Below are 57,133 nucleotides of genomic sequence, written 5' to 3'. Positions count from 1 at the left end.
CAGTAACAAGATCGAGATCGCTGAGTTCGACGGGCCGCACCCCGCCGGTCTCGTGGGTACCCATATCCATTATCTCGATCCCGTCAGCGCTACCAAGATAGTCTGGCATCTCGACTATCAAGCCGTCATGGCGATCGGTAGCCTGTTCACCACCGGCCGATTGAACGTGGAGCGAGTCGTTTCTCTCGCCGGGCCGATGGTCGAGCGCCCCCGTTTGATCCGCACTCGGCTGGGCGCCAATCTGAGCGATTTGGTTCGAAATGAAACCGTTGCGGATAAGGAAGCACGCGTGATTTCGGGGTCCATACTGTGCGGCCAGAAGGCGGAAGGATGGTCGGACTATCTCGGGCGCTATCACAATCAGGTCAGCGTCATCGAGGAAGGGCGGCAAAGAGAGTTCATGGGGTGGGTAGTACCGGATCGCGACAAGTACTCTTTCCTGAACGTGCTTTTATCCAGTCTTCCCAAAGAACAGGGGCGCAAGTTCGCTTTCACCAGCGCCAAATATGGCAGCGCGAGAGCTATCGTGCCGGTCGGCGTCTACGAAGAGGTCATGCCCATGGACATTCTGCCGACGCAATTGCTGCGCTCGCTGATCGTGGGCGACACCGATACGGCGCAGGCCTTGGGTTGTCTCGAACTGGACGAAGAAGACCTGGCGCTTTGCACCTTCGTCGATCCGGGCAAGCACGATTTCGGCCCGGTGCTTCGCAAGAATCTTACCCAAATTGAGAAGGAAGGCTAATGTCTCGTACTAGGCAATTCTTAGACAAGATACATCCGTACTTCGCGCATGGCGGTCGGCTGGAGAAGCTCTATCCGATCTATGAGATGGTCGACACCTTTCTCTATAGCCCTCCCGATGTGACGGCTGGCGGGGTTCACGTCCGCGACGCAGTCGATTTGAAGCGGGTCATGACCTACGTCTGGATCGCGGCTCTGCCGTGTTTGCTGATGGCGCTGTTCAACACCGGCTACCAGGCCAACTCGGCCATGGAGAGCATGGGTATCGCCTCGGCACCCGGCTGGCGCGGTGCCATCATGGACGTTTTCGGCTACAACCCGGTCAATCCGATTTCCGTCGTGATGCACGGCGCCTTGTATTTTTTCCCGATCTATATCGTCACGCTCGTGGCGGGCGGTATATGGGAAGTCTTGTTCGCCGTCGTCCGGAAGCATGATGTAAACGAAGGTTTCTTCGTATCGTCCATCCTGTTCGCGTTGACGCTGCCGCCCAATACGCCTTTGTGGCAGGTGGCCATCGGCATTTCGTTCGGCGTCGTGATCGGCAAGGAAATTTTCGGCGGCACCGGCAAGAACTTCCTGAATCCGGCGCTCACCGGCCGCGCATTTCTGTATTTCGCCTATCCGGCTTCCATGTCGGGCGACGCGGTATGGACCGCGGTAGACGGATTCAGCGGCGCGACCGCTCTGGGCTTCGGAGCCTTGGGAGGCGTCGACGCGATCACGGCGGGCGGCATCTCTTGGTGGCAGACCTTCTTCGGTTTCGAGCAAGGCTCGCTGGGCGAGACCTCGACCCTGGCCTGTCTGATCGGCGCCGCATTCCTGATCTACACGCGCATCGCCTCGTGGCGGATCATGGCCGGCGTCCTGGCCGGCATGGTCGCAACGTCCACCTTGTTCAACATCGTCGGCAGCGATTCCAATGCCATGTTCGCGATGCCCTGGTACTGGCATTTGACTCTGGGCGGCTTCGCTTTCGGCACGGTGTATATGGCCACCGATCCGGTCAGCGCGGCGCATACCAATGCCGGGCGTTGGGTTTTCGGCGCCTTGATCGGTTTCATGACCGTGCTGATCCGCGTCGTCAATCCGGCTTTCCCGGAGGGCATCATGCTGGCCATCCTGTTCGCCAACATTTTCGCGCCGCTGATCGACTACGCCGTAATTAAAGCGAATATCACGAGAAGGGTTAGACGTCATGCCTGATTCAGCAAATCCCAACACAGCGGGAACGCAGGTGTCCGATAAGATCGCCGGCTTCATCGAAAAAGCGAACGAGTACGCGCAGAAGATTCTGGTGCTGCCGAACGACAGTTTCCAGAAAACGCTCGCCGTCGCTTTCGCATTGTGCCTGGTCGGAGCGGTATTGGTATCGGGTTCGGCCGTTGCGCTCAAGCCGCTGCAGGAGAGCAATAAGTCCAAGGACGAAAAAGTCAACATTCTCGAGGTGGCGGGCCTGTTGGATGAAGGAACCAAGGTCGACGAGGCCTTCAAGAATATCGAGCCGAAAGTCGTCGACTTGGCAACGGGCGATTACGTCGATTCGATCGATCCGAAAACCTTCGATCAGCGCAAGGCAGCCAAGGATCCGGCGATGAGCGAGGCCATACCGCCGGAAAAGGATATCGCCAATATCAAGCGCAAGCCCAAATACGCCAAGGTCTACTTGGTCAAGGAGGGCGGCCAATTGAAGTCGGTGATCCTGCCGGTCAGCGGTTACGGGTTGTGGTCCACCATGTACGGTTTTATGGCGCTGCAAGCCGATGCGCAGACGGTTATCGGCCTCAATCTTTACGATCAGGCGGAAACTCCCGGCCTGGGCGGCGAGGTGGTGAATCCGAAATGGAAGGCGCTTTGGAAAGGAAAGAAAGTGTACAACTTCACCGGCAAGGAATTGCACGAGAGCAACTTGACCGAGAAGGGACAGCAGATCGAGATCGGCGAAGTCGCATTGGGCCTCGTAAAGGGCTCCGTCGATCCGTCCAAGCCGGGCTCGGAATACCAAGTGGATGCGCTCGCGGGCGCTACGCTCACGAGCCGCGGCGTCAGCAACCTGGTGAGCTACTGGATGAGCAGGGAAGGCTTCGGACTTTATCTGGCAAAGCTTAGATCTCAGAGGGGTTAAGCCGATGAACCTTAATGAAGAACACAAGAAAGTTCTTGTCGAACCGTTAGTCGATAACAACCCCATCACTCTGCAGGTGTTAGGGATCTGTTCCGCTCTGGCGGTGACTTCGCAGCTATCGACCGCGCTGATCATGAGCCTCGCGTTGACTTCGGTCACCGCCTGCTCGAGCGCCGGTATCGCATTCATCCGCAATCACGTTCCGAGCAGCATTCGTATCATCGCTCAAATGGTGATTATTGCCTCGCTGGTGATCGTGGTGGATCAGATTCTCAAAGCGTTCGCTTACGAAATCAGCAAGCAATTGTCGGTGTTCGTAGGTCTGATCATCACCAACTGCATCGTCATGGGGCGCGCGGAAGCCTATGCGATGAAGAATCCGCCGTGGGAAAGTTTTCTCGACGGCATAGGCAATGGCCTCGGCTACAGCCTGATTCTGATCACCGTCGCCATCGTTCGCGAACTGTTCGGTTCCGGCAAACTGCTCGGCATCGACGTGCTGCCTCTTTTGAAGGACGGCGGCTGGTATGTCCCGAACGGCTTGCTGCTGCTCCCGCCGAGCGCTTTCTTCCTGATCGGATTGCTGATCTGGGCGGTGCGTACCTGGAAGCCGCAACAAGTCGAGAAGGCTGACTTCGCCATCATGCCGGCTCACGGGGAGGCACACTGATGGAAGCCTATATCAATCTATTTATTAAGTCGGTCTTTATCGAGAACATGGCTCTGGCCTTCTTCTTGGGAATGTGCACGTTCATTGCCGTCTCGAAGAAGATCGAAACCGCAGTCGGCCTCGGCATCGCCGTTGTCATCGTGCAGACGCTCACGGTTCCTGCCAACAACCTGATCTATACCTATCTGTTGAAAGAAGGCGCACTGTCCTGGGCGGGTTTGGAAAACGTCGACCTGAGCTTCATCGCTTTGATGGCGTGTATCGGCGTGATCGCGGCGATCGTGCAGATCCTGGAAATGGTGCTGGATCGCTTTTTCCCTGCACTTTATAACGCTCTCGGCATCTTCCTGCCGCTCATCACCGTGAACTGCGCCATCCTCGCCGGCAGCCTGTTCATGATCGAGCGCGATTACAACTTCAACGAAAGCGTGGTTTACGGCGTCGGCAGCGGCTTCGGCTGGGCTCTTGCGATCACCGCCATGGCGGGCGTTCGCGAGAAGCTGAAATACAGCGACGTGCCGCCGGGACTTCGCGGCCTGGGCATCACGTTCATCACGGCAGGCCTGATGGCGCTGGGCTTCATGGCGTTTTCGGGCATTCAACTGTAAGGGGCAGGGCATAAGACAATGTTGGAAATCATCCTAGGCGTATTGTTTTTCACCCTGATCGTCATTGCCCTGGTCTTCGTGATTCTCGGCGCGAAATCGAAGCTGGTCGCATCCGGCAACGTCGATATCCTGATCAACGACGAAAAGACCATCCACGTTCCCATCGGCGCCAAGCTGTTGACCGCGCTTGCGGACAACAATCTGTTCGTATCCTCGGCTTGCGGCGGCGGCGGTACCTGCGCCCAGTGCCGGGTAAAAGTGCACGAAGGCGGCGGCGACATTCTGCCCACCGAACTTTCGCACATCACCAAGCGAGAGGCGGCGGATGGGGATCGTCTGGCCTGCCAGGTCACCGTCAAGCAGAACATGAAGATCCATGTTCATGACGAAGTCTTCGGCGTGAAGAAATGGGTGACCACGGTTCGCTCGAACCATAACGTCGCGACCTTTATCAAGGAGTTGGTGCTGGAACTGCCCAAGGGCGAGCATGTCAATTTCCGCGCCGGCGGCTACATCCAGATCGAGTGCCCGCCTTATCATGCGAAGTTCTCGGATTTTGATGTCGAAGAACGCTTCCGTGACGATTGGGACAAGTACAATCTGTGGCAGTACGAATCCGTCGTCAAGGAGCCGGCCATTCGCGCTTACTCCATGGCGAACTATCCGGAAGAGAGCGATATCATCATGCTCAACGTCCGTATCGCCACGCCGCCGCCGGGAGCCAATGGCATTCCGCCGGGGGTCATGTCGTCCTATATCTTCAATCTGAAGCCGGGCGACAAGGTGACGATTTCCGGGCCGTTCGGCGAGTTCTTTGCCCGCGACACCGACAACGAGATGGTCTTCATCGGCGGTGGCGCCGGTATGGCGCCGATGCGCTCGCACATCTTCGACCAGCTTCGCAGGTTGAAGAGCAAGCGGAAGATGACCTTCTGGTACGGCGCTCGTAGCTTGCGGGAAATGTTCTACGTGGACGATTTCAACAAGCTGCAGGAAGAAAATCCGAACTTCAAGTGGTTCATCGGTCTTTCCGAACCGAAACCGGAGGACAATTGGACCGGCTACGTCGGCTTCATTCATAACGTTCTGTACGAGAACTATCTGAAGGACCACCCGGCGCCGGAGGATTGTGAATACTACCTTTGCGGTCCGCCGATGATGAACACCGCCGTGATCAAAATGCTGGAAGACATCGGCGTGGAAAGGGAAAACATCATGCTGGACGATTTCGGCGGCTAGTCCGCCCGGTTCGTCCGGCCGAGAAAGCGGGAGGGGTTTTCGGGCGCCTCCCGCTTTTCTTTTTTGGAAAACGTAGTAAAGTCGAGACCATTTTTCGGGGCATGTCCTTTTCGGCACCGGCGCAACCGGCCATAAGGGTGCCTCAAGATCATCCGTATTGGATTAGTCGAGGCGAACGATGACACTGTTTCTGATTACTTTTGCGGTGATAGCCGCCGTTATCTTCTTTATGGCGATAGGCGTCATGTTCGGGCGAGGCGCCATCAAAGGCACCTGTGGAGGCGTAAACAACGGCGAATGCGTTTGCGTTCAGAAATGCGAGAAGCGGCGAAAGCTCGAAGCTATGGCCGAAAACTCCTGATCAACAGGCGCTTTAATTCCCACAGTCGCCAGCGGATAGGCGCTAATACATTAACGATTTTTTCCCGCAAACAACCCATGTGCCGGATGAAGACAGTACCGTGGCGGTTTACGTTCCTCGCTTGGACACGTAAACCCTAGGTACTTCCGGCACATGTCCGCCTGCTCTTCCTTATATTGGTACGATTACGAAACCTTCGGGACCGATCCCAGGCGCGACCGTCCTGCGCAGTTCGGAGGCATTCGAACCGATCTGGAACTCAATCCGATCGGCGAACCCGTAACGCTGTTCTGCAAGCCCGCGCGTGATGTATTGCCGGTACCCGAAGCTTGTCTGATTACCGGCATAACGCCTCAGTTGGCTGCGGAGCGGGGCGTCACGGAAGCGGAATTTATCGCCAGGATTCATGATCAGTTCTTGGTGCCGGGAACCTGCGTAGCCGGCTATAACAATATTCGGTTCGACGACGAAGTCACCCGAAACTGTCTTTACCGCAACCTGTTCGATCCGTATGAACGGGAATGGCGCAACGGCAATTCCCGATGGGACATCATCGACATGCTGCGACTGACTCGGGCGCTCCGGCCCGAGGGCATCGAATGGCCCACGGACGATTCCGGCAGGCCGAGCCTACGATTGGACGCGCTGACGGTCGCTAACGGAATACAACACGAGAATGCGCACGACGCCTTGGCCGACGTCTGGGCGACCATCGCCATAGCGCGTTTGGTTCGCGAGCGCCAGCCCAAGCTTTTCAATTTCGTTTTTTCTAATCGCGGGAAGAGAGAGGCCTTCGAATTGCTGCGGTTCGGCGCAATGCAGCCGGTCTTGCACGTTTCGGAAAAATTCGCCGCAGAGCGGCACTGTATTGCCGTCGTGGTTGCGCTCGTCAAGCATCCGCGAAATCCGAACGGGATAGTTGTTTACGATCTTTCCGTCGATCCCACGCCACTCGTCACCCTGAGTGCTGAAGAGCTTCGGGAACGCCTGTTCACTCCGGTTGCGAAACTGCCGCCCGGCGTCGAGCGTGTTCCGCTGAAAACGGTCCACGTGAACAAATGCCCCGTTATCGCGCCGTTATCGGCTCTGCGTCCCGGAGATGCGGAACGGCTGCAAATCGACCTTTCTCGCTGTAACCGCCACCTCGATTTACTCAAGCGGGAATGGACCTTGGCGAAGAAGATCCAGGAAGTGATGGAATTCAACGGTGTCGAGATGGTTATGGATGATCCCGATCTCATGCTGTATGACGGATTCATCGGCGATGCCGATCGCGCGACTCTAAAATGGCTACGCGGTTTGTCTCCGGATGAATTAAGCCGCGCGCAACCAACATTTAAGGATGCACGTCTGCCGGAGCTGGTTTTCCGCTATCGTGCTCGAAACTTTTCCGAGACTTTGTCGGCGGAAGAAGCCGCCCGCTGGGAAGCGTATCGCATCCGGCGCTTGACGGTTCAGGGATGTGGCGGAAGTATAGTTCTGAGCGAATATCAAGCAAGAATCGATGCGCTGGAAACATCTCCCGGCTTATCCGCCAAGGATCTGGAAATCCTCGCGAGTCTGCGGCGTTACGCTCAGGAAATTATCTCCTAACCCATAAGCAATTTGCCTTATACTTTCGGCTTTGTTCGTTCACACCAGGAGAAAATAATGAAAAAGCTCTTGTCATTAGTCGCCGTCCTGTCGTTGCTGTGGGCGGGGTTTGCGAATGCCCACGGTCCGAGCCGTCAGAAGGTTACCGAAACAGTCGACATCAACGCCACGCCGGACGCGGTTTGGGCCCTTGTCGGCGACTGGGCGAATCCGCAGAAATGGTTGCCGCCGGTTGAAAGCACCACGGCGCAAGGCGGTACCGAGAAAGGCGCGACGCGGGAACTCAAGCTGAAAAGCGGCGGCGTGATCAAGGAAGAACTCAAGAGCTACGATGCCTCCAAAATGACCATGCAATACAAGATCACCGAAGTCGATCCCAAGGATCTGCCGGTAGCCAATTATTCGTCGAATATCAAAGTCGAACCGAACCCGGCCGGTGGTTCCAAGGTGGAATGGAACGGCGCCTTTTATCGCAGCTTCATGAATAACAATCCTCCGCCGGAGCAGAGCGATGAAGCCGCCCTCAAAGCGGTTACCGAACTATACAAGGAAGGATTGGCGAATCTGAAAGCCGTTGCCGAGAAGAAATAACGACATGTTTGGCGTTTACGATTCGGTAAATCGGGCGAAAGCGGTGGCGTACGCCACCGCTCTCCTGTTTTCCTCGGTCGGTGACGTTTCCGCCGAACCCTATGCTTATGTCACTAACCAAAAGGACAACAGCGTATCCGTGATCGATACGGCGAGCGGAACCGTCGTCAAGGCTGTCAAAGTCGGGTCGGAGCCGGCCGGCGTCGCCGTCAGCCGAAACGGCGCCAGGATTTGCGTCACCAACCCCGGCAGTAAAGACGTTACGGTTCTGGATGGACGCACCCAAAACGTGATCGCCACCTTGCCCATGGGCGAGGGACCGTTGGGCATTGCGGTCGATCCGGCCGGGACGAGGGCCTATGTGGCGGATTGGTACGGACACTATCTTTCCGTGGTCGATCTCGATAGCTCGAAAGTACTGAAGCGAATTCCGGTTGGGCATTCTCCTTCCGGTGTCGCTGTGAGTCCGGACGGAGCGAAAATTTACGTGTCGAACCGGGACGACGACACGGTTTCGCTCATCGATGCCGCCGAGCTGGAAGTCAAGAAAACGGTCACCGTCGGCAAGCACCCCTTCGGCGTCACACTGGACTCAAGAGCCAGCCGTCTGTACGTCGCCAACGTGGAAAGCAACGACGTCTCCGTGGTCGATGCGGAGAGCATGGCGCTACTGAAAACCATTCCGGTCGGCGACAGACCCTATGCGGTGGCTTTGGGCGCCGGCGGTAGTCGTCTGTTCGTGACGAACCAATACGACAACACCGTATCGGTCATCGCGGCCGACCGGGGCGAAGTCATCGCCACGATCAAGGTGGGCGAATACCCCGAAGGCATAGCCGCCCATCCCGACGGCAAGCATATCTATGTCGCCAATTGGTTCAGCAACTCCGTTTCCGTGATCAATGCGGACACCTTGCAACTGGAAAAAACCATTCCCACCGGTGACGGCAGTCGGGCCTTCGGCGAGTTTGTGGCACAGGCGGTTGAGGCGAATCCGCACTAGTTTCAGTGTCGTGTTTGACGCATGGACGCTCTGCCGTTTTCCGATTGGGACTTCGTTCCTTTTCACACCAGAACACCGAGCCGTATCCATATTACGAGCAGAACGGCATTGCTCAGGATGAATAAAAAGAAGCGGACGGGAACTTTGTTGAACGTCAGGTGCACCATGCTGTGCCCGATCCTTAATGCTACGTAGCTCCACGCGAGAGCAATGAAAACAGCGTCTGTACGCGCTGTTACCATAATTGCGAGGGCGGCGACATAGAACAAGGGTGGAAACTCTGAGAGATTTCTCAGATTGTTCCCGGTCTTCAATACCTCTTCCGGAGGTTCGGGGCCGCAGAAGAGTTCGAAGTATTCGTTTGTAAGCTCTCCCTTCAAAACCGCCCGGACTCTGACCTGTACATTCCTGAGCATGATCAGAAACGTCCAGCAGAACAGTGCTAGCATCGGATAAACAAGATCGTACGTCTGAACCGTCATCGATCAACTCCCGTAAATAGAGCCTCTTATGAACTTTTTTCGGGAGGCCGGTCATAGGGAAGTATGATCGAACCCAAACCCCGTCCTTACCACTAGAGCCCCGTCACGATAAACACGGGAACTGCACAGCGAGGCACGGATATGCCAGCACCTTCAAAGCGGACAATCAAGCTTGTCAGTGTCTTGGCCGTTTTAGTGCTGACCGTGCTCGTCGGCACCGTAAGAGCAGTTGACGAACGGGTTTGGTATCCGAGGTCCGTGATCGACACCACCCAGTCAGGGCAAGTTTCTTTTCCTCAGCTGCGCGACGTCGCCAAGCAACTGGATACAGGTGCAACAGATGTCTGGCTCATCGCCAAGGACGGAACCCTCTGGCGGCATGGCGGCGGCCCCTGGCCCCCCCGAATCGCCGGTCAAGTCGCAAGCCCCGGCGGACTTGCACGCGTGGATGTGGCGTACGACGGCACGGTATGGTGCATCACTTCTAGCGGCTTTTTGTGGCATCGGCGCAATGATGAAACGTGGAAGCAGGTACCGCAGAACTTGGCCGGGCCATTGGTGGACGTCACGGTGTTTAATGGAACCGTATGGGTCGCGCGCGCCGATGGGTCTGTCTGGATGACGAGGAACGGTATCGATTTCGAGGACCGAAGTGCCTTGATCGGCTTTAAGCGACTCGCCGGCAACAACCGTAGTCAAATGTGGGGTATAGCGAACTACGGTGCTCTTTGGTGGCGCGGCAACGTGGGGACGCCCGATGAAGCCTGGTTTCCTGCCGAGGGAATCGGCAGCGAAATGCAATGGGAAGATGTCTCGGTCAGCCATGATGGCACAGCCTGGCTCGTCGCTGCCGATGGGACTGTCTGGTTTACAACCGATGGAATCGGTTATCAAAAGATCCCAGGGGAAGGGTTTAGCAGCATCTCCGCTGGAAGGTATCTTGATCATTGGGCCGTAAAGGCCGACGGCACGTTATGGGCTTGGCAACCCTCCGAAGCGCCTCCTCCCGCGGCCCCACCTCCACCGCCACCGCCGCAGTCACCATCTCCGCCGCCGCCGTCCCAACCGGAGCCCAACCTCGGCGTCTCGACCACCGGAGCCGGCCTGGAAACGGCCTTCCACGTAACGGGCTCGGGCTTCCTCCCCAATACACAGACGACTATCCGCGGGGTGCGCATCGGCCAAGACGAAATCTCCGAGTATTATTGGACGACGACGGCCAATGCCGATGGGGAAATTGCCGCTGATCTCCCTATCCCTTGTCTTTCCGGCATCATAATCAATTTTTCGGCAAACGATGGCCGGCCGGATCCGAACGATCTCACTAATCGTTTTTGGAGTAACACAGTCCCTGCTTCCTGCCCCTGATGAGTATGAGTCAGGCTCGAAAAAGTGGGCGCCATCGATCGGGTAAATCCTTTAAATCAATCATTAATTTGCCGCCCTAACGGGCTTAGAATCCCCCAAGGTTTGAACAGCTTAGGGTCTGTGGTTCGTCGATGATCGAAAAGCTGAATTTTCGAGTCGAGGGTTTTTCGACGCGTTTGTATGGGCGTCTACTCCCGGGCAAACCGGAAACGGCAGCCGTATCGAGACGTTAAGCGATGTGTGCGACGATAGCGTAGCGGCCCTTGTCCCGGCCGGAGCTTGGTTCGTTCATGAACTCGGCGACGAGTGGCCTGAAACCCAGCTCGCCGAGCATAGACATTACCTTCTCCGGAGGAAACGAGTCGTAGAAGAACGTCTCGCCGAACATCGTATCCGTGAACGCCGGATGCTCCGATCCTCCCACGGTCAACATCAGTCGGCCTTTCGGGATAAGCATTTTGGCAATGCGGGCCAGGATAGCCGGGTGACGCTCGCGCGGAATGTGGAAGAGGGCGTCCCAACAGACAACGCCGGCGAAACGATCGTCGGTCTCGAATCCCTCGATCGTCGATTCGATCCAGGTCCCTGACGGCATGCGCGTTCTGGCGCGCTCGAGTAGCTCGACTGCCTGATCGATACCGGTGACCTTATGCCCCTGGTTCAAAATGCACTCGGCCATCGGGCGTCCAGTGCCGCAGCCCAGGTCCAAAATAGGGGACCGCGCGGCCATATCGCGGAGAAAAGTGTCCAGGTACGCCTTCTCGCGGCCATAAAAGGCATTGCGCGCTCGGTCCCATGATTCGGCGATGGCGTTGTAAGCGTCGCGATTCATGGTTTGGACTTCAGCCAATCGCATTGTTGCGAGCGCCGCAAGGGGATCATCGTCGATTTGGTAAAGCCGAACCGCTCGTAGAATCTTTGAGCGCCAAGATTGCCGGCGTCCGTTAGGAGCGTGATTCGTGCACATCCTCGTTCGCGGGAAATCTGCAACGCATACTCAAGCAGCTTGCTGCCAACCCCGTCGCCTCTCTTGATGGGATCAACGACCATGTCCTCCAAGATCGCCGCCCGAGCTCCGAGCGCCGTTGAGACGGTATAGAGGAGACTCACCATCCCAATGATCTTGCCGTCCGCTTCTGCAAGCATGATCTCTCCAACCTGAGGGTTTGAGATGATCGTTCTTAAACCGGCCTCCTGCAGCGCGACGTTGGGCGTGAATTCTTCTTCTTGCGCGAACAGGATCTCAAGGAGACGAGACAGCTGAGAGATGTCCTCGTCTGTTGCGATTCTCAGATTCAATGCCGCCTCTCCTGTGAATGCCTGACGAAGCTGTGGAAAAGTCTCATTTTCACGCCAAATTAAGTCCGCTATCGACCGATTTTTCATGCCGTGGCTTTTCGAGTTTAGTGTTTTCTACACCGTCGATATCGAAGTTCAGCCGGCGCGAAGGCGCACGTCATGATCGATGGGCGCCTCTGGTCGTGAGCCGCCGGCAGGTTCCGTTACCAGGTTTGAAGGCCGACTCGACTAATCGAGATCGGCGAACTGGCTGCGCGCCTGACTGATAAGCTTCTCCGCAGGGGATAGTACATCCTTCTTCGGACTATGGACGATGGCATCAAAGTTCTGCGCCAAGGCGGCTGCGATCATCAGCACGCACACGTCCTCACGGGGATCGCCTTCCGAGCGCAAGGTGATTAGGGTGTCGCGCTGGCCGGCCTGCGCCTGCAGGTTGGGGAATCGGGCCAGATAAGGCTCCAAAGCATCGAAACGGATATTGACTCCACTGTCTTCGCCATTGATAGTACAGGGCAAATAGCCAGAGCTTTCGAACGGAGCGTAGGACTCATCGACGGAGAGCTTGAACTTGAGCCCATTGATGGCCTCCTGAAGCGCTTCGCGCGTGGGCACGTCGGAGCGGTTAAGGATTACGGATTGCGATTGCGACACGTTGAATCTCCTGGCTTTTCGATTAATCAAAAGTGAATGCCCGTGCTACGTCGCACCAGTACACAAGCAGTGAGGTGGCCCATGCGCTTACCGGTTCTCGGCTGTCATGGGTTCGGGGCTCCTTGGGCTTACCATCTGCATTGTTAGCAGGCCGAGTCGCATGGAGTCCGAGGCGCGAGATCTTTTGAGCTACCATCCCAAGAGCAGATCGATATATGCGCCTAGTCGGCGCTAGGCTTGACCAAGGCTCGGTGAAGGTAATCGGCAATGATGCTCACCCCGTCATCGTCAAGACCATGATAACTACCGGGTTTAACCAACCTTTGTATAGAGATTCCCCACTTGGCCAATTGGTGCTGGGCCTGATCCAAGCCCACCGCGCCGGTGCCGGCCTCCACATCCGCCTCAACTAATAACACCGGCGGACTGGATCGAATCATATTGCGCTCGATAGGGTCTTCATCGATGCCGCCGGCGACAGCGACGATCGCGCCCGGCGGCTTGGCCCGCATCAGGCCGGCGCGAAGCGCGAGAGCCGCGCCTTGGGCAAAACCGACCAACGCGAGCTGGCTGTCTTCCAGCCGCCGTTTGGCGAGGACAGCATCGAGAAACACCTGAAGACGTTCAGCGGCTTCGTCCAGCCCAGCGCCCGAGTGTTGAGCGTTGTCGGTCGGGCAAGTCCACTGGCGCCGATTGCTTTCCCCATCGCTAAGCCAGGGTGCGTTGGGCGCCAGGAATTCCGCTTTGTTCAAGGTGGGAGCCCAATCAAGCGCCAGTTCGATGATCTCATCGCCATTCGATGCCGCACCATGCAGCAGGATCACGAGGTACTTGGGTTTTCCGCAGGAAAGCGGCGGTTGACTCGGCCCGTCTAGAATGATGTCCATGCTCAGGGACCTCCAAAGAGCAAGTATTGATATTTTCCATTTTCGCCATTGCCCAGATTCTTGGAAACAGGAAGGCGCGCCGGAAACTTTCGCGGGATTCACCGTGCAGAGGCTCGAACACCGCAATTTCAAGGCCTGCAGCCGTATCGAATCATTTTCGGAAACAATGAGTCGCCGGATAGGGAGCACTATCCAGCGCCTGCGACGATTCGTATAGGACGCATTGGCTTTAGCGTAATGTGCTAAACGGAAAACCAGGTGGGAGACTGGGTGGACTCTTTTGCGAAGACGGGGATTCCAAAGACGCCAAGACGTACTCAGCCGGGCAGGCGAATGAATTCCTGACTCGTTTGCTATGGATTCTGGTGTATGCTATGGCCTCTGAATCTAATGCCGATTCATGTCGTCGGACGAGTCACGCAACCGTTTGATTAATGAGAGAAAACTAGAGAATGGTTGAAAGATGCCATTCCGATTGAGCTGTCCGAGCAATAGCTCTATTCATTCACATGCAAGATCCGAGGTTTCCATGGCTGTGCATGAACTGGTTTCAAAGATGAAGAGACTTCCCAAAACCGCGTCAATTGTGCTTGCGGGGGCGGTGTTCCTAGCGGGATGCGGGGAGTCGGACAAACCCGCTGAAATGTTCCAGGGGCTGCCGCAAAAATTCCAGGAAGAGCAGAAATTCGAAAAAGAGCAGACCCTGCGAGGTACGGTAAACGACGAGAAGGAACCCGTCATCCAAGGAAAAGTGGTGGCCACCGACGAAAAAGGCAACACCATTGCGGAAACATCCTTGGAAGGCAGCAACCGCTTTTCCATCGTCATTCCGGCCGGCACCGCATTGCCGATCCTGCTGAAAGCGTATCGTGAAGGATCGGAGCCGCTCATAGTAGCCATCGTGGATTCGTTCGAGAGCCAATACAACATCAATCCCAAGACCACGGCCATCGCCGAAAAAGCCAAGTCGCTGGGCGGCTATACCCGGAAAAACCTGATGGCGGCCGCGATGATGAGCAGTACCGTTCCCGAGGAGGACAAGACCACCTCCGGCTTCCGCGGCGATCCGACAAAACGCTACGGCGGCTGGCATTGAGGCGATGCGGGGCACAAGCGGCCTGTCGCTGGCTGAGCACGGTCATGCGATGGCTATACATCGGCCATAAATGACAAGCGGCCCCTTCCCCTTGAGTTTCTCGAAGGTCTTGGTGCGCATCTCTTCAAGCGATCGGTCGCTTGTCGTGAATCAATCCCGTGCCATGCCCCGCTCGCCATAAGAAGCGTTCGCACATCAATCCGTACACTCCCGATCGGTATTGCATCAATCCGCCAACCTTTCGATCACGACAGGGTGCCTATCCCGGCGGCCCTCGAAACTTCGCGACAGGGCCGGGCGGATGGTCAGGCGTCGCTGCCGTTTGTGCCGGGCGTGTCTAGTTGTGAACAAAATCGACTTATTCCGAGTCTCCTTTTATACAGGCCCGAATCGGGTAATCGGGCTTTTCTGCCTCCCCCGCTCCAAACCCATGGCGGCATCGGGTTCGCTACTTAAGCGTTTCACGAGAGCCAGGGGCGTTTGTCGAAAATCGCTCCTCGTGCCGAAGCGATAACAAACGCCCGCCCCGTTCATGAGCAGGAAACTCATACTGGAATAGTGAGGAAAGACTTATGGATAGAGTCAGCCTTATCACCCGGACAATCACCCCGTTATTTCTGTCACTTGCGGGGTTTTTGCTCAGCTTGGCGGCGTTTGCCAATGATTCCCACAGAACCGGCAAATCAACAGAGGCCAACACGGCTTCCCAATTGGAGCGCGACCGAATTGTCCAAAATGCCGCGCAGATGGTTACCCAAGGACGGGAAATTTTTCGCTTCGATAGTTTTGGCGACGAGCAATTCTGGAGTGATGCGCTTCAATTGCATAAAGCCATCGAAGGGGAACGCTTCGGCGGAATCGGTAATGGACTGACACCGCAACAAGCCCTGGACTTGGGGCTAAAGGTCGACGTAGAGGCGCTGCCGGGATCAGTCGTCCAGCAACTCGAGCAGGGGGCGGTCGATTTGAGCGACGTCGCGGTTACGCTGGCCCTGATCAAGCAGGACGCCGTATTGGGCGTCAAAGGCACGTTCAATTCCGACGGTTCGCTCAAATCCGTGGGTCTCACCTGCGCCCTTTGTCACTCCACCGTGAATGACTCGCTCGCTCCGGGCGTTGGCGAGCGCTTGGACGGCTGGGCGAATCACGATCTCAACGTCGGGGCCATCATCGCCCTCGCTCCGAACCTGCAACCAATCGTCGATTTGCTGAGAATCGTTCACCCCGACATTACCGACTCCCAAGTCCGCGACGTGCTACAGAGTTGGGGACCCGGCAAGTTCGATGCGCAACTCCTCCTCGACGGCAAGGCGTTCACCCCGGAAGGCAAGCCGGCTGCCACGCTCATTCCCGACGCCTTTGGGCTTGCCGGCTACAATCAGCACGCCTGGACCGGCGACTGGGGTACGGTGACCTACTGGAATGCATTCGTGGCGGTATTGGAACTGCGCGGGGTCGGTACCTTCTTCGATCCCCGGCTGGATGACGCCGATAAGTTTCCGATCGCTGCCGCGAAAGAATTCGGCCACATATCCGTCGATCCGAAAGAGGATCAGGTTACTCCCAAGCTGCCGGCGCTCCATTTCTTTCAGCTGGCTCTGCCCGCACCCAAGCCGAAAGCCGGCGTGGACTTCGATGCAGGGGCGGCCGAACGGGGGAGCGAACTGTTCGGCGGCAAAGCCAAGTGCGGGAGTTGCCATGTCGAGCCGCTGTGGACCGAGCCGGGCTGGAACCTGCATACACCCGACGAGATGAGGATCGACGGTTTTCAGGCGAATCGTGCTCCCGGAGACGCTTACAAGACGATGAACCTGGCCGGGATTTTCGTGCGTGAACGCGGCCTTTTCATGCGTCCGGAGAACAAAGGGCGTTTTTACCACGACGGTCGGTTCAATACCTTGCTGGACGTGGTGGACAGTTACGACGCACGCTTCGATTTAGGACTGAGCAATCAGGAAAAACGCGATCTAGTCGAGTATCTGAAGTCGTTATGACGACGCCGGCGGGACGCCGGGCTGTGCGCATGACCTGCGGGCGGCTCCGCCGTATAAATCGGCTTTCCTGCCGATTTGTCATACGGCACGTTCATGTGCCGTCCCCTTCGGGCGCTTTGCGTGCAAATCGGCTTTCCTGCCGATTTGTCGTACCTCAGCGCATCCTACGGGCTCGTAGGATGTGCTGAACGAAGGTGAAGCGCATCATTCGCGATTGGTGCGCTGCCATCCATGTCCTCTGGACCCCGGCATTCCAATCGCATAAACGGTTCCGTGCCGGGGGGCGTTCTTCGGCTTAACGTAACGGCATTGCCTGTTAGCCCGTGTATCTCGGCTATGACGTAAAGAACTGACGCAGTCCTCCGTTTTTGTCAGGTCGAGGCATGATTGCAAGACCCGACCTCATCCATGGAAGCGGAACAAATGCCGAGCCTTGCAATCTAGCAGATTATGACGGCATGAAAATTTTTTGATGCAAGGCGCTTCTGCTCTGATCCATTTCCGCAACATGGGGCGCTTTGCCGCATTCGTTTCACTCAGGACACTAGGTCGGTCAGGAGGACTCATGAGAACCCACATGCTTTGCTTCGCGTTCGCGGCGATGATTGCATTTGCGTCCGCGGCGAACAGTGAGAACAACGGATCGAGTAACGACAATCAGCTCCCCGAGTCGCTGGAGCAGAAGGTCCGGAATCTCCGGACCGACCTGGAGGCGAAAGGCTACGAGGTCGCTCGGGGAGCCTGGAACCTGTTCAGGATCGAAGACTGCAAGTTCGCGCTCGAGACCATCGGAAACTGCCTCGGCAACAACCCGGCGGCGCCCTATCTCATCCCTTCCGTTCCGCTCTGGCCGGACGAGTTCGTGGACCAGAACATGAGGGACTTGCTCGGGCCGACGCCGGGCGACACCTGGTGGACGTACCGGCTTGACCAGCGCGAGGCGCTGGTCGTGCTGGCGCAGCTTCCGCCGCCCGGAAGGTACTTCGGGATACAGACGTACATCTTTACGCGCGAAGGGGAGATCGACACCACGGATGAAATCTACCAGTCCGTGGCCGATGATCCTTTCATGCAGAGCATCCTCTTCATGATGTCGCCGAATCCGTCCCGTGCGCTGGTGTTCTCCAGCATCGGCAACAGCAACAACAACGTCGTCATCGAGCGGCAATCCGACGCGGCGTTCAACCAGCAGCGCTTCTTCATCATCACACCGGACGCGGTGATGGAGCGTGCGCTCACCGAGGCGCTGCTGCGGGCGGGCGTACCGGATCGCAACCAGGTGTTCGTCGAGCCCGTGTCGACGGACCTCGGCCGGCTGGGGTTCGGCTCAAAGGCGGACGACCTGATGACCGTGATGCGTTATTCGCTGCCGGAAGACGAGGCGGCCGGCGATGAGTGGCGCCAGAAGCGCCCGCTCGCCATTCTCCGCGTGAGGGACACGAACACGGCGCGTCCGACCGAGCCCTACCCAAAACCTGTCCGGGACGAGAGGATCGCCAAGTCCGAGCTCGGGTTCGAGGGTAATGTCGAGAATCTGGTCGAGGCGGTCAAGCAGCACTGGGGACAGCCCGACGCCAAGGACGGGCCGTTCGAAAGCCTGCTGCTCAAGGTGGACCTTATCGGCGAGCATTGCGTCCGGCGCCCCATGAACTGCCTCGGCGATACCCAGGACGCAGACTACCAGATCAGCCCGACGGAGAGCATCGACTCGGGCGAAGTCCTCGCCGTCGCGGGCACCCTCGGCACCGCCACCGGCAACGCCACGTACACGAGTCTGGCGCCCAACCGGATCCCGGCTCTGGTGGGCGTCACGAACGTCTCGGATCCCGATCTCAAGGGGAGCGCGTCCGCCTTCTCGGAGACGGTCGGCAACACCGACAAGCTCTACGTCTACTACTTCGCACGCGACTGCGGGAACCTTCCGAATTGCCGCGAAATCACCGAGGAAATGGTCCCCCCAGGCGACGCAATCAAAATCATTCAGCGGAACTACGTCGTGCCGGGGTCGACCCGAGGTCCTGACCCCAAGCAGCTCGTGAACCCGACGCTCATCGTCTTCGACGGGGCGAAACGGCCGTCGAGCCGTTAAAGGGGCCTCTGAGCAAGCGGATTCCGTTCATGACCCTTCGACAGGCTCAGGACAGGCCTGTCGAAGGACTTAATCCGAGCTTCCTTAAGGACAACAGGATGGTCGGTCAGGAGGACTTATGAGAACCCACACGCTTTACTTCACGCTCGCGGCGATGATCGGATTTGCGTCCGCGGCGAACGGCTGGAACAACGGTTCGAGCAACGACAATCAGCTCCCCGAGTCGCTGGAGCGGAAGGTCCAGAATCTTCAAGCCGACCTCGAGGCGAAAGGCTACGAGGTCACACGCGGCTTCTGGGACCTGTTCACGATCGAGGATTGCCAGTTCACGATCGCCGTGATTGGAAACTGCCTCGGGAACAATCCGGCGTCACCGTACGTTATTCCCGCCGTTCCGCTCTGGCCGGACGAGTTCGTGGACGAACACATCAAGGATCTGCTCGGGCCGACGCCGGACGACACCTGGTGGACATACCGCCTCGATGAGCGCGAGGCGCTGGTCGTGCTGGCGCAGCTTCCGCCGCCCGCGAAATACTTCGGGATGCACACCTACGTTTTCACGCGCGAAGGGCGCATCGACCCCGCGAATATAGTCTTCCAGTCGGTCACGGACCCCTTCCTGGGGGAACTGCTCTTCGCCCCGTCGCCGAACCCTTCCCGCTCGGTGATGTCCGCGACCTTCGGCAACAGCATTAATAACGTCGTCATCGAGCGGCAGTCCGGCGCGGCCTTTAACCAGCAGCGCTTCTTCATCGTCACGCCGGACGCGGTGATGGAGCGGGAAGTGACCGAGGCGCTCCTGCGGGCGGGCGTCCCCGATCGCAATCAGGTGTTTACTACCCCCGTGTCAACGGAGATTTTCCGGGCAGGGCTCGGGCCCGAGGCGGACGACCTGTGGATCACGATCCGCTATACGCGTCCGGAGGACGAGGAGGCGGGTGATGAGTGGCGTCGGCAGCTTCCCCTGGCCGTGCTCCGGGTGAGGGACACGAACACGGCGCGTCCGACCGAACCCTATCCCAAACCCGATTACGATGAGCGGACCGCCCGCTCCGAGCTGGGGCTCCAAAGTGAATTCGCGGCTCTGATCGAGGCGGTCAAGAAGCACTGGGGGCAGACTTCCGCTCCCGAACAGCCGTTCCAGGCTCTGGAACTGACCGTGGATCTCATCGGGCAACACTGCCTCGAACGCCCCATGAACTGCCTCGGCGATAACCAGGACGAAGACTGGCGGCTCAGTCCTCGTTCGAGCATCGATTCGGGCCAGGTGCTGGCCGTCGTGGGGACTCTCAAAACGGCTACGGGAAACGCGACGTACTCGGCCATCGCACTCAATCGTTCGTCGGTTCTCCAGGGCATCGGGAACGTTTTCGACGAAGATCTCGCGGGGAGCGCGTCGGCGTTTTCTGGAACGGTCGACAACACCGACCGGTTTTACGTCCAGTACTTCGCGCGCGACTGCTCGGGGCTCTCCCACTGCTTTGAAATCACGGAGGAGATGATTCCGAAAGGCGAGACAGTCGCGTTCATCGAGCGGAACTACGTTGTTCCGGGTACGGCCCGCGGCGCCGATTCCAGGCAGACGCTGACACCATTGGTCATCATCTTCGATGGCAAGGCACGGCCGTCGAGCCGCTGAGGAAGCGTGCCGCTGCGAGCGCCCGCGGAAACGCAGAAAGGCCCCGTGGACGCTTGTGGCTGCAAGATGCCCATACACGGAGGTAAACCATGCGTCCCAACGACCTCAAGGAAGCTCTGATTAAGTCCTTCGACAGGCTCAGGACAGGCTTGTCGAGCCACGAACGGAATCCACTTGATCAGAGCTTCCTCAAGCACCGAGGCATCGTCGCCGCGGCATTCGCCGCCTTGTTGCTCGTATCCTCGCCCGGCGTCCGGGCACTCACGATCGCCCTCAGCGACGACGACGGCTGGGACGCCATCGGGATCCAGGCCGCCAAGCGGGCGCTGGCGGCCGCCGGTCACACCGTGATCCTCGCCGGCCCGCTCAATGAGCAAAGCGGCAGCAGTGCGGCGATCAACCTGACTGACCTCCGGATTACCAAGCGACGCGACGACGAGGGCGCGCTCGAGTATTCCGTTGCGATCGGCGACGGGGCGGAAGGAGCCGAACCGGCGACCAGCGCGCTCGTTGCCATGGACATCGCCCGGCAAAGCACCGGCCGGTTGCCCGACTTGCTGGTGTCCGGCATCAACGTGGGCGCCAATATCGGCGCCGCCACCCAGTTTTCGGGTACGGTCGGTGCCGCCATTGCCGCGCTATCCCCCATGCTCAACGGCGCTGTCCCCGCCATCGCGATCAGCACCGATCCGTTGTGCGGCGAGTCCACACCGGATTGCAAGACAGCGAACGAGGCCCATTTCGCGCAGGTGGCGGACTTTCTCGTTGCCGTCATTGCCCGCCTCGAACGCAAGGCCGGCTCTCTGGAGGGCGAAAAGAGCCTGCTGCCACGGGGGATAGGTCTCAACATCAACTACCCGCCGTTACCCGAGCCCGCCGGCGTCGTCGTTACACGGCAGGGTCGCACGGTCACCTTTGCGGACGATCTGGTGGTGAGCTATGGCGCCGATACGGTCACCATCAACATCGGCTGTCGTGAGCCCTGCGCCGATGTACCGGTCGGAACCACGCTCCGGGGCGGGATCACGAAGATTGTCCCCGACGAAACGCCCGAGGTGCCCGGCGCCGACACCACGTGGTATACGCGAGGGTACATCACCATCGTGCCGATCACGCCCGACTATACGGCTGACGCGCCGAGTGCCTTCTCTCTCGGGATAGATATCAAGGCTGGCCTTGGCAGGCGATAGACGGTGATTTCAACGGGCTCAGCATTTGTAGGTCGGCAATCCTTTGCCGACGAAAACGTTGGCCCAACTGTGCACCGTCGGGAAGGGCGGCTTCGGCGCTCCAATCGCAAACGGTCATCCCAGGACGGCCGTTTGCGATTGGAAGGGGCGTCCTGGCGCTCCCAGGACGGCCGTTTGCGATTGGAAGGGTCGCGACTAAAGCGACCGTTTGCGATTGGAAGGGTCGCGACTAAAGCGACCGTTTGCGATTGGAAAGGATTCCCGACCTACTCGCGAGTGCCCGTACAGCAGGTATGAAAATGGTCTAGACGGTGATCCCGACGAGAACGGTTCTTTAAATGTTGGAATGTGAAGACTGACCGCGATAGATGCCTATCCCACATCTTTGGCTTGCCTGCCGAATTGGGCAGCTTTGGGATGTGTAAAATGACCATATTTGACACACATCGGAATCAGGCATGCGAACCAATATCGTCATCGATGACGAGCTAATGAACGAAGCTCTGAAATCCACCGGCCTTTAAAACCAAACGGGAGGTGGTAGAGCTTGGATTCAAGACACTCGTCCGCTTGAAAAACAGGAACAGATCAAAGCGTTCAAAGGAAAGCTCAAATGGGAAGGCGACCTTGACGCTATGAGAACCGACGGGTGATCGTGGTCGATTCCAGCGTCTGGATCGATTACTTCAACGGCAGCGACACGCCCCAAACCGCCATACTCGACGAACTGCTCGGCGTGGAACCGCTGGCCATCGGCGGCTTGATTCTAACCGAGGTCTTGCAGGGCTTCCGCAAAGATGGCGATTTCCGAACGGCTAAGTGGTTGCTGATGTCGCTAACCGTCTATGAGTTGCTCGGCACCGAACAGGTACTCAAAAAACGGGGCATCACCATTCGCAAAACCGCCGACGTCATCATCGCTACATTTTGCATAGATAAACGGACACGCCCTGCTGTTTTCCGATCGAGATTTCGTTTCGTTTGTCGAGCACTTGGGATTGCGAACGGTCGGGAGATACGGGGTCGAATAGCTGGGGCGTATTGAAGTCGGAAGCAAATAACAAAAGCCTAACCCTTTCACTGCCCGAACGATGGGTTGGATACCTTTTCAACTATGGTTGGCTTCGGCATGGAGCTTAAGCCCGAGGGCGCTAATGACCTTGAGGATGGTATCGAAACCTGGGCTACGTTCGCCGGAGAGAGCCTTGTAGAGGCTTTCCCGAGAAAGTCCCGCATCCCGAGCAACTTGCGCCATACCTTTGGCACGGGCGATGTCGCCAAGGGCCTTTGCGATGAAGGCGGCGTCTCCGTTCGCTTCTTGCAGACAAGCTTCAAGGTAGGCGGCCATTTCCTCTGGGGTTCTGAGGTGTTCAGCAACGTCATAGCGAGTGGTAGTAGTCTTGGCCATAGCAATTACTCCGAAAGATTACGAGCGAGACGCAATGCGGCCTTGATGTCCTTGGCTTGGGTGCTCTTATCACCACCGGCCAAGAGAATGATGAGCTCTCGCCCCCGCTTTTTGAAATAGACCCGGTAACCGGGACCGTAGTTAATCCGCAACTCCGACACACCTTCGCCGACGGGCTCAACGTCGCCAGAGTTACCGGCGGCGAGCCGTTCAATTCTGGCTTGAACACGCGCTCTCGCTTGGATGTCTCGCAGGCCATCGAGCCACTGAGCGAAGACGTCTGTCTTGCGGATTTCGATCATGGGCTAACCGTAGCCGCTCGGCTACATAATGTCAATGGCGCGAGGACACCGCTGCAAGATGCCCAACGTCTAGCTAAGCGGCGCACCGGACAACAGAACCTGAGCAAAGCGCCGGAGCCGAATGTAAAGCAATACCTGTAAACGGCCAGCGTCCCGGCGGGTCGCGCTTTAATGCAAATTAAGCGCTTTGCGGTAAGACGTTCAATAAGAAGATGGCGGCCGCTAGGCGACCGAAGACGTGAACGAGGAGCCCCCGAGAGGAGTGGACCTCGCTGGCCGCATCGATACCGGTTTTCTCCTGAATCCAGTTAAGGAAGCTCTGATTAAGTCCGTCGACAGGCCTGTCCTGAGCTAAGTCGAAGGGCATGAACGGAATCCACTTGTTCAGAGCTTCCTACAGTGAACGCCTGGATGAGTGCCGATCTCCGACATAGTGTAAGCGCCGGATAGATAGGCCCGCGCCAATGCCTCATTCCTGTCCGGATAGCGTTGCCGATAGTCGTCAAGGGGCAGGGCGATAAACCGCCGATGCGCTTTGGAGCCCGGAGTTCTTCGGGCTTTTGTTCTGCCGGTATCGCTCGACGAACGCATTATCGCCCAATAGCAATTGATGGTGGGTCTGATCCAGTGGACTGGGCAGCCCTCTGCCGTCCATTACGAATCGACGGCAGGACTTGATCGCGCTCTTGCGTTCCCGCCCAAACTGGCTGAGCAGCCAACCCGTATCAAGTAGGTGTCCTTCTGAACCAATATCGCCTTATAGCGCCCCTGAAGTCGGTGTCCGACCATCCCATAGTGCTGAAATGTTGGAATGTGAGATCTGACCCCGGTGTGCCCTCCTTCAACGGCATCGACACGCCCCAAACTGCCATACTCGACGAACTGCTCGGCGTGGAACTGCTGGCGATCGGCGACTTGATCCAACCGAGGTCTTGCAAGGATTTCGCCAGGATGGCATTTCCGAACGGCTAAACGGTTGCTGATGTCGCTAACCGTTTATGACTTGCTCGGCACCGAACAGGCGCACAAAAACGTGGAGAATTATCGGGCACTCAGAAAACGGGGCATCACCACCCGCAAAACCGCCGACGTCATCATCGCTACATTCCGCATCGAAAAGGGACACGCCCAGCTGTTTTCCGATCGGGACTTCATTCCGTTTGTCGAGCACCTGGGATTGCGAACCGTCGGGGGATACGGGGTGGAATAGTCGGGGCGTGTTGGAATCGAAAGTAAACAACAAAAGCCTGACCCCTTCGTGACCCCTTCGTGACCCCTTCGCGGCAGGGTCGCACGGTCACCTTTGCGGACGATCTGGTGGTGAGCTATGGCGCCGATACGGTCACCATCAACATCGGCTGTCGTGAGCCCTGCGCCGATGTACCGGTCGGAACCACGCTCCGGGGCGGGATCACGAAGATTGTCCCCGACGAAACGCCCGAGGTGCCCGGCGCCGACACCACGTGGTATGCGCGAGGGTACATCACCATCGTGCCGATCACGCCCGACTATACGGCTGACGCGCCGAGTGCCTTCTCTCTCGGGATAGATATCAAGGATGGCCTTGGTAGGCGATAGACGGTGATTTCAACGGGCTCAGCATTTGTAGGTCGGCAATCCTTTGCCGACGAACCCGTTGGCCCAACGGCACCGTCGGGAAAGGATTCCCAACCTACTCGCGAGTGCCCGTACAGTAGGTATGAAAGTACTCTAAGAGTGGTATTGGGAGACGATCGACGGCGATTTCTGTTCCTTGCATGGGGAAAAAGGGCAGTTCTTTGATGTCGGAATGTGAGAGCTGGCCCCTTTCATTTGGCACTTCGATGACAACCATACCAATCCGGTGAAGCACGGGTAGTTTTTCGCGTCGCCGATTGGCTGTAGTCCAGGTTCCATCGTTAGGACCACGCCGTCACCACTGATATCCCGATCATTTGGCGGGCGATACCCGCCCGACCTGACTATTTGACGCCGACAGTCTCCGAGCTCTACGATAGCGATGCATGCATTGCATACACGGAGCCCATCATGGCTAGTCTCACCATTCGCAATCTCGATGAATCCATCAAGGCAGGCTTGCGTTTGCGCGCGGCCATCCATGGCCACTCAATGGAAGAGGAAGTGCGGCAAATCCTCAGACAGGCGGTGCAAGCTTCGCCCGCCGAAACCGGCCTGGGACTCCGCATCCATAGTCGGTTTGCTGCGATTGGCGGGGTTGATCTGCCATTGCCGGAACGGACATATATCCGCCCGCCGCCGGACTTTAAGGACAAAGGCGAACCATGATCCTACTGGACACCAACGTAATCTCGGAGTTGATGAAAGCGCAGCCCGATGCGCACGTTCTCGGCTGGCTGGACAGGCAATCACGGGGCGACATCTTTACCAGCGCCATCACCCAGGCCGAAATCGAATTGGGCATAGCCTTGCTGCCCAAAGGCAGACGCCGGGATGCGCTCGCAAATGCGGCACATGCAATGTTTACCGAAGACTTTGCAGGAGCCGTCCTCCCTTTTGACGAACGCGCCGCCGGACATTACGCGATACTTGTGGCACATCGTACCCGCATCGGTCGCCCAATTACGGTTGAAGACGCGCAAATCGCGGCAATTGCCGTGAATCACAGTTTGGTATTGGCAACCAGAAACCTGAAAGACTTCCAGGAAATAACGGAAATTAAGTTGATCGATCCCTGGCAACCAGAAGCATCGTAGCGGGTTAGCTCGTGTAGGGCGCATTAGGTTTAGCGTAATGCACCGAATGGAGATTCCCATGCGGCGGAATACGCAAGTACGCTATTCCGCCCTACACGGGCTACACGAGTTCAACCCTGAGCTACCGAACTCCGCTGGAACTCGAACAACAGTGGCAAACAGCAGCCTGACTTTTTGTCCGGAAAACTCTTGCCATATCAAACCGTTGGACGACGCGGGTCGGAATAGCTGGGGCGTATTGAAATCGAAAGCAAAGAACGAAAGCCTGACCCCAATGCCTATGTTGATATTGTTGGATATCTAATGCGACCATGAGCGAAGCGTTCGTTGTAGAAGGCTTTTAAATCTAATGGCGCATCGTGAAGATAGTCCGGATACGCAGTCCGCACAACGCTATAGAGGAAAACCACTGTGTCAAAGGCAATAGTTAACTTTGGAATCTGCATTCGTCGCTCAGCATCAAGGTGAGCCACAAATTTATCTCGATACGTCTGCATTTCCTTATAACATGCGTCGAAATCTCCTTCTGTGATCCCAATATCCGCGTAAAGAGAAGACATGAAAGTTTCAGATTTAGGTACGACTTTCGTCCAATAATGTTTTCCTTTTGTGTCAGTAAAAAGTTTGCACCATTCAAGAACGGCGATATCTAGAAAATTGCTGTTCGCATTCACCCAAAAATCGTCGTTGGAAACAAAGTTCTTACCCATCCATCCTGCACGATAATAAGCAATGTTTCTTGTGCAGTGGAAACACAATTGACCGACACCTCGTACACGATCACATTCGTTCATCTTCTAGTACCTTGGCGACACAGTTAATATTTAAGTAAACCTGCAGCAGAAGCGGCAAAACAAAGAGCGCCGCTCGCATTTGTTATCTGAGTAATGACGCCTTTTTGTTATTGGCTAATATTTTTTTCTCAACCCCACAGATTTATGTATTTCCTTGTCGCCTCTAATGATAAAAACGTCCGCTTCTTTTCCTTCATACTTGGATAGCGCCTTTTGGTAGCTGTCCCCATCAAATACTTCAATATCTCCGATTTGTTTCAGCACGTCATCTTTCAGGATATCAGCATCGAACGCTGGTGAGCCTTTTATCACTGCTTGAATCAGAACGCCTTTGTTACTCCCGATTTGCTTTTTTATTTCCGGGGTAAGTTCCTGTATATGAACACCAAATATTGGACGCTTCATTTTGATCCAATAAGTCGCCAAGTAGTCTGATCTATGCACAGTATATGGAATATACGTCGTTTTGGTTCCATAAGTCGTCGTATATGCGGTTCCAGAATACGAGGCGTAACCACCAGGACCATAAGCGCTGCCAAGCATTGATGTTGATGAGGTAGTGGTATCAGGAAGCGCCAATGGCATCGACCCGGGCACAGATCCCGTATATTGGGAATACAGAATTACTACAGCTGCACTAATTTTCTTTGCCTGCGCGATTGCGTCGCTTTCATTCACATCGCCTGCATTGAACGACGAATAGCCAATTAGTCTGTAATTGTCCTCAAGCATTCTCAATGTATCCTGCTCCGGATGATTACCGCGAAAAAACTGAGGCTTGCCGGTGGGGAGTTCTACTGCAGGCGCCTTGGAGAGATCAACACCCCCAGTATTATCGTGGTAGAACTCGGCAAAAGGGGTTGAACATCCTTGAAGTAAAACTAAGAGCACCGAGACTGCGATTGAATTTTTAACCATTAGAGTCCCCCTTCCGAGCATGACTTCAATTTGAATAAGGTAAGCCAAAGCCTCTACCCTATTTTGTTATGGTTCGATTTCCTTACCCTAAAGGTGTGGTGTGAGAATTCAAGTCTTATAACACTATTAGTATTGAATTCTCACACTACGCCCCTCATCCCTGCATGAATGATCGGGGTAAGGCTTGTGTTTCTTGCTTCCGATTAGGCTATTCCTTTTCGGCAAGAAAATCTTACCCGGGCGACTTACCCGTGATGAGACAGATCTTCTTGATAAGCTCGTCAATAGATACCGCTACTCCGGTATCAATCATCAGCATATCGCGCTGCTCTTCCTCGGTCAGAACATCATGCGCCGCGAGCTGATAGTCGAGCACCGCCGGGTTGGCTTCGGAAGGGTCACGCCCGAGCAGGGCGCGGGATTCGATGCGGCTTTTCAATGTGGCGATCGGTGCCTGGCAGTCGAGGATCAGGAATGATGCGCCGAGCCGTTCGGCCAGCATTTTCTGGCTTTCCCGCTGGTCGTGTTTTAGAAACGTGGCGTCGACGATAGCGGAGAGGCCGGATTTCAGGATCTCTTCGGCGGTATCCAGCAGATAGCTATAGGTTCTGCGCGTCATGTCGGCGGTGTAGATGCCGGCGTCGAGGGTCGATGTGGTGTCGGCGTGTTCGGCGAAGCCGGCCAGGCGTTTTCGTTCCAGGTCGGAGCGCAGGCGTATGGCCGGGAGGCGCTCGGCGATTTGGCCCGCGATGTGGGACTTGCCGCTGCCCGAGAAACCGTGGGTGATGAGCAATGCCGGTTTTTGAGGCCGGATGAGGCCGGATGCGTAATCGAGATAGCGCCGGTACAGGTCCAATAACTCCTGCTGCTTCGCGGTGTCGCCGGTAGAGGCGCGGGTCAGTTGGGCGATCTTGGCCCGAACCATGGCGCGGTAGACGCGGTAATAGTTGAACAAAGAGAGGCCCCGGTAGTCTCCGGTAACTTCCAGGTAGCGGTTGAGAACCCGGAAAGCCAAGTTCCGCTTGCCTTTGACTTCGAGGTCCATAACCAAAAAGGCCAGCTCGCTCAACACATCGATCCAGCGCAAGTCTTCGTTGAATTCGATGCAGTCGAACGGCGTGGGCTCGTCGCCGATGAGCACGATGTTGCCGAGGTGGAGATCGCCGTGGCATTCGCGAACGAAGCCGGCGGCTTTTCGGGCGAGCATGGTCTCCCGGCAGCGCGAATACGCCTCGGACGTCCGGGCGCGCACGGCTTCCAGCTTGGCGACGTCGACCGGATCGTCCTGCAAGGGCTCGATGTGGGTGAAATTATGTTCGGCGGCGTCGTAGATGTGTTCCGGGAGTCCGTGGGCATCTTCGGCGGTACTGCGATCGATGCGTGCGTGGAATCGGGCCAGCGTCTCGGCCAGCTTGTCCATGTGTTCGGCCGACAGGCGATCGTCCTGGCACAGACGATCGAACAGCGCCGCTTCGTCGAAGCGGCGCATCTTAATGGCGAATTCGATGGGGGTGCCGCTGCCGCCGATTCGGGGGTTTTGGTGATTTCCGGCGATGGGCACGACGGCCAAATACAAGTCCGGAGCGAGCCGCCGGTTGAGGCGGAGTTCCTCTTCGCAAAACCGGCGGCGCTTGTCCAGGGTGGAGAAGTCGAGGAAGCCGAAATCCACCGGTTTTTTGATTTTGTAGGCGTATGGACCGGTCAATAAAACCCAGGAGATATGGGTCTCCCGGATTTCGATGGCTTCCGTCGAGTGGTCGTAAGCGGCGGGGTTCCGCAGCGCCGAGATCAGTTCGGGATAGCGGGCGTCATCCATGCGATTCCATCTGTAAACGACCGTTGATTACTCTGAGTTGCCGTTCGCCCTGAAGGAGGGCCTCCAGTTCCGCTCCGGCCATCGCCTTGCGCCAGCCCTGAAGCAGTTTCGATTGCTCCGGGTCATCCATCAGTTGTTCCAAATCTTTGCGTCCCGCGAGCACCGCCGGATTCAGGGTATGCTGGGCGGCCCGAAGACGCACCACCGCGGTCAATACGTCGAGCAGCGCTTCCTGTTCAGGCGTCTTTTTGGCCTGCCGCGGCCTGAGAGAAACCGCCGGAGGCGGACGATGTTTCGCCTCGTCGATGATCCGGCACAATTGGCTGCCGTACCGCTTGAACATCCGTTCCTCCAGTCCCCGGATCAGTTTGAACTTATCGGCATTCGTCGGCTGAAGCCGTGCGAGGTCGAACAACACTTCATCCTTGACCAGCCAACTGCGTGGAATGTCCTGCTGGCGCGCATTATCCTCGCGCCAGGCCGCGAGCGCCTGCAGCACGGCGAGCTGGGACGTATTCAGCTGATAATGTCCGCCAATACGCTGCCAGGCTTGATCGGACGCATTCTCGTAAAGCTTCGGATCGAGCAGGGCGGCGAAATCGCCTTCCGGCCAGTCCAGGCGGCCCAAGGCTTCTAGGCGCTGGCACAGTTTCAGGTAAGCGGTTCCGAGATGAACGACGTCGTCGGCCGCATAGCGCAATTGCGCATCGGCCAGGGGCCGGAGCGACCAGTCGGTGCGCGCGTGGCCTTTGCCCAAGGTTATTCCGAGCAGTTCCGAAATCAGTCCGGCATAGCTGATTTGTTCGGGCAAGCCGATCAGGGGAGCCGCGATCTGGGTATCGAAGATCGGTGCCGGCAGTTTTCCCCATAGATGAAAAAAGATTTCCAGGTCCTGTCGCCCGGCATGAAAAACCTTGGTGATGGCCGGATCGAACAGTAAATCCGCTACCGGGTCCAAGGATTCGAGCGCGAGCGGATCGATGCAGGCGATCTTGTCGGCGGTCGCGATCTGGAGCAGGCAGAATTTCGGAAAGTAGGTTTTCTCGCGCAGGAACTCGGTGTCCACGGCGAGCCATGGGGAGTTCTCGACGGCGCGGCAGAAATCTTGGAGTTGGCTGGGCGAATCGATATAGCTGATTTGGGAGAGAGGCGTCATGTCGAAGAGAGTGCTTTTTCGAGTCATAAAGTTATTATATGGCCTAGGGACGAAGAATACGCTCCCGCCGACGATCTGAGGTGGCGCATGAAGGTATTGGTGAGTGTAAAGCGCGTGGTGGATTACAACGTGCGCATCCAGGTGAAGCCGGACGGCTCGGGCGTCATGCTGGACGGGGTGAAGATGAGCATGAATCCCTTCGACGAGATCGCCCTGGAAGAGGCGATTCGCCTTAAGGAGGCCGGCAAGGCGACGCAAATCGTGGCCGTTTCGATCGGGCCGCAGGCGCTCCAGGAGCAGCTGCGTAGCGCCTTGGCACTCGGTGCGGACCGAGCGATTCATATACCTCTGGATGCAGCTCCTCAACCCATCAATGCCGCAGGCGCCCTGGCCGGGCTCGCCCGGCGCGAAAATCCCGATTTGATCCTCATGGGCAAGCAGGCCATCGACGACGACTGCAATCAAACTCCGCAGATGCTGGCGGCTCTGCTCGGCTGGCCTCAGGCGACCTTTGCTTCCAAAATCGAGTTGAATGACAAGTCCGCCACCGTCGCCCGCGAGGTGGATGCCGGGCTCGAATTTCTGTCGGTCGATCTGCCGGCGGTGATTTCCGCCGATCTTCGCCTCAATATTCCCCGTTATCCCAAGTTGCCGGACATCATGAAGGCGCGCCGCTTGCCGATCGAAACGGTTACGCCGGAGGACCTGGGCGTCGAGTTCGTACCGGAAGCCAGGCTGCTCAAAGTCGCGCCTCCGCCGAAGCGCCAGGCCGGACGGAAAGTGGCTTCGGTCGACGAGCTGGTGGCGGCGCTGCATGAGCGAGGGCTGTTGTCATGAGCAAGGTATTGGTTCTCGCCGAGCACGACGGCGAAACCTTGAATCCTTCGACGGCGAGAACCGTCGCCTGCGCGCTCGATCTCGGTCCGGAGACGATCGATGTGGCCGTATTCGCCGAGGCGGAGAACAAGCCCGCGCAAGCCGCGGCTCGGCTGAATGGCGTGACCCGGGTGTTGCTGGTCGAACATGCCGCCAACCGGAACCCCGTGGCGGCGGTTCTGGCGCCACAGATTTCCGCTCTGGCCAAGGGCTACACCCATGTGCTGGCACCGGCGACCACCTTCGGCAAGGATCTTTTGCCGCGCGTGGCGGCGCTGCTCGGCGTACCGCAGGTCAGCGATATCATGCGGGTGATCGATCGGAACGTATTCGAGCGCCCGATCTACGCCGGCAATGCACTGGAAACGATCGAGACGCCGCCGGGCATCGTCGTCGCGACCGTGCGTACGGCTTCGTTCAAGGCGGTTGCCGAGACAGGATCGGCGCCTGTGGAAAAAATCAGCCTCGATTTCGACTGCCCGACCCACACGCGTTTTCTCCGGGTCGAAGGTTCGTCCGGCGGCGGGCGTCCCGATCTCCAGTCGGCCCGCGTGGTGGTGTCCGGCGGGCGCGGCCTGGCAAGCAAGGAAAACTTCGACTTGATCTACGCCCTGGCGGATCGGCTGGGCGCGGCGGTCGGCGCTTCCCGCGCGGCGGTGGATGCCGGATTCGTTCCGAACGACTTGCAGGTGGGGCAGACCGGCAAGATCATCGCGCCGGAGCTTTATCTCGCCTTCGGTATTTCGGGCGCGATACAGCATCTGGCGGGAATCAAGGATGCGGGGACCATCGTCGCCGTCAATAAGGACCCCGATGCGCCAATCTTCGAAGTGGCGGATATCGGCCTGGTGGGCGACTTGTTCGAGGTGCTGCCGGCATTGGTCGATGCTCTGCCCAAGGATAAATCGTGAATCGGGAGAGTCTGGAGTTCGATGTCGTCATCGTGGGGGCCGGCCCCGCGGGACTGTCCGCCGCCTGCCGATTGATGCAGCTGGCCAATGAAGCCGGAAAGTCGCTCCGGGTCTGCGTCGTCGAAAAGGGTGCGGAGGTCGGCGCCCACATCATTTCCGGCGCCGTGTTCGAGCCGACCGCCCTGAACGAACTTTTCCCGGACTGGAAAGGGCAGGGCGCGCCCGTCACCGTGGCCGTCGAACACGATGAATTGCATTACCTCCTTAGCGAAAAGCGCTCGTTCAAAGCGCCCGGCTTTCTGATGCCGAAGCCGATGCGTAACGAGGGCAATTACGTGATCAGCCTGGGCCGCTTGTGCCGATGGCTGGCGGAAAAAGCCGAGGCCCTTGGCGCCGAGATATTCACGGGGTTCGCCGCGGCCGATGTGCTTTATGACGACGCGGGCGCAGTAGCCGGCGTCGTCACGGGCGACATGGGCATTGCCAGGGACGGTTCGAAGAAGCCGAACTATCAGCCGGGCGTGGAGCTGCGAGCGCCCTACACGATTTTTGCCGAAGGCTGCCGCGGGCATTTGGGCAAGCGGCTGATGGAGCGCTTCGAATTGCGGCGGGACGTCGATCCGCAGCATTACGGCATCGGCATCAAGGAAATCTGGCGCATCGATCCGTCGCGTCATCGGCCCGGATGGGTCGTTCACACCTTAGGCTGGCCTTTGGACAACGAAACCGAAGGTGGCGGCTTCGTTTACCACGGCGAGGACGGATTGGTTTCGCTCGGTTTGATTGTGGCCTTGAATTACCGTAATCCTTATTTGAATCCTTTCAGCGAAATGCAGCGCTGGAAGCACCATCCGGTGGTGCGCCGGTTCCTCGAAGGCGGAACCCGGATCGGCTACGGCGCCCGCGCGGTGAACAAGGGCGGCTGGCAGTCGGTGCCGAAGCTGTCTTTTCCGGGCGGCGTGATGGCGGGTTGCGATGCCGGTTTTCTCAACCCGGTGAAGATCAAGGGCAATCATACCGCCATGAAGACCGGCATGCTGGCGGCGGAGGCGGTGTTCGAGGCGCTGGAAACGGGCGGAATTCCGGATATGGGCGGCCGTTATCGCCAATCGTGGGTCGATCAGGAGCTGTTCCGGGGCCGGAACATCGGTCCCGCGTTGGCGAAATTCGGAACGCTTGTTGGAAGCGCGTTCATTTGGATCGATCAGAATGTTTTCCGGGGAAAGCTGCCGTTTACCCTGCACAATCGCGTTCCGGATCACGCCTCGTTGGATCGAGCCGCGGACAGTCGTAAGATCGATTATTCGAAGCCCGACGGCGTGCTGAGCTTCGATAGACTATCCTCGGTCTATCTATCCAACACCAATCACGAGGAAGACCAGCCCTGCCATCTCGTTCTGACCGATCCGGCCATCCCGATCGAGCGGAATCTGCCGCTGTACGACGAGCCGGCGCAGCGTTATTGCCCGGCGGCGGTTTATGAAATCGTGGAGGCGCCGGGACAGCCGGCCCGATTCCAGATCAACGCGCAGAACTGCGTTCACTGCAAAGTGTGCGACATCAAGGATCCGGCACAGAACATCAACTGGGTGCCTCCAGAAGGGGGCGGGGGACCGAACTACGTAAACATGTGAAAGCAAGGTCGTTCTGTGTGTCGAAGTCGGGAGAGTTATAGGGTAGCAGGACGCTGTTGAATAAAATCTTGGTACCGGTTGTTCTCCAAGCCTGGCTAAATCGCGAACACACGCTTCTGATCGAAAGTTGCAAATATGTCCGGGTGGCGGATACTCAGCTGTTAAACTAGATTACCGGGAAGTAAAGTTTGATTGACTTTCGCTCCAAATCTTGGCAAATGTCAGAAAGTTTTACAAGTGTGCCAAAATTGTTGCGCATGCGATCAAAAGTTGCCAAGAAATCAATTTATTAGGGTGATCGGCGCGTAAGTTGCATTAGAGTTTTTAACAATCGGAAATTTGCACTAACAATGGCTAAAGATATGCTTCATGAAGAACAGTCTGAGTTGCGGTCATCAACGCAGCAAAAGGAAATTGATCAAACGCGGCGCAATTTGACGAGAATTGGTCTGACCACGCCTGTCCTGATGAGCTTTTCTGGTTATTCGCCGTTGGCTAATGCTTGTGCCACTCCATCCCGGCATGCATCTGGAAACACCAGTCCCCAAACAGAGGAGCCGGTTTATTCCTGCAATGGAAAACCGCCTTCCTATTTGGTGATGTGTGCTTCGTTCGGTTCATGGCCTCTAGGTGGATTGGATGCACCGCAACTGCAGATACAAGACGGCAGTGGAAATCCGATCGGCTGTACCGGGGGCGGTGTCCCTTCGTTTGACACATTTTTTTCATCGGACTCGAATCCTCCCGCTTCAAAGATATCCAGTTTTGGTACAACCGTGGATGTGTATGTTGGCGCCACTACTACTTTTATACCAGTTTTACCAACAAACGGTGCCGGGACTGTAGATCAAACTCGGCTTGCGTCTGTATGGGAACTTTTGGCGTTTCCGGAAAAGCAGCCCGATCCGCAAGCCGCCCAGTTCGCCCAATTCATTATTGCGGCGATTTATAACGCAAATGCCGATTCGAAGTATCCAGTTTCGGTAGATCAAGCAAAAGAGATGTTTGCGAAAGGTCCTTTAACGGAGTATCAGCCCACGAATGGTGTTAAATGGGGAGTAGCGGAAATCATTTTTTATCTACAAAGCACCATGGGGTTTGTCTAAAAATTAGCTGGCTTTGGTATAAATTGCTTTTGATCTTCATGACCTTACGCGTGGTCACTCTTTGTTCGGCGGCCCGCCTGAAGATATCGCCGCTTTGGCAGGACGAATGCGTGGTATTTGATGCAGCCAGTTGTAATACTTACGCAGTGCCGAAATTGAGTGCTCAGATTCTAGAAATGCTGCAGGCTGAGAAGGAGCTTAAGACTTCAACCATTCTTGCCGGAATAAACGCAAAAGGTGATCTCGACGAACAGGAGTTGATTCGAGTTCTTGACATCACATTAGAAGAATTTCAGCGTCTTGGCCTAATTGAAATAATTGCCAGTTGAGCTCTTTTAACTCCTTCGACGAGACCCTGTCCGCGCAATTTTCGGACAAGGGCGTAACTCTAGAACTTGCTCCGTTTGTTGTCCGAATCTATACCGATATTCCTAGCGTTTTAGCCGGCTTACAGCTTTACTACAGCGAGTACCCGGTACCAGGTTCAAGCGCTTTTGCAGATTTCCACGTATCGTTGCGGCGACCTCGATCGGCGTATCGCTGGTTCCGCCCTCAGGTCAGCTTTGAATTCGACGGCACGGTTCCATTTAAGCCTTTGCCTTACGAGCAAGCTTATCCCATGTTCGAATGGGGGCTTAATTGGTGTATAGCGAACCATTGCCATCGGTTTCTGATGATTCATGCAGCGGTCGTTGAGCGGGAGGGATGTGCGGCAATTTTGGCGGCTCCCCCGGGTTCGGGCAAGAGTACACTCTGCGCCGCTTTGGTCAGTCGCGGATGGAGGCTGCTTTCCGATGAATTGGCTCTTATCGATCCGGCAACGCTTCGGATAACGCCTATTCCCCGCCCGATCGGGCTCAAGAATGATTCGATCGAAATTATCCGCCATTTCAATCCTTCGGCAGTGATTGGGCCGGTAGTAAAAGATACCCGCAAAGGGACAGTAACTCACATGAAAGCGCCGGTCGGCAGCATTCTCCGTTCTCGCGAAACGGCTTGTCCTGCGTGGGTCATCTTTCCTCGTTACGAGCGCGATGCTGCCGTTCGGTTGCGGCCTCACTCCAAGGCTCGGACAGTCGTGCGTCTCGCCGAAAACTCATTTAATTACACCTTACTGGGTGCAATAGGCTTTGATGCTTTGATAGGCATAGTCGATCAGGCTGAATGTTATGAATTTACCTATAGTAAGCTGGATGATGCCATCTCGATATTTGCTGATTTGAAGGCGCCTCCGCTATGTCAGGCCCGATGAATGTCGCCGCCGCCAAGGCGCTGACATGCACCGAGACTCTAATCGATTGTTCTCTCGGCGACTGGGACATCGTTATCCGCCAGTGCAGGGCGGCAAAGGTACTCGCCAAGTTAGCGGCCCGACTCGAAGACCATGGCTTGCTCGATCTAATCCCGGAGGCTCCCCGCAGACATCTGATCTCTGCGCACCTGGTTGCACGCCGGCAAAACCAGGCCGTGGAAATCGAGGTCGAGCAAATCCGAAAGGCCCTGGCTAGAACTCAGGCTCCAATCGTCCTGCTCAAGGGGGCGGCCTACGCAATGGCCGGCCTACCGGCAGCACGGGGGCGTGTGTTTGCTGACATCGACATACTGGTGCCGCGCGAGCGATTGGCCGATGTCGAAGCGGCGCTGATGCTGCATGGCTGGATAAGCACGCATCATGATGCTTATGACCAGCGCTACTATCGCCAATGGATGCACGAAATCCCACCGATGCAGCACATTAAGCGTGGTACGGTTATCGATGTACATCATGCTATTACACCGATTACTTCCAGGATTCGGGCCGATTCGAAAAAAATGCTCGCTGCGGCAGCGCCGTTGCCGGGACATGACAGGCTGTTTGTGCTTGCGCCCGAAGATATGGTGCTGCACAGTGCTACTCATCTTTTTTTGGAAGGCGAACTGGATTCGGGATTTAGAGACCTCGCCGATATCGATACCCTGCTTACGCACTTCGCAGCCGCTGACGACAGCTTTTGGGAGCGTCTGATGGAACGAGCCGTGGAGGTCGGTCTTGCCAGGCCTTTGTTTTACGCTTTTCGTTATACGGAGAAGATACTGGGGACGCGAATTCCTCCGCGGATTCAGGCCAAGGCTGCGGTGGGATCGCCGGCGCGGCCATTGCTCAGCCTGATGGATGCGCTGTTCTTACGGGCGCTTCGGCCGAAGCATTCCACAGTCGCCGACCGTTTCACGGGGATTGCCCGGTGGATGCTTTATGTTCGGGGCCATTGGCTGCGCATGCCTTTGCCTCTGCTCGTTTATCATCTCGCTCGTAAGGCATTGGCGGTTGAACAGTCCGGGTGAAACGAGGGCTCGATGCGAGCTTGCTGGTGCTCCGGAGGCATCCTAGAGCGTTTTTCATCCCGGTGTACGGCTTCGTGTCGGGCGGGAAGAACGTAGGTCGGCAATCCCTTGCCGACTTATCGGCTCGGCAAAGGATTTTGTCGGAAGGGTCGCGACTAAAGCGACCGTTTGCGATTGGGAAGGGATTGCCGACCTACCTATCGGGCTCTCTGACACCGAATCGGAAAATGCTCTAAAGGCGGGAGACGTAGTCGACTACCAACCCGAAAAATACCGCCGCGCCGAACCAATGATTGTTCAGAAATGCTTTGAAGCAGCCGGCGGGATCGCGCTCCCGGATCAGATACTGTTGGTAGGCGGCCAGCCCGGCGGCGACCAAGAGACCGAGAAAATAGGCTATTCCAAGCCCGGATTGCCTTCCCACCGAATAAAGAATCAGCAGCACGAAGACCTGAAGCATTCCGATCAGCACCCGATCCATGTCGCCGAACAGAATGGCGGTGGATTTGACGCCGATCTTGAGATCGTCCTCCCGATCCACCATGGCGTACATCGTGTCGTAAACCAAAGCCCACAGGATGGTGGCGAAGTAAAGTTCCCAGCCGACCCACGGAATGCCGCCCGTCTGGGCCGCGAAAGTCATGGGCACCGCCCAGCCGAAGGCGAGTCCCAGATAGGCTTGCGGAAGATAGGTGTAGCGCTTCATGAACGGATAGGACGCGGCGAGAAAAGCGCCGGGGACCGACAGCGCGATTGTGAGCGGGTTGGTGAGTAGAACCAGGCCGAACGATACCAGGCACAGCACGACGAACAGCCAAAGCGCTTCCTTGGGTGTCACCAGTCCGGCGGCGATCGGACGTAATTTGGTGCGTTTGACGTGGGGGTCGAAGTCGCGGTCGGCGTAGTCATTGATCACGCAGCCCGCCGCCCGCATCAGCACGACGCCGGTGACGATGACGAAGCTCACCAGGACGTCGGGTTTGCCGTTTCCGGCAATCAATAGCGCCCACAGGGCCGGCCAAAGCAGAAGGAAGATGCCGATGGGCTTGTCCAGACGCATCAATCGCCAGTAAAGCTCGAGACGACGGCTGGACAGCCGGAAGGTCGGTTGGTCGATCATAGGCTTGCTTCTCGCTTCAACAGAGAAGGTAGAAAAAACTCGGCTACTAACAGGTTTCCGTGCGCGACGGCGTACAGCGAGCGCCGACCCCAGATTCGGTCGGACGATTCGGCGAAGTCAAGAGCTTTGGAACGTTCCGGTAGCCATTTCGCCCTTTCGACGACGGCCAATTCCAGCCCCAGCCGCTTCAGGTTCGGGTCGGAGAAAAGAATCTCTCCCAGCGGGCGGTTGCCCAAAGAAGCCAGATGGCGCTGAGCGCCGCGGAGAATACTTGCCGGTATGATGCTGCGCGCCACGACCAGGGGCTGTTCGCCGCATTGAAGAGCCACCTCGCGTACCAACGCGACCCGCGAAGGTCTAAGTCTCAGCGCTCTCGATTCGTCGGCAAACGGCCTCAGCCAGTCCTGCTGCAGCACCCGGAGGCGAAAATCGCCGCCGCAAAGGCCGCGAACCCGGCGGGTCAGCGAGCCGGCTTCGAAAAGCCATGGATGGAGCCCTTCGGGGATCTGGCTGCGCTGACTGCTTCCAAGTTGAAACCAGTCCGGTGCTCGGCGGAAAAGTTGGCTGCGTGTCGTCAATGGTCGGTCTCGAGAATAAACCGCGAATTTTAGCAGAGCGCGTGAGTTTTCCTGACCGGCCGGATACATTCATCTGCAAGGAATTGCCTAGCTGCGCCTCTGTTCCGGCGGTTCGGTCGGAGCGGCCGCTTCGGTCGGACAAATCGCTATCTCTATCTCTTCCTTGAACCGCGCATGTGGAGAACATTGTCCACGAAGGTTCCGTCGTCGACTTCCTTCATGAATCGCTCGGCAACATCGACGATCGCTTTGCCAACGTAAGCGTACTGTCTCGAAAACGGCGGCCAGAAATCCCCCAGGCCGATCGCGTCGTTAATGACCAAAACCTGTCCATCGCACGATGCGCCGGCACCGATTCCCACTGTGGGCACCTTGATCGACTGCGTGATGGTCTTCGCCAGGGTTGCCGGTATGTGCTCCAGAACCACCAAGAACGCGCCCGCTTCCGCGATGTCGATCGCTTCGCTCAAGATGCGTTCCGCGTCGCTTTTCTTGCCTCCGACCTGTCGGAAGTCGGAAGCCGTCTGGGGCGTCAATCCGGTATGGCCGACCACGTCGATTCCGTTGGCAACGAGATGAGCGATCACGTCGTACTTCGGACCTTCCAGCTTGATGCTGTCGGCGCCGGCGTCCAGCAGCAGTTTGGCGTTATTCAGGGCCGTGGCCGGATCGCGATCGCTGTTGTATGGAAGATCGCCGATGATATGCGTATTCGGCGCGCCGCGGCGGACGGCGCCGATATGGTATTGCATGTGCTCGATGGTGACATGGCGCGTGCTGTCGAAGCCCATTTCCACCATCCCCACCGTGTCTCCGACCAGGATGACCGGAATCCCCGCTTTTTCGAGAGAGCGGGCTACGGGGGCGGTGTAAGCCGTCAGCATCGGGATCGGCTTTACCGACTTCATTTGTCTCAAGGACTCTGCGTTGAGTTTCATGGCTTTCATCTCCGGTGTGTCGGATTCGTATCTGGCGTCGCAAGCGTTTCGTCAGGGTGCTTAGAGCCTATCCCGGTAGGTCCCAGAACCCTTCGACTCGGCTCAGGACAGACCCTTCGACAACCCTGTCCTGAGCTAAGTCGAAGGGCTCAGGGCGAACGGCCTGGATAGGCTCTTATCTCGTTGGTCGATTTTCCCTCAAGGCGGGGATAAGATGGGGTTTCGCCACGGCGTATCCGCTTCGGAAGAATGTAATGGCATCTCGAAAAACGTCGATACCCCGTACGGGTAGTCATTCAAGCCCCGGCATATTGCACCGAATGACCGACCCAGCGCCGGATCAGGCGTTCGGCGCGGTCGGGATAATCCCGCAGCAGAATGGCGGCCGTTTGAGCAACGGCATCCAAGAGGTGTCCGTCGCGCGCCAAGTCGGCGATGCGGAACTGGACCTGGCCGGTCTGCCGGGTTCCCAGGAGTTCTCCCGGTCCCCGCAATTCCAGGTCTTTTTCGGCGATGACGAAGCCGTCATCGGAGTCCCGCAGGATACCCAAACGTTGTTTGGCGGTTTCCGACAGAGGCGGCTGGTACAGCAAGACGCAATGCGCCTCGCCGGGACCGCGTCCCACCCTCCCGCGCAATTGGTGCAGCTGGGCCAGTCCCAAGCGCTCGGCATTCTCGATGATCATCAGGCTGGCATTCGGGACGTCCACGCCGACTTCGATGACGGTAGTGGCCACCAGCAAATCGAAATGCCCTTCCTTGAAGGCTGACATGACGGCTTCCTTTTCGGCGGGTTTCAAACGCCCGTGTATCAGCGCGACGCGAACATCCGGAAGCGCTTCGGCGAGCACGACGGCGGTTTTTTCCGCTGCTTCGCATTGCAATGCCTCGGATTCTTCGATCAGCGTGCAAACCCAGTACACCTGTCTTCCTTTGGACGCCCAGTCGGTGATGCGGGCGATGATTTCAGCCCGGCGACTGGTCGGAATGACCACGGTCTTGACGGGAGTCCGTCCTGGCGGACGCTCGTCGATGACCGATAGATCGAGATCGGCATACCCGAGCATCGCCAAGGTTCTCGGAATCGGTGTGGCGGTCATGATGAGTTGGTGCGGATACAAGCCATCATGCAGACCTTTTTCGCGGAGCGCCAGCCGTTGATGGACGCCGAATCGGTGCTGTTCGTCGATGATGACGAGCCCCAGGCGATGAAATGCCACCTGTTCCTGAAATAGGGCGTGGGTGCCGATGACGATGCCGGCTGCGCCGCGACCGATGGCGTCGAGCTCGGCTTTCCGGGCTTCGCCCTTGAGGCGTCCGGACAAGAAGGCGATCTGTATGCCGAAGGGTTCGAGCCACTGCCGAAAGCTTCGGAAATGCTGCTCGGCCAAAAGTTCGGTAGGAGCCATGATGCCGACCTGGTAGTTGGACGACAGCGCGGTCAGCGCGGCATGGGCAGCCACCACCGTCTTGCCCGATCCCACGTCGCCTTGGACCAAGCGCATCATGGGACGGTTACCGGATAAATCGGCTTCGATCTCGGCAATCACGCGCTTTTGGGCGGCGGTTAGAGAGAACGGCAGGCTGCGCAGAAACCGGTCCGCCGCCTCCCGATTGATCGCCATAACCGGGGCTCGATGAGCCTGCATCTTGGCCCGGAAGCGCCCGAGGCTCAGATGATGGCTAAGCAGCTCTTCGAAGGCGAGGCGCGAACGGGCGGCGGCGAGTTGCGGCGAAGTTTCGTTGTAGCCGGCGGGCGGCTGATGCAGAAGCCGAAGCGCGTCCATGAGTCGCAACCGGTTCGCCGAAGGGATCAAGGGCTCGGGCAATAAGTCGGGAAGCCGGATTTCGTCGGCCATGGACAGTGCTTGTGCGGCCAGCCGGCGAATGGCTTTCTGATGGATGCCTTCGGTCAAGGGATAAACCGGCGTCAGCGCGCGCTCGGGAACATCGGTCTCCGTATCGTCGATGAGTTTGTAATCGGGATGGGTCATTTCCAGGCCCGCATAACCCGTCCGCACTTCGCCGTAACAGCTCAGCCGCTTGCCGCGGGTCAGCTGCTCGCGCTGTTTCGCCGTGTAATGGAAGAACCGCAGATCGAGAAAGCCGGTGCCGTCGCCGATCCGAACAATCAGCGAGCGACGGCCCTTTGGGAGGATTTCCGCGAGTTCGATCCGGCCTTCCACCAGCGCATGACCGCCGGGTTTCAGATGTCCGATAGCGGTGACGGACGTCCGATCTTCATAACGCAGCGGCAGATGGAAAAGCAAGTCGCTGACGGTCGAAATGCCCAGCTTTTCCAGCCGTTTGAGGGTTTGCGCTCCCGCCCCCCTGAGGGTGGCGACCGGAAGCTCGTCGAGAGAACGGTTTTGCGAAGCCAAATAGTCGCGGGACGCCTATTTCGCCAAAACCATGATCGCGTCCATTTCGACTCCGGCGCCCCGCGGCAGGGAGGCCACGCCGATGGCGGCGCGGGCAGGGTACGGCTCGGCGAAATATTCCGCCATGATTTCGTTCACCAGCGGAAAATGGGCGAGATCGGTCAGGAAGACATTCAGTTTGACGACATCCCGAAGGCTGCCTCCGGCCGCCTCGGCCACGGCTTTGAGGTTGTCGAACACGCGGCGGATCTGCACGTCCATGCCGCCTTCGACCAGCGTCATGGTGGCGGGGTCCAGCGGAATCTGGCCGGACAGATAAACCGTGTCGCCGACTTTTACGGCCTGGGAGTAGGTGCCGATCGCTTTGGGAGCCTGGTCAGTCTGAATAATTTGTTTTGCCATGGTTCTGTTTCTTTCTGAGTTCGGACTTTACGCGGGAAATTTTCAAAACGACCGATAATTTTCGCAGTTCTCGCATGACCGAGGCGAGATGGATGCGGTCCTTGACCATCAAGGTAATGATGTCGGTGGAAATCTGGCTGTCCTGATTGGAGATCTGGACGTTTTCGATGTTGGCGCGCATGCGGGAGATGGTGGAGGCGACTTTAGCCAGGGTACCGACCTGGTTCATCAGTTCCAGACGGATGACCGCCGGGAAATCGCCGCTGGCTTGTTTGTCCCAGTCCACGTCCAGCCAGTTCATGTGTTTTTTTCTGAGCTCCGAGACGTTCTTGCACTCGGTGAGGTGAACGACGATCCCCTTGCCGGGATTGAAGAATCCGACGATGGGGTCGCCCGGTATCGGGCGGCAGCACTTGGCGAGGTTGACCACCATGCCTTCTGTGCCTTTGATGATCAGAGGCGACAGTGCTGGCAGGTTTTCCTGGTTGGCTGTAGTCTCCGACGTGGCGTCGGCTTGCGCCATTTGGCGGACGACCAGGAAAGGCAAACGGTTGCCGAGCCCGATATCTTCCAGCAAGGCTTCGAGAGACGGCAATTCGAGCGCCTTCAGCAAATCGTCGATCCGCTCCCGCGGAATATCCTCGAAACGTATGTTTTGGGCATCGAATTCCTTTTCCAGCAAACGTTTTCCGAGGGCGACCGCCTCCTGTTTCTTGAAATTCCTGAGATAGCTGCGAATGGCCGCGCGCGCTTTGGCGGTGACGACGAAATTGAGCCACAGCGGATTGGGGCGGGCCCAGGGCGCCGTGATGATCTCGACGGTCTGGCCGTTCTCGAGAACGGTTTGCAGCGGCGCGAGTACCCGGTCGATTCGGGCCGAGACGCAAGTATTGCCGATATCGGTGTGCACGGCGTAAGCGAAGTCGACGATGGTGGCTCCGCGCGGAAGCTTGGTGATCTTGCCCTTGGGGGTGAAGACGTAAACTTCCTGCTGAAACAGGTCGACCTTCAAATTGTCCAGGAATTCCATCGAGTCGCCGGCGCTCTTCTGGATTTCCAGAAGATCTCTCAGCCACTCGTGGGCACGGGTCTGGCTGGTCGAAATCTGTTCATGCTCGCTCTTGTACAGCCAGTGTGCCGCGATGCCGGATTCAGCCAGATGGTGCATGGCGCGGGTGCGGATCTGAATTTCCAGCGGCTGGCCGTAAGGCCCGACCAGCACGGTGTGCAGCGACTGATAGCCGTTGGCCTTGGGCACGGCGATGTAATCCTTGAAGCGGCCAGGCACCGGCTTATAGAGGTTGTGAACTATCCCTAAGGCACGGTAACAATCGTCCACCTCATCTGCGATGATGCGGAAGGCGTAAACGTCGTAGACGCCGGAAAAGGAGACATGCTTGATTCGCATCTTTTGATAGAGACTATAAAGATGCTTCTCCCGTCCGATTACTTCGCAGTTGACCAGCCCGGCGTCCTGCAGTCGTTTCGTGATGGCCGACTCGATGATCGCCACCACCTCCTTGCGGTTGCCGCGAGCTTTCTTTACCGACTGTTCCAGCACGCGGTAACGTACCGGATACATGGCGGAGAACCCCAGTTCTTCCAATTCCAGCCGCATCTCGTTCATGCCCAGGCGGTTGGCAATGGGTGCGTAGATGTCCAGGGTCTCGCGGGCGATGCGCCGGCGCCGCGTCGGAGACATTATCCCTAAGGTGCGCATGTTGTGAAGCCGATCCGCCAGTTTGACCATGATCACGCGGAGGTCCTTGACCATCGCGAGCACCATCTTTCGGACATTCTGGGCCTGCGCCTCGGCCCTCGATTTGCAGTCGAGCTGGGTCAGCTTGCTGACGCCGTCGACCAGTTCGGCGACTTCGTCTCCGAATTGTTCTCGCAGTTGCTCCTTGGTGACGGAGGTGTCTTCGATGACGTCGTGCAGAATGGCCGCCATGATGCCTTTTGCGTCCATGCGCATCTCGGCGAGGATGATGGCGACCGAAAGGGGATGGCACACATACGGTTCGCCGGTCAGTCGGAATTGGCCCTCATGCGCGGAAAGGGCAAGCTGATAGGCGCGATAAATTTCCTCGACCTGCGCTCCGTCGAGATAGGCCGAGACTATGCTGCACAGCCTGCGAATGAGCTTTTCATTCGGCAGTTCGGTCACTTCTTTGGGAAGAAGCTGGTTCATGGCAGCCCGCGCTCTTGTATCGGCTCTTCGGCGTTTGAGGTACCGATTCGCCTTACTCGAAATCGTCCTCTTCAAGGTTGCCCATGCCTGCGCCATGCGGATTGGGTACCGGCGGACGCTCGATGGCGAACCGCTCCTGTTTCGCGGCCGCAGTGAGATATTCGCGAGTGATCAAGCCCTGTGCAATTTCCCGAAGCGCCACGACGGTCGATTTATCGTTTTCCCACGGCACCTTGGCATCGTCCGGATGGCGGGACAATTGGCGGGCTCTCTTGGTTGCCAGCAAAACCAACTGAAAACGATTGTCGACGTGTTCCAGACAGTCTTCGACGGTTACTCTTGCCATGTTTGCTGTATCCTCGATTTAGAGTCGTTTTGAATGAAAAATTTAATAAAAACAAATAGTTTATGGAACCCTTTTACCCTAAAAGCAAGGTTCTTGTACAGAACACCCGCTTTTCAAAGCGGAATCCGATCCATCGGGCGTTTTGGTCGAAGGATTCTTAATCCAGACCGCCAACGCGGCTGGAAGGTTCAGATCGCCCAAAAAACAAGGCGCGAAGGACAGCTTCGGCCGCTCTCCTTCGCGCCGTGAACTCGAAGAACTATTTTGCCCGTTCCTGCAACATCGCTACGGCGGGAAGCATCTTGCCCTCCAGGAATTCCAGGAAAGCTCCGCCCCCGGTCGAGGTATATGATACCCGATCGCCGATGCCGTATTTTTCGATCGCCGCGAGCGTATCGCCGCCACCGGCGATGGAAAAACCCTTGGTTTCCGCAATAGCCATGGCTACGGTGCGGGTGCCTTCGCCGAACTGGTCGATCTCGAATACGCCCACCGGCCCGTTCCAGACGATGGTTCCGGCCGCTTTGATCATTTCCGCATAACGCGCCGCGGTTTCCGGCCCGATATCGAGGATCAAATCGTCCTCGGCTACTTTGCTGACTTTTTTAATCGTGGCTGTCGCCGAATCGGAGAATTCTTTCGCGCAAACCACATCGGTCGGTACCGGAATCTCCGCGCCTTCCGCTTTCGCTTGTTCCATCAAGCGTTTGGCTTCGGGAATCAGGTCGGCTTCATACAAGGACTTGCCCACCGGATGACCTGCCGCGGCGATGAACGTGTTGGCGATGCCGCCGCCGACGATGAGTTGGTCCACTTTGGCGGCCAAAGAGTCGAGCACCGTCAGCTTGGTGGAAACCTTGGAGCCGCCGACGATCGCCAAAAGCGGGCGCTCCGGGTTTTCCAGAGCCTTGCCGAGAGCGTCGAGCTCGGCAGCGAGCAGGAGGCCGGCACAGGTTTCTGTCGCGAAACGGCCTACGCCGTGGGTTGACGCTTCGGCGCGGTGCGCGGTACCGAAGGCGTCCATCACGTAGATATCGCAGAGAGCGGCCATTTTCTTGGCCAACGCTTCGTCGTCTTTTTTCTCACCCTTGTTGAATCGGACGTTTTCGCATAAAACGACCTCCCGCGGGTGCATGTCGACGCCGTTCAGCCAGTCTTTCACCAGGGGCACTTTGCGTCCGAGCAGCCAGGTCATGCGATCGGCCACGGGTTTCAGAGAGAATTCGTCGGTGTATATGCCTTCGGTCGGCCGCCCCAGATGGGACATGACCATGACCCTGGCGCCGGCTCTCAAGCAATGTTCGATCGTGGGCAAACTGGCGCGGATGCGGGTGTCGCTGGTGACTTTGCCGTTCTTGACGGGAACGTTCAGATCCGCGCGGATCAGAACGCGCTTGCCGGCGAGATCGAGATCGGTGATTCGCTTGAAAGCGAGGGGCTTCTTCTTAGCGGCCTTCTTAGCGGTCTTTTTGGGTATCGATGGCTGCTCCCGCCATTTGATCGAGCAGCCCATGCTCGGGATTTGCTTCTTCGGACCCTTGCCGGTCTCCGCAACTTGTTTCATGGCGTCGAACAGCTCGCGCCTGACGTCCGGCGGGGCGGTTTCCTTGCGGCTGGCGTCCAGCCGTCCGCGGTACTGCAACTCCAGATCCTTGTTATAGCCGAAGAAGTCCGGGGTGCAGACGGCGCCGTAGGCCTTGGCCACTTCCTGAGTTTCGTCGTACAGGTACGGAAAGGGATAGCCGAGTTGCTCCGCGACGATTTTCATGTTTTCGAAGGAGTCTTCGGGATAATCGGCCGGGTCGTTGGACATGATGGCCACGGCGTTGATGCCGTGTTCCTTGAGCTCTTTGACGTCCCGCACGATGCGGTCCTGCACGGCCTTCACATAAGGACAGTGGTTGCAGATGAACATCACCAAAAGGCCGTTGGGGCCTTTGCACTTTTCCAGAGTCCAGATTTGCCCATCCACGCCAGGCAGAGCGAAATTGTGTGCCTTTTTTCCGAAATCACAAACCGGGGTTTCTGTGCGCGCCATGGAGATCTTCCTTCTTATACGTTATAAGTGAAAATCGATGAAAATGGCTGAAATCATAACAAAGAAATCGAATCCAGTCGTCCGCTTACCGTCCCGCGAATGTCGGGAAGGGCGGCTCCGGTGCTCCTGGAAGGATCGGTTCGACGCTCCAATCGCAAACGGCCTGGCCGGGAGCGCCGGCCAGCCCCTTCCCCGGATGACCGTTTGCGATTGGAAGGGTTGCGGCTAAGGCAACCGTTTGCGATTGGAAGGGTCGCGACTAAAGCGACCGTTTGCGATTGGGAAGGATTCCGGACCTACTCGGTGACGCAGAGCTCGTAGGCCGACAAACCCGCCGCCATGCTGAATCGTTCGTTAAAGCCAGGCGCCGACGAGAAGGAGTACGCCCAAAGCGCCGGCTATTCCGGCGACGGTCAGCGAGGCGGCGGAGCCGGACAGGACGGCCGCGCTGATGACAAGGGCGCCGCCGGTGATTCCGGTCAGCGTGCGCCGCCGGTTCTGGGTGATTTCCCGATGGATCTGTTCGAGTTCCCGCGACTTGAAAGTCACCGTCAGCTTTCCGGTTGCCGCGTTTTCCAGCATCCGATGGATCAGCATGGGCATCTCGGGCCAGCTTCCCGCCCATTCCGGAAGCTGCGACTGGATTTTTCTCAGGCCGGCTTTGGGTCCCATTTCGTCCTTGAACCAACGTTCCAGAAATGGTTTGGCGGTCTGCCAAAGATCGAGGTCCGGATAGAGGTCGCGCCCGAGTCCTTCGATATTCAGCAGGGTTTTTTGGAGCAGCACCAGTTGCGGCTGCACTTCCATATCGAAGCGGCGGGCCACCTGGAACAGCCGCAACAACAAGTGGCCGTAGGAGATGTCCTTTAACGGTTTTTCGAAGATCGGTTCGCTCACGGCGCGTACGGCGGACTCGAATTCCTCGACGCGGGTGGTTTTGGGAATCCATCCCGATTCGATATGCATCTCCGCGACACGGCGGTAGTCGCGGTTGAAAAAGGCCAGAAGATTTTCGGCGACGTAACGCTTGTCTTCCCGTGAAATGCTCCCAACGATGCCGAAGTCGACGGCAATGTACTGAGCGGGCGGCGTGACGAAGATATTGCCGGGGTGCATGTCGGCATGGAAGAAGCTGTCCCGCAGCACCTGCGTGAAGAAGATTTCCACTCCTCGTTCCGCCAGAAGCTTGAAATCGACGCCTTCGCGTTTCAAGGTTTCCACGTCGCCGACCGGAATGCCCGATATGCGTTCCATGACCAAGACCTGCCGCCGCGTGTACGGCCAATAGACCTTGGGAATGTAAAGTATCTCGGAATCCTCGAAACGGCGCCGCATCTCGGCGGCATTGGCCGCTTCACGGACCAGATCGAGTTCGTCCAGAATGGTCTTTTCGAATTCGGCGACGACCTCGATCGGCCGAAGACGCTTGGCGTCGCTCCAGAAGCGCTGCGCGAGCCGAGCCAACTCGTACAGCAAGGCGATGTCCGAGCGGATCTGCTTTTCGATGCCGGGTCTAAGCACCTTGACCACTACATCCTGACCGTCGTGCAGCCGCGCGGCGTGTACCTGCGCCACCGAGGCCGAAGCGAGCGGCGTCTCTTCGAATTCGGCGAAAACCAGGCTGACCGGCTGTCCCAATGCCTGCTCGACGATGGCTTTGGCATCGCTGCCGGGGAAAGCCGGCACGCGGTCCTGAAGCTTGATCAATTCTTCGGCGATGTCGTCCGGCAGGAGATCCCGGCGGGTGGACAGGGTTTGGCCGAATTTGACGAAAATGGGACCCAAGTCTTCCAACGTTCGGCGGATCCGAACGCCGCGCGGTTCGTCTTTGGCGCCCAGCCAATAGTTCGGGGAAAGGGTGCCGACAAAGCGGATCGGCCGAAACAGGTGAGTGGCCAGCACCAATTCGTCCAGGCCGTGACGCACCAGCACGCGTTGAATGTGCAGCAAACGCCGGATCTGTTTCGGTCGAATCACGGGCGAGATGTTCCTAGGCAGCGGATTCGGAAGACGAGGAATCAGACGGCAGCGAGCACCGAAGCCGCTCTATCCGGGCTTTGAGGCGGTCGAAATCGGCGCGAAGCCGGTCGACTTCGGCGTAAAAGGCGTCAGCCTCGAATTGCGCCGGCAATTCCCGGCTTTCTTCCTGCCAATATTCAGCAAGATCGAGTCTTAAGGTGTTCAGGGAATCTTTGGTCCAACCGAGCCCCGAGCGAACAAGGTCGAAGCAGGCGGAGGCGAAGGCCCGGCCGGTATATTGGGCAAGGTGGGCCTCCCAGTCGACGTCCAGCTTCTCGAACAGCGCCTGGAAGCGGCGCGCCGTGTCCATGTCGCCGTCGATTTCGATGTCGCCGGAAGAGAGGAGTTGCCTGGCCGGTTCGCCGAACCTGAGCTTGGCAAAGGCCGGAATCGAACCGGCCAGAGTAACGTCCGGCCGGCCGCCGAAATCGCCGAGAATTTGTACGTCCGAATCGGTCGGGCAGAAATAAATCGACAGCTCGAACGGATGCAGTCGAAGCTCGATGACTTTGCCCGCGATCGGGGCCAGTAGTTCTCTGTTGCCTGAATCCAGGCTCAAATAGTGCGCGACCGCACGCTCCAGCGCTTCGGCAAGAATACCGGCCAACACCGGATGACGAGCCATCACGGTCAGACCTTATAGCCCCGGTGGACGGCGACGACGCCGTGGGTCAGGTTGAAGTATTCACAACGTTCAAAACCGGCTTCGAGCATCAGCTGCTTGAGCTTTTCCTGGTTGGGATGCATCCGGATGGACTCGGCCAGATATTTGTAGCTTTCGGCATCGTTGGCAATGAATTTGCCGAGCATCGGCAGGACCTTGAACGAGTAGAGATCGTAGACCTTTTTGAACAGATCCCCCTGCGCTTCGGAGAATTCCAGGATGATCGCCCGCCCGCCCGGCTTCAAGACGCGGTGAATCGAGCGAAGCGCGACCTCCTTGTGGGTTACGTTGCGTAGACCGAACGCGATGCAGACGCAATCGAAATGATTGTCCGGGAACGGCAGCTTTTCGGCGTCGATCTGCGCATAGCTGACGTTGTCGACCACGCCCTCGTCGATCAGCCGGTCGCGGCCGCGCTTCAACATCTCGGCATTGATGTCGGAGAGAACGACACGGCCGTTCGGACCAACCCGTTTCTGGAAGAGAGACGTCATGTCTCCGGTGCCGCCTGCAAGATCCAGAACCTTTTCGCCGGAGCGCACGTGGCTCAGCTGCAGGGCGATCCGTTTCCAAATCCGGTGAATGCCCAAAGACATGAGATCGTTCATGACGTCGTACTTGCCCGCGACCGAGTCGAATACGGCCTTGACCATTCTGGCCTTTTCGTTCGCGGGAACCTCACGGAAGCCGAAGTGGGTGGTTTTTTGATCGTTCATTCGTAAGTGGCCGGATGGTTTCTTGATGATCGCCTGGCGAGATATGTGTTGATCTTATACTTCAGCGTGGATCGGGACGTGATCTAAATCACCTTCTCGGCGCCTTTATCGGCTCCGAAGCGCCTCGGTTCGACGTTCGTATCCCTCTCGCTCCAGTTTTTTCAAATACTCGTTCCAGAGTTCCGTCTGATGCAGGCCCAGATTGTACAGCATCTCCCAAGTGTAGATCCCGGAGTCGTGGCCGTCGCTGAAGCTGGGTGCGATGGCGTAATTGCCCACCGGCCGGATCGCCGTGATGGTGACGTCCTCTTTTCCGAGCTGGAGAATCTCCTGGCCCGGGCCGTGGCCGCGAACCTCGGCGGACGGCGAATAAACCCGCAGATATTCGCAGGACAGCTCGAAGCGGGAACCGTCCTCGAACGCGATTTCGAGAACCCGCGACTTTTGATGGAGCTTGATATCGGTGGGCAGGGGCGCAGCCATGGCGGGACTGCCGGTTAAAGGATATAGCGGCTCAGGTCTTCGTCCTGGGCCAGCTCGGACAAATACCGGTCGACATACTGGGCGTCGATGACCACGGACTTTCCGGCATGATCCGGCGCTTCGTAGGAGATCGTTTCCAGAAGCCTTTCCAATACGGTGTGGAGCCGTCGGGCGCCGATGTTTTCGGTGCGCTCGTTCACTTCCCAGCTAATCTCGGCGATCCGGGCGATGCCGTCCTGAGTGAACTCCAGTTCGACGCCTTCGGTGGCGAGCAACGCGGCGTACTGTTCGGTCAAGGAACTGGCCGGTTCGGTCAGGATGCGGATGAAATCCTCCACGGTCAGTGCGTTCAGCTCCACCCGAATGGGCAATCGCCCCTGAAGCTCCGGAATGAGGTCGGAGGGCTTCGACAGATGGAATGCGCCGGACGCGACGAACAGGATGTGATCGGTCCGGACCATGCCGTATTTGGTGCTCACCGTGGAACCTTCCACCAAGGGCAGCAGGTCGCGCTGCACGCCTTCGCGTGAAACATCCGGGCCTCCGTACTCGCCGCGCTTGCAGATCTTGTCGATCTCGTCGATGAATACGATGCCGTTTTGCTCCACCGACTCTACGGCGCGCAACTTGATGTCCTCCTCGTTGATCATCTTGGCCGACTCTTCCTCGCGAAGGAGCTTGAGCGCATCCTTGACCCGCAACTTGCGAGTGCGCGTGCGTCCGGTGTGCAGGTTCTGAAACAGGCTCTGGAGCTGATTGCTCATTTCTTCCATGCCGGGCGGCGCCATGATTTCCACGCCGATCGGTGCGGCGCTGACTTCGATCTCGATTTCTTTTTCATCGAGTTCGCCGTTACGGAGCTTTTGCCGGAATTTCTGGCGTGTCGCCGATTCCGGGGCCTGTCCTTCTCCGCCCCAGCCCGAGCCGCCGGGCAGCAAAGCGTTCAAAATCCGTTCTTCGGCCGATTCTTCGGCATGGGTTCGTACCTTCGCCATCTCGGTTTGGCGCGTCATTTTTACCGCGGCATCGACCAGATCGCGAACGATGGATTCCACATCGCGTCCGACATAGCCGACCTCGGTGAACTTGGTCGCTTCCACCTTGATGAACGGCGCGTTGGCAAGCCGCGCGAGGCGGCGGGCGATTTCGGTCTTGCCGACGCCGGTCGGACCGATCATGAGGATATTCTTGGGCGTGATCTCTTCGCGGAGCGCGGGTTCGATTTGCATACGCCGCCAACGGTTGCGCAAGGCTATGGCGACCGCGCGTTTGGCGGCGGCTTGACCGACGATGTGTTTGTCCAATTCGTGGACGATTTCTCGGGGAGTCATGTGCGTCATGGGTGTTCGTGCAGTTCCCGTTGCATGTCCAGTTCTTCGATAACCAGATTGCGGTTGGTATAAATGCAGATATCGGCGGCAATTTGCAGCGACTTTTCGACGATGTCGACAGCGCCCAATTCGGTATTTTCCAACAGTGCGCGGGCGGCTGCCTGGGCGAAGGGCCCTCCGGACCCGATCGCGATGAGGCCGTTTTCCGGTTCGATGACGTCGCCGTTGCCGGAAATGATCAAGGATGCTTTCGAATCGGCGACGGCAAGCAAGGCTTCCAGCCGGCGCAGCATTCGGTCGGTGCGCCAGTCCTTCACCAATTCGACTGCCGCTTTGGTCAGGTTGCCGCGCTGCTTTTCCAATTGGCCTTCGAAGCGCTCGAATAAGGTGAACGCATCGGCGGTTGCGCCGGCAAAACCCGCGAGCACGCGGCCGTGATAGAGCCGGCGGACCTTGCGGGCATTGCCTTTCATGACGGTGTTGCCCATAGTCACCTGGCCGTCGCCGCCGATGACCACTTTGTCGCCGCGGCGGACGGACACGATGGTAGTGCCGTGAAACTGTTCCACAAAATTGCCTGCGTAGAGAAAACCGCCATTGTACACCATCCGGCTCGCCGCGGCCGCCGGCCGAAGCGGGCGCTCGGTTTTTTAGATTCTGCAAAGGATGGAATCGTGCGAGATAATGGCGAACTATTTTTTATTTTCAGCGACAGTTATGAGCCAGTTACCTTCGATACGCCTCAAGAAAAATGAAGAACGACGCCTGCGCGGGGGCCATTCGTGGATTTTTAGCAACGAGGTGGATATCTCGGCGACGCCGCTCAAGATTTTCGGGGCGGGTGATTTGGCTATCGTGGAGAGTTCACGCGGGCAAGTCTTGGGCATCGCCTACGTCAACCCGGCGTCGCTGATATGCGCCCGTCTTTTGACTCGGGACGTGCACGCGGAGATCGATCAGGCCTTCTTTGAACAGCGCTTGAAGCGCGCCCTGCAATTACGAGAACGGGTGTTTTCCAAGCCTTTTTACCGGCTGGTATACGGCGAAAGCGACGGGATCCCCGGGGCGGTGGTCGATCGTTTCGGCGATGTGTTCGTCATTCAGACGAATACGGCCGGCATGGAGAAGCTTCAGGAACCTCTGGCGGCTGCGATCGAGGCTTTGTTCGGCCCGAGCGCCATTGTCTTGAAAAACACGTCCAGCCTCAGAGCCTTGGAAGGACTCGAGACTTACACGCGCATCGTCAAAGGTGCTCTGGAGGAGGCAATCGAAATCGAAGAAAACGGCGCACGATTTCAGGTTGATCCGGTCGGCGGCCAAAAAACCGGTTGGTTTTTCGATCATCGCGAGAGCCGGGCCGTGTTGGCGAAGCTTTCACGCGGTCTGCGCGTACTGGACCTTTTTTCATACAGCGGGGCGTGGGGCGTACAGGCGGCGCTCGCCGGAGCGGGAAGGGTCGACTGCGTGGACGGCTCGGAGGCCGCTTTGGCCTTGGCGGCCGAGAACAGCCGGCTCAATGGTGTTATGGAGAAAATGCAGTTCGTCAAGGACGATGTGTTCGAATTTCTGAAGCGGGCAAGGGAGGAACGGCTGCGCTACGACGTGATCGTGCTCGACCCTCCGGCTCTGATCAAGCGCAAGAAAGATGTCGGCCAAGGCGTAGAAGCGTACCGGCGGCTGAATCAAGGCGCGATCCAGGTATTGGCTCCGGGCGGCATACTGGTATCCGCATCCTGTTCATTTCACTTGCAGCGGGAGACTCTGCACGATCTTTTGCGGGCGACGGCGAGAAGTTTGGATCGCCATCTGGTCTTCTTCGGGCGCGGTGGACAGGCGCCCGATCATCCCGTGCATCCCGCGATTCCAGAGACCGAATATCTGAAAACCTTTTTCTGCCATATCGGCGAGAGCTTATGAACCCTGCATCGGCGCGGAGGACATCGGGTTGGGCGGGATACGCTCGGGGGATGCCTGACTGGTTTGCGTCAGCAAGCGGCTGAGGAATTTTCGGCCGGATGCCGTGCCGAATAGCCCGCCAAAGACAAGCGCCGTCAGCAACAACGTTATCACGAGGGTTACCGGGAATGTGACGGCGAATTCGAAGTGTAGTTTCTTCTTCTGATCCTCATTGCCCGCTTGCGCTGCGGACGCGGCGGATTCCATAACGGCCAGCCGGGTCCGGGCCGATTGAAGTGCCTCTCTGAGCTGGTTGCCTTCCTCCTCCATGTCACGCAGTCTGGCTTGCAGCGCCATCAGTTCGTCGCCATGCTGGCGGCGCACGGTGTCCAACTCGGGATTGTTTCGAGCTCCGGCATTTTTGGCATGTTCCGCCAAGAGGAGCTCATAATTTTCGCGCAAGGATAGTAGCGCGGCTTCTCGATCGCTTGCCAGTTCGCGAGCCTTTTCGAGTTCTGCCTTCAAAGAGTCGATCTCTCCCTTGGCCTTTAGCAATCGCTCTTCAGCCTGCTGATACTTTTCTGTGACGGATGCGACAGACGAAACAATATCGCCGGCTTTGGTCAACTGCTTTTCCAACGCATGGGTTCGAGAAACCGCTTCTGCGGCCGTGTTTTCGGATGCCGCCAAACGCTCGGCGAGATCCCGTTCCCGTAAAAGACTTTCTTGTATTGTTGCTTCGAGTTCCCGCAGCCGGCGCTGCAATGCGGCCGACTGGTCTTCCGAATCCCGGCTTTTCTTCCGCTCAGAGGAGAGTAGCGCATCCAATGTCGGTGCATGGTCCATTGAAGAAATTGGACCGAGCGATTCGCTCTCCCGAGACGCTGGCTCCGCAAGCGGGGCAGTATCGAGAGTGGTTCGGGTTTCTTCCGAATCTTCGGTTCGGCCGCCTTCGTAGTCCGCCGTCTCATACAGACCGGACAATAGCCCTTCTTGTCGAGTTGAATCCTGGGCGATGTCAGTGTCCATTTCGAATGTTGTCAAATCGGACTGCCCCGGCTGAGATGCCGAGTACGTTGGGGCGGTCGACGAGCGGGAGGGAGACCATTTTGTCGCTTCGACGACCAAGTGATCCCGTGGCACGTTGCCGATACCGCCGGCCAGCACGTGAGCCTCGAAGCCGTACCGAATTAGCAGGAAAGCGGAAGCCTCGCTGAGCCGTCCGTCTTCGCAAACCAAAAGGTATTTGCCTTGCCGGTTCAGGGTGGGAAGCATCACCCGCAGTGAAAAGAACGGAATATTAAGGCTTCCCGGCAAGCGGCCCTGCTCGTAGACATCCGGCGCTCGGACATCCAGCCATACCGCATCGCGACTGGCCATTCTTTGGGCGGTTTCGAAGTCGACATGAGATATCACCGGTTCCTTAAGGAGCTTGATAAAACTGGCTTTGTCCAGTCTCAGCAAAATGCCGTCGGTCACCATAGTGACCGTCACATTGCGCGGGTCTCCGGAAATGAGGGAATCCTCGCCGAAGGTATCGCTGATTTTTAGCGTGGCCAGCTTGATCTCTTTGGCGAGCCGCGACGGCTTGCGGGTTAGGGCGCAGCGTCCTTTCTTGATGATGTAATAAAAGTCGCCGGGGTCGCCTTGACGGCAAATGACATCGCCCGCTTTGACTTCAATTTCTTCGAGACTGCGAAGAATGGCCTGAATGTTCGCCGGAGACAGGCGCTGAAAGAGCGGCGACTTGAGCAGCGCTGTCATCCAGTCGCGCGTGGGTTCCTCCGGAATGTCGCTGACCTTGTACGTAGGCACGTCTCGGTTGAGTTCCTCCTGTTGGTTTATGATTTCCGGCTTGATCCTGACGTATCTGACGGTATCGTTCGCAACAGCCGAAACTTTGCGCGGAATCTGGTGGGCCAGGGCGAATCGGGCCGTATCCGTGCCGCCACTGATCGAATCCATTTCGACTCCCCCTGCCTGCAGCGATATCGTGCCGCTCAACAGGTACACGAACTCGTTCTTCGTTTCTCCTTGTCGAAAGAGAATGGAGCCTTTCGGCGCCTCATCGATTCGGATCTGTGAGCAGAGCTGCTCGAATCGGCTATCCGAGAGCGTATTCAGTGGAATCAGGCGGCGCAATTCCTGTGCATCAGAGGCGCTCAAGGCAGGGGGCATGTTCGTGTTGCTAGAGTATTCGAATTTGTGGACTTCGAGCATCGATCGTTTCCGGCATCCGAGCCGATAGCATTGTTGTTCGGTTTTCCTACGCTTCCATATAATAGACCATCCCTCCGTAAGCACTTTGTGATGTCTATCAATTATCGTTGGCCAAGGATCCGGGCCATTCAATCTTCTTGAAACGACCGAGGTATAACGAATGAGCGATAACCGTCGATTGCTTCCGCTTTTTTTGGCCGGTCTGCTGTTATTTCTGAATGCAG

General features: G+C 57.5%; 54 protein-coding genes and 4 pseudogenes (2 of these 58 running past the window's edge). 31 read left to right on the top strand and 27 right to left on the bottom strand.

Annotated features, from left to right (window positions below; all coding sequences use genetic code 11):
* The 10 genes from ACR2TX_RS23635 to ACR2TX_RS23590 all read left to right on the top strand — a co-directional run.
* Positions 1–745 carry the 3' portion of a Na(+)-translocating NADH-quinone reductase subunit A gene (locus tag ACR2TX_RS23635; RefSeq protein WP_434130808.1) on the top strand. 614 nt of this gene lie to the left of the window's left edge, so only the last 745 of its 1,359 coding nucleotides appear in the window; the start codon falls outside the window, past its left edge; the stop codon is at positions 743–745.
* A complete protein-coding gene (locus ACR2TX_RS23630) occupies positions 745–1,950 on the top strand; it encodes an NADH:ubiquinone reductase (Na(+)-transporting) subunit B (protein ID WP_434130806.1) in 1,206 nt (401 codons plus the stop codon). The genes ACR2TX_RS23635 and ACR2TX_RS23630 overlap by 1 nt, the downstream gene beginning before the upstream one ends.
* A complete protein-coding gene (locus tag ACR2TX_RS23625; RefSeq protein WP_077728808.1) occupies positions 1,943–2,869 on the top strand; it encodes a Na(+)-translocating NADH-quinone reductase subunit C in 927 nt (308 codons plus the stop codon). The genes ACR2TX_RS23630 and ACR2TX_RS23625 overlap by 8 nt, the downstream gene beginning before the upstream one ends.
* 4 nt (positions 2,870–2,873) lie before the next feature.
* Positions 2,874–3,539, top strand: coding sequence for an NADH:ubiquinone reductase (Na(+)-transporting) subunit D (locus tag ACR2TX_RS23620; RefSeq protein WP_077728809.1), 666 nt, complete (start codon positions 2,874–2,876; stop codon positions 3,537–3,539).
* Entirely contained in the window at positions 3,539–4,147 is a 609-nt protein-coding gene (nqrE, locus tag ACR2TX_RS23615; RefSeq protein WP_077728810.1) for an NADH:ubiquinone reductase (Na(+)-transporting) subunit E, read from the top strand. The genes ACR2TX_RS23620 and nqrE overlap by 1 nt, the downstream gene beginning before the upstream one ends.
* Positions 4,148–4,165: 18 nt before the next feature.
* On the top strand, positions 4,166–5,386 hold the full coding sequence (nqrF, locus tag ACR2TX_RS23610) for an NADH:ubiquinone reductase (Na(+)-transporting) subunit F (protein ID WP_077728811.1): 1,221 nt from the start codon (positions 4,166–4,168) through the stop codon (positions 5,384–5,386).
* A 178-nt stretch (positions 5,387–5,564) separates the two neighbouring features.
* Positions 5,565–5,747 carry a DUF539 domain-containing protein gene (locus tag ACR2TX_RS23605; RefSeq protein WP_077728812.1) on the top strand — a complete coding sequence of 61 codons (183 nt, stop codon included), beginning with the start codon at positions 5,565–5,567 and terminating at the stop codon, positions 5,745–5,747.
* 153 nt (positions 5,748–5,900) lie between these two features.
* Positions 5,901–7,340 (top strand): exodeoxyribonuclease I, encoded by a 1,440-nt coding sequence (gene sbcB / locus ACR2TX_RS23600; protein ID WP_077728813.1) that lies wholly within the window; start codon positions 5,901–5,903, stop codon positions 7,338–7,340.
* Between the two features lie 57 nt (positions 7,341–7,397).
* Positions 7,398–7,931: an SRPBCC family protein gene (locus ACR2TX_RS23595; RefSeq protein WP_077728814.1), complete on the top strand. Its 534-nt coding sequence runs from the start codon at positions 7,398–7,400 to the stop codon at positions 7,929–7,931.
* A 4-nt stretch (positions 7,932–7,935) separates the two neighbouring features.
* On the top strand, positions 7,936–8,934 hold the full coding sequence (locus ACR2TX_RS23590; protein ID WP_077728815.1) for a cytochrome D1 domain-containing protein: 999 nt from the start codon (positions 7,936–7,938) through the stop codon (positions 8,932–8,934).
* A gap of 62 nt (positions 8,935–8,996) precedes the next feature.
* Here the strand turns inward: ACR2TX_RS23590 and ACR2TX_RS23585 are convergent, their stop codons facing one another.
* Entirely contained in the window at positions 8,997–9,416 is a 420-nt protein-coding gene (locus ACR2TX_RS23585; protein WP_077728816.1) for an MAPEG family protein, read from the bottom strand.
* A 258-nt stretch (positions 9,417–9,674) separates the two neighbouring features.
* Here ACR2TX_RS23585 and ACR2TX_RS23580 point away from each other — a divergent pair, with 258 nt between their 5' ends.
* On the top strand, positions 9,675–10,784 hold the full coding sequence (locus tag ACR2TX_RS23580) for a tectonin domain-containing protein (RefSeq protein WP_143735067.1): 1,110 nt from the start codon (positions 9,675–9,677) through the stop codon (positions 10,782–10,784).
* Positions 10,785–11,013: 229 nt separating this feature from the next.
* Here the strand turns inward: ACR2TX_RS23580 and ACR2TX_RS23575 are convergent, their stop codons facing one another.
* The 4 genes from ACR2TX_RS23575 to ACR2TX_RS23560 all read right to left on the bottom strand — a co-directional run bounded on the left by ACR2TX_RS23575 (position 11,014) and on the right by ACR2TX_RS23560 (position 13,621).
* Positions 11,014–11,616, bottom strand: a complete 603-nt coding sequence (locus ACR2TX_RS23575; RefSeq protein WP_077728818.1) for a class I SAM-dependent methyltransferase — start codon at positions 11,614–11,616, stop codon at positions 11,014–11,016.
* Positions 11,613–12,170, bottom strand: a complete 558-nt coding sequence (locus tag ACR2TX_RS23570; RefSeq protein ID WP_434130803.1) for a GNAT family N-acetyltransferase — start codon at positions 12,168–12,170, stop codon at positions 11,613–11,615. The genes ACR2TX_RS23575 and ACR2TX_RS23570 overlap by 4 nt, the downstream gene beginning before the upstream one ends.
* Positions 12,171–12,311: 141 nt before the next feature.
* Positions 12,312–12,734, bottom strand: coding sequence for a hypothetical protein (locus ACR2TX_RS23565; protein WP_434130801.1), 423 nt, complete (start codon positions 12,732–12,734; stop codon positions 12,312–12,314).
* Between the two features lie 221 nt (positions 12,735–12,955).
* Entirely contained in the window at positions 12,956–13,621 is a 666-nt protein-coding gene (locus tag ACR2TX_RS23560; RefSeq protein ID WP_434130799.1) for an alpha/beta hydrolase, read from the bottom strand.
* 529 nt (positions 13,622–14,150) lie between these two features.
* Here ACR2TX_RS23560 and ACR2TX_RS23555 point away from each other — a divergent pair.
* The 7 genes and pseudogenes from ACR2TX_RS23555 to vapC (ACR2TX_RS23525) all read left to right on the top strand — a co-directional run bounded on the left by ACR2TX_RS23555 (position 14,151) and on the right by vapC (ACR2TX_RS23525) (position 22,660).
* Positions 14,151–14,717 carry a hypothetical protein gene (locus ACR2TX_RS23555; protein WP_240502403.1) on the top strand — a complete coding sequence of 189 codons (567 nt, stop codon included), beginning with the start codon at positions 14,151–14,153 and terminating at the stop codon, positions 14,715–14,717.
* Positions 14,718–15,289: 572 nt separating this feature from the next.
* Positions 15,290–16,711: a hypothetical protein gene (locus tag ACR2TX_RS23550; protein ID WP_434130797.1), complete on the top strand. Its 1,422-nt coding sequence runs from the start codon at positions 15,290–15,292 to the stop codon at positions 16,709–16,711.
* Between the two features lie 565 nt (positions 16,712–17,276).
* Entirely contained in the window at positions 17,277–18,800 is a 1,524-nt protein-coding gene (locus tag ACR2TX_RS23545; protein ID WP_139841086.1) for a hypothetical protein, read from the top strand.
* Positions 18,801–18,918: 118 nt separating this feature from the next.
* A complete protein-coding gene (locus ACR2TX_RS23540) occupies positions 18,919–20,439 on the top strand; it encodes a hypothetical protein (protein ID WP_086134345.1) in 1,521 nt (506 codons plus the stop codon).
* Between the two features lie 89 nt (positions 20,440–20,528).
* Positions 20,529–21,629 (top strand): 5'/3'-nucleotidase SurE, encoded by a 1,101-nt coding sequence (gene surE / locus ACR2TX_RS23535; RefSeq protein WP_434130795.1) that lies wholly within the window; start codon positions 20,529–20,531, stop codon positions 21,627–21,629.
* Between the two features lie 458 nt (positions 21,630–22,087).
* A pseudogene (locus ACR2TX_RS23530) lies at positions 22,088–22,282 on the top strand (type II toxin-antitoxin system VapB family antitoxin).
* Positions 22,279–22,660: pseudogene (gene vapC / locus ACR2TX_RS23525) on the top strand (type II toxin-antitoxin system VapC family toxin). Before ACR2TX_RS23530 ends, vapC (ACR2TX_RS23525) begins: the two co-directional pseudogenes overlap by 4 nt.
* Positions 22,661–22,737: 77 nt before the next feature.
* Here vapC (ACR2TX_RS23525) and ACR2TX_RS23520 read toward each other — a convergent pair.
* A complete protein-coding gene (locus ACR2TX_RS23520; protein ID WP_077728825.1) occupies positions 22,738–23,037 on the bottom strand; it encodes an addiction module antidote protein in 300 nt (99 codons plus the stop codon).
* 5 nt (positions 23,038–23,042) lie between these two features.
* A complete protein-coding gene (locus ACR2TX_RS23515; protein ID WP_077728826.1) occupies positions 23,043–23,339 on the bottom strand; it encodes a type II toxin-antitoxin system RelE/ParE family toxin in 297 nt (98 codons plus the stop codon).
* Positions 23,340–24,152: 813 nt separating this feature from the next.
* On the opposite strand from ACR2TX_RS23515, the pseudogene vapC (ACR2TX_RS23510) reads away from it, so the two are divergent.
* From vapC (ACR2TX_RS23510) to ACR2TX_RS23495, 4 genes and pseudogenes are all read left to right on the top strand, one after another.
* Positions 24,153–24,549: pseudogene (gene vapC / locus ACR2TX_RS23510) on the top strand (type II toxin-antitoxin system VapC family toxin).
* Between the two features lie 107 nt (positions 24,550–24,656).
* Positions 24,657–24,917: a hypothetical protein gene (locus tag ACR2TX_RS23505; protein WP_143735069.1), complete on the top strand. Its 261-nt coding sequence runs from the start codon at positions 24,657–24,659 to the stop codon at positions 24,915–24,917.
* A 450-nt stretch (positions 24,918–25,367) separates the two neighbouring features.
* Positions 25,368–25,625, top strand: coding sequence for a FitA-like ribbon-helix-helix domain-containing protein (locus tag ACR2TX_RS23500; RefSeq protein WP_077728829.1), 258 nt, complete (start codon positions 25,368–25,370; stop codon positions 25,623–25,625).
* The gene (locus ACR2TX_RS23495; protein ID WP_077728830.1) at positions 25,622–26,053 is read left to right on the top strand and encodes a type II toxin-antitoxin system VapC family toxin; all 432 of its coding nucleotides are present in this window, start codon (positions 25,622–25,624) and stop codon (positions 26,051–26,053) included. Before ACR2TX_RS23500 ends, ACR2TX_RS23495 begins: the two co-directional genes overlap by 4 nt.
* A 278-nt stretch (positions 26,054–26,331) precedes the next feature.
* Here ACR2TX_RS23495 and ACR2TX_RS23490 read toward each other — a convergent pair whose 3' ends face one another.
* The 4 genes from ACR2TX_RS23490 to rnd all read right to left on the bottom strand — a co-directional run bounded on the left by ACR2TX_RS23490 (position 26,332) and on the right by rnd (position 30,764).
* Positions 26,332–26,763: a hypothetical protein gene (locus tag ACR2TX_RS23490; RefSeq protein WP_077728831.1), complete on the bottom strand. Its 432-nt coding sequence runs from the start codon at positions 26,761–26,763 to the stop codon at positions 26,332–26,334.
* A gap of 198 nt (positions 26,764–26,961) precedes the next feature.
* Positions 26,962–27,813: a PDZ domain-containing protein gene (locus tag ACR2TX_RS23485; protein WP_077728832.1), complete on the bottom strand. Its 852-nt coding sequence runs from the start codon at positions 27,811–27,813 to the stop codon at positions 26,962–26,964.
* Positions 27,814–27,997: 184 nt separating this feature from the next.
* Complete coding sequence (locus tag ACR2TX_RS23480; RefSeq protein ID WP_434130793.1) at positions 27,998–29,581, bottom strand: AAA family ATPase; 1,584 nt, start codon at positions 29,579–29,581, stop codon at positions 27,998–28,000.
* A complete protein-coding gene (gene rnd / locus ACR2TX_RS23475) occupies positions 29,574–30,764 on the bottom strand; it encodes a ribonuclease D (RefSeq protein ID WP_434130792.1) in 1,191 nt (396 codons plus the stop codon). Before rnd ends, ACR2TX_RS23480 begins: the two co-directional genes overlap by 8 nt.
* Before the next feature lie 60 nt (positions 30,765–30,824).
* Here rnd and ACR2TX_RS23470 point away from each other — a divergent pair, with 60 nt between their 5' ends.
* The 7 genes from ACR2TX_RS23470 to ACR2TX_RS23440 all read left to right on the top strand — a co-directional run bounded on the left by ACR2TX_RS23470 (position 30,825) and on the right by ACR2TX_RS23440 (position 37,586).
* Positions 30,825–31,574 carry an electron transfer flavoprotein subunit beta/FixA family protein gene (locus ACR2TX_RS23470; RefSeq protein WP_347257801.1) on the top strand — a complete coding sequence of 250 codons (750 nt, stop codon included), beginning with the start codon at positions 30,825–30,827 and terminating at the stop codon, positions 31,572–31,574.
* Positions 31,571–32,524 carry an electron transfer flavoprotein subunit alpha/FixB family protein gene (locus ACR2TX_RS23465; protein WP_434130791.1) on the top strand — a complete coding sequence of 318 codons (954 nt, stop codon included), beginning with the start codon at positions 31,571–31,573 and terminating at the stop codon, positions 32,522–32,524. The genes ACR2TX_RS23470 and ACR2TX_RS23465 overlap by 4 nt, the downstream gene beginning before the upstream one ends.
* Positions 32,521–34,158 carry an electron transfer flavoprotein-ubiquinone oxidoreductase gene (locus ACR2TX_RS23460; RefSeq protein WP_347257803.1) on the top strand — a complete coding sequence of 546 codons (1,638 nt, stop codon included), beginning with the start codon at positions 32,521–32,523 and terminating at the stop codon, positions 34,156–34,158. Before ACR2TX_RS23465 ends, ACR2TX_RS23460 begins: the two co-directional genes overlap by 4 nt.
* 350 nt (positions 34,159–34,508) lie before the next feature.
* Complete coding sequence (locus tag ACR2TX_RS23455; RefSeq protein ID WP_156880388.1) at positions 34,509–35,264, top strand: hypothetical protein; 756 nt, start codon at positions 34,509–34,511, stop codon at positions 35,262–35,264.
* Positions 35,265–35,302: 38 nt separating this feature from the next.
* Positions 35,303–35,593, top strand: a complete 291-nt coding sequence (locus ACR2TX_RS23450; protein WP_347257805.1) for an HPr-rel-A system PqqD family peptide chaperone — start codon at positions 35,303–35,305, stop codon at positions 35,591–35,593.
* A complete protein-coding gene (locus ACR2TX_RS23445) occupies positions 35,590–36,516 on the top strand; it encodes an HprK-related kinase A (RefSeq protein ID WP_077728839.1) in 927 nt (308 codons plus the stop codon). Before ACR2TX_RS23450 ends, ACR2TX_RS23445 begins: the two co-directional genes overlap by 4 nt.
* Positions 36,501–37,586: a nucleotidyltransferase domain-containing protein gene (locus tag ACR2TX_RS23440; protein ID WP_077728840.1), complete on the top strand. Its 1,086-nt coding sequence runs from the start codon at positions 36,501–36,503 to the stop codon at positions 37,584–37,586. The genes ACR2TX_RS23445 and ACR2TX_RS23440 overlap by 16 nt, the downstream gene beginning before the upstream one ends.
* Positions 37,587–37,818: 232 nt before the next feature.
* Here the strand turns inward: ACR2TX_RS23440 and ubiA are convergent, their stop codons facing one another.
* From ubiA to hslV, 15 genes and pseudogenes are all read right to left on the bottom strand, one after another.
* On the bottom strand, positions 37,819–38,706 hold the full coding sequence (gene ubiA, locus ACR2TX_RS23435) for a 4-hydroxybenzoate octaprenyltransferase (RefSeq protein WP_077728841.1): 888 nt from the start codon (positions 38,704–38,706) through the stop codon (positions 37,819–37,821).
* Positions 38,703–39,284: a chorismate--pyruvate lyase family protein gene (locus ACR2TX_RS23430; protein WP_240502407.1), complete on the bottom strand. Its 582-nt coding sequence runs from the start codon at positions 39,282–39,284 to the stop codon at positions 38,703–38,705. The genes ubiA and ACR2TX_RS23430 overlap by 4 nt, the downstream gene beginning before the upstream one ends.
* A gap of 152 nt (positions 39,285–39,436) precedes the next feature.
* The gene (panB, locus tag ACR2TX_RS23425; protein WP_077728843.1) at positions 39,437–40,222 is read right to left on the bottom strand and encodes a 3-methyl-2-oxobutanoate hydroxymethyltransferase; all 786 of its coding nucleotides are present in this window, start codon (positions 40,220–40,222) and stop codon (positions 39,437–39,439) included.
* 296 nt (positions 40,223–40,518) lie between these two features.
* A complete protein-coding gene (recG, locus tag ACR2TX_RS23420) occupies positions 40,519–42,603 on the bottom strand; it encodes an ATP-dependent DNA helicase RecG (protein ID WP_434130790.1) in 2,085 nt (694 codons plus the stop codon).
* Positions 42,604–42,618: 15 nt separating this feature from the next.
* The gene (locus tag ACR2TX_RS23415) at positions 42,619–43,005 is read right to left on the bottom strand and encodes a RidA family protein (protein WP_086134568.1); all 387 of its coding nucleotides are present in this window, start codon (positions 43,003–43,005) and stop codon (positions 42,619–42,621) included.
* Positions 42,980–45,196, bottom strand: a complete 2,217-nt coding sequence (locus tag ACR2TX_RS23410; protein ID WP_434130789.1) for a RelA/SpoT family protein — start codon at positions 45,194–45,196, stop codon at positions 42,980–42,982. The genes ACR2TX_RS23415 and ACR2TX_RS23410 overlap by 26 nt, the downstream gene beginning before the upstream one ends.
* 52 nt (positions 45,197–45,248) lie before the next feature.
* Positions 45,249–45,542, bottom strand: coding sequence for a DNA-directed RNA polymerase subunit omega (rpoZ, locus tag ACR2TX_RS23405; protein WP_077728847.1), 294 nt, complete (start codon positions 45,540–45,542; stop codon positions 45,249–45,251).
* 259 nt (positions 45,543–45,801) lie between these two features.
* A complete protein-coding gene (locus ACR2TX_RS23400; RefSeq protein ID WP_240502418.1) occupies positions 45,802–47,019 on the bottom strand; it encodes a phosphoglycerate kinase in 1,218 nt (405 codons plus the stop codon).
* 141 nt (positions 47,020–47,160) lie between these two features.
* Positions 47,161–47,580 (bottom strand): annotated as a pseudogene (locus ACR2TX_RS23395) (thioredoxin family protein); the annotation flags it as partial.
* 354 nt (positions 47,581–47,934) lie between these two features.
* The gene (ubiB, locus tag ACR2TX_RS23390; protein WP_434130788.1) at positions 47,935–49,557 is read right to left on the bottom strand and encodes a ubiquinone biosynthesis regulatory protein kinase UbiB; all 1,623 of its coding nucleotides are present in this window, start codon (positions 49,555–49,557) and stop codon (positions 47,935–47,937) included.
* Between the two features lie 13 nt (positions 49,558–49,570).
* A complete protein-coding gene (locus ACR2TX_RS23385) occupies positions 49,571–50,224 on the bottom strand; it encodes a ubiquinone biosynthesis accessory factor UbiJ (protein WP_077728850.1) in 654 nt (217 codons plus the stop codon).
* A 5-nt stretch (positions 50,225–50,229) separates the two neighbouring features.
* Positions 50,230–50,979, bottom strand: coding sequence for a bifunctional demethylmenaquinone methyltransferase/2-methoxy-6-polyprenyl-1,4-benzoquinol methylase UbiE (gene ubiE / locus ACR2TX_RS23380; protein WP_133717769.1), 750 nt, complete (start codon positions 50,977–50,979; stop codon positions 50,230–50,232).
* A 105-nt stretch (positions 50,980–51,084) separates the two neighbouring features.
* A complete protein-coding gene (locus tag ACR2TX_RS23375; RefSeq protein ID WP_434130787.1) occupies positions 51,085–51,462 on the bottom strand; it encodes a gamma-butyrobetaine hydroxylase-like domain-containing protein in 378 nt (125 codons plus the stop codon).
* A gap of 14 nt (positions 51,463–51,476) precedes the next feature.
* Positions 51,477–52,802, bottom strand: coding sequence for an ATP-dependent protease ATPase subunit HslU (hslU, locus tag ACR2TX_RS23370; protein WP_077728853.1), 1,326 nt, complete (start codon positions 52,800–52,802; stop codon positions 51,477–51,479).
* A complete protein-coding gene (gene hslV, locus ACR2TX_RS23365) occupies positions 52,799–53,362 on the bottom strand; it encodes an ATP-dependent protease subunit HslV (protein WP_077728854.1) in 564 nt (187 codons plus the stop codon). The genes hslU and hslV overlap by 4 nt, the downstream gene beginning before the upstream one ends.
* A 148-nt stretch (positions 53,363–53,510) precedes the next feature.
* Between hslV and ACR2TX_RS23360 the strand changes: the two genes are divergently transcribed.
* Positions 53,511–54,710 (top strand): class I SAM-dependent rRNA methyltransferase, encoded by a 1,200-nt coding sequence (locus tag ACR2TX_RS23360; protein ID WP_077728855.1) that lies wholly within the window; start codon positions 53,511–53,513, stop codon positions 54,708–54,710.
* Here the strand turns inward: ACR2TX_RS23360 and ACR2TX_RS23355 are convergent.
* Positions 54,705–56,909, bottom strand: a complete 2,205-nt coding sequence (locus ACR2TX_RS23355; RefSeq protein WP_347258378.1) for a cyclic nucleotide-binding domain-containing protein — start codon at positions 56,907–56,909, stop codon at positions 54,705–54,707. The two genes, ACR2TX_RS23360 and ACR2TX_RS23355, sit on opposite strands and share 6 nt — an antisense overlap.
* A gap of 160 nt (positions 56,910–57,069) precedes the next feature.
* Between ACR2TX_RS23355 and ACR2TX_RS23350 the strand changes: the two genes are divergently transcribed.
* On the top strand, positions 57,070–57,133 hold the 5' portion of the coding sequence (locus ACR2TX_RS23350; RefSeq protein ID WP_434130786.1) for a DegQ family serine endoprotease. The gene runs 1,292 nt beyond the window's last position; 64 of the gene's 1,356 nt are visible here — the first part of the coding sequence; it begins with the start codon at positions 57,070–57,072; its stop codon lies beyond the right edge, outside the window.

The organism is Methylocaldum sp. GT1BB (assembly GCF_051027545.1).
Lineage (GTDB): Bacteria > Pseudomonadota > Gammaproteobacteria > Methylococcales > Methylococcaceae > Methylocaldum.
Note: the sequence above shows the minus strand (reverse complement) of the source record. Positions and strands in the feature narration are given on the sequence as shown.

Coding starts and splice junctions, on each gene's coding strand:
- ACR2TX_RS23630 (WP_434130806.1), top strand. CDS start 745: ATGTCTCGTACTAGGCAATTCTTAGACAAGATACATCCGTACTTCGCG.
- ACR2TX_RS23625 (WP_077728808.1), top strand. CDS start 1,943: ATGCCTGATTCAGCAAATCCCAACACAGCGGGAACGCAGGTGTCCGAT.
- ACR2TX_RS23620 (WP_077728809.1), top strand. CDS start 2,874: ATGAACCTTAATGAAGAACACAAGAAAGTTCTTGTCGAACCGTTAGTC.
- nqrE (WP_077728810.1), top strand. CDS start 3,539: ATGGAAGCCTATATCAATCTATTTATTAAGTCGGTCTTTATCGAGAAC.
- nqrF (WP_077728811.1), top strand. CDS start 4,166: ATGTTGGAAATCATCCTAGGCGTATTGTTTTTCACCCTGATCGTCATT.
- ACR2TX_RS23605 (WP_077728812.1), top strand. CDS start 5,565: ATGACACTGTTTCTGATTACTTTTGCGGTGATAGCCGCCGTTATCTTC.
- sbcB (WP_077728813.1), top strand. CDS start 5,901: ATGTCCGCCTGCTCTTCCTTATATTGGTACGATTACGAAACCTTCGGG.
- ACR2TX_RS23595 (WP_077728814.1), top strand. CDS start 7,398: ATGAAAAAGCTCTTGTCATTAGTCGCCGTCCTGTCGTTGCTGTGGGCG.
- ACR2TX_RS23590 (WP_077728815.1), top strand. CDS start 7,936: ATGTTTGGCGTTTACGATTCGGTAAATCGGGCGAAAGCGGTGGCGTAC.
- ACR2TX_RS23585 (WP_077728816.1), bottom strand. CDS start 9,416: ATGACGGTTCAGACGTACGATCTTGTTTATCCGATGCTAGCACTGTTC.
- ACR2TX_RS23575 (WP_077728818.1), bottom strand. CDS start 11,616: ATGAATCGCGACGCTTACAACGCCATCGCCGAATCATGGGACCGAGCG.
- ACR2TX_RS23570 (WP_434130803.1), bottom strand. CDS start 12,170: ATGAAAAATCGGTCGATAGCGGACTTAATTTGGCGTGAAAATGAGACT.
- ACR2TX_RS23560 (WP_434130799.1), bottom strand. CDS start 13,621: ATGGACATCATTCTAGACGGGCCGAGTCAACCGCCGCTTTCCTGCGGA.
- ACR2TX_RS23555 (WP_240502403.1), top strand. CDS start 14,151: ATGGCTGTGCATGAACTGGTTTCAAAGATGAAGAGACTTCCCAAAACC.
- ACR2TX_RS23550 (WP_434130797.1), top strand. CDS start 15,290: ATGGATAGAGTCAGCCTTATCACCCGGACAATCACCCCGTTATTTCTG.
- ACR2TX_RS23545 (WP_139841086.1), top strand. CDS start 17,277: ATGAGAACCCACATGCTTTGCTTCGCGTTCGCGGCGATGATTGCATTT.
- ACR2TX_RS23540 (WP_086134345.1), top strand. CDS start 18,919: ATGAGAACCCACACGCTTTACTTCACGCTCGCGGCGATGATCGGATTT.
- surE (WP_434130795.1), top strand. CDS start 20,529: ATGCGTCCCAACGACCTCAAGGAAGCTCTGATTAAGTCCTTCGACAGG.
- ACR2TX_RS23520 (WP_077728825.1), bottom strand. CDS start 23,037: ATGGCCAAGACTACTACCACTCGCTATGACGTTGCTGAACACCTCAGA.
- ACR2TX_RS23515 (WP_077728826.1), bottom strand. CDS start 23,339: ATGATCGAAATCCGCAAGACAGACGTCTTCGCTCAGTGGCTCGATGGC.
- ACR2TX_RS23500 (WP_077728829.1), top strand. CDS start 25,368: ATGGCTAGTCTCACCATTCGCAATCTCGATGAATCCATCAAGGCAGGC.
- ACR2TX_RS23495 (WP_077728830.1), top strand. CDS start 25,622: ATGATCCTACTGGACACCAACGTAATCTCGGAGTTGATGAAAGCGCAG.
- ACR2TX_RS23490 (WP_077728831.1), bottom strand. CDS start 26,763: ATGGGTAAGAACTTTGTTTCCAACGACGATTTTTGGGTGAATGCGAAC.
- ACR2TX_RS23480 (WP_434130793.1), bottom strand. CDS start 29,581: ATGGATGACGCCCGCTATCCCGAACTGATCTCGGCGCTGCGGAACCCC.
- rnd (WP_434130792.1), bottom strand. CDS start 30,764: ATGACTCGAAAAAGCACTCTCTTCGACATGACGCCTCTCTCCCAAATC.
- ACR2TX_RS23470 (WP_347257801.1), top strand. CDS start 30,825: ATGAAGGTATTGGTGAGTGTAAAGCGCGTGGTGGATTACAACGTGCGC.
- ACR2TX_RS23465 (WP_434130791.1), top strand. CDS start 31,571: ATGAGCAAGGTATTGGTTCTCGCCGAGCACGACGGCGAAACCTTGAAT.
- ACR2TX_RS23455 (WP_156880388.1), top strand. CDS start 34,509: ATGGCTAAAGATATGCTTCATGAAGAACAGTCTGAGTTGCGGTCATCA.
- ACR2TX_RS23450 (WP_347257805.1), top strand. CDS start 35,303: ATGACCTTACGCGTGGTCACTCTTTGTTCGGCGGCCCGCCTGAAGATA.
- ACR2TX_RS23440 (WP_077728840.1), top strand. CDS start 36,501: ATGTCAGGCCCGATGAATGTCGCCGCCGCCAAGGCGCTGACATGCACC.
- ubiA (WP_077728841.1), bottom strand. CDS start 38,706: ATGATCGACCAACCGACCTTCCGGCTGTCCAGCCGTCGTCTCGAGCTT.
- panB (WP_077728843.1), bottom strand. CDS start 40,222: ATGAAACTCAACGCAGAGTCCTTGAGACAAATGAAGTCGGTAAAGCCG.
- ACR2TX_RS23415 (WP_086134568.1), bottom strand. CDS start 43,005: ATGGCAAAACAAATTATTCAGACTGACCAGGCTCCCAAAGCGATCGGC.
- ACR2TX_RS23410 (WP_434130789.1), bottom strand. CDS start 45,196: ATGAACCAGCTTCTTCCCAAAGAAGTGACCGAACTGCCGAATGAAAAG.
- rpoZ (WP_077728847.1), bottom strand. CDS start 45,542: ATGGCAAGAGTAACCGTCGAAGACTGTCTGGAACACGTCGACAATCGT.
- ACR2TX_RS23385 (WP_077728850.1), bottom strand. CDS start 50,224: ATGGCTCGTCATCCGGTGTTGGCCGGTATTCTTGCCGAAGCGCTGGAG.
- ubiE (WP_133717769.1), bottom strand. CDS start 50,979: ATGAACGATCAAAAAACCACCCACTTCGGCTTCCGTGAGGTTCCCGCG.
- ACR2TX_RS23375 (WP_434130787.1), bottom strand. CDS start 51,462: ATGGCTGCGCCCCTGCCCACCGATATCAAGCTCCATCAAAAGTCGCGG.
- hslU (WP_077728853.1), bottom strand. CDS start 52,802: ATGACGCACATGACTCCCCGAGAAATCGTCCACGAATTGGACAAACAC.
- ACR2TX_RS23360 (WP_077728855.1), top strand. CDS start 53,511: ATGAGCCAGTTACCTTCGATACGCCTCAAGAAAAATGAAGAACGACGC.
- ACR2TX_RS23355 (WP_347258378.1), bottom strand. CDS start 56,909: ATGCTCGAAGTCCACAAATTCGAATACTCTAGCAACACGAACATGCCC.